The 55,687-nt window shown below is 68.1% G+C and carries 57 protein-coding genes and 1 pseudogene (2 of these 58 only partly in view); 27 read left to right on the top strand and 31 right to left on the bottom strand.

Annotation, left to right across the window (positions count from 1 at the left end):
- The 3 genes in view from ACYVI5_RS17285 to ACYVI5_RS17295 are tightly spaced (at most 4 nt apart) and all read left to right on the top strand, a layout consistent with a single transcriptional unit that may run on beyond the window.
- On the top strand, positions 1–39 hold the 3' portion of the coding sequence (locus ACYVI5_RS17285; protein WP_460581332.1) for a hydroxyacid dehydrogenase. 1,014 nt of this gene lie to the left of the window's left edge; 39 of the gene's 1,053 nt are visible here — the last part of the coding sequence; the start codon falls outside the window, past its left edge; it ends in the stop codon at positions 37–39.
- The gene (locus ACYVI5_RS17290; protein ID WP_460581333.1) at positions 36–875 is read left to right on the top strand and encodes an alpha/beta fold hydrolase; all 840 of its coding nucleotides are present in this window, start codon (positions 36–38) and stop codon (positions 873–875) included. The genes ACYVI5_RS17285 and ACYVI5_RS17290 overlap by 4 nt, the downstream gene beginning before the upstream one ends.
- A gap of 4 nt (positions 876–879) precedes the next feature.
- Entirely contained in the window at positions 880–1,932 is a 1,053-nt protein-coding gene (locus ACYVI5_RS17295) for a S66 family peptidase (protein ID WP_460581334.1), read from the top strand.
- 251 nt (positions 1,933–2,183) lie between these two features.
- Here ACYVI5_RS17295 and ACYVI5_RS17300 read toward each other — a convergent pair whose 3' ends face one another.
- The 3 genes from ACYVI5_RS17300 to ACYVI5_RS17310 all read right to left on the bottom strand — a co-directional run bounded on the left by ACYVI5_RS17300 (position 2,184) and on the right by ACYVI5_RS17310 (position 4,000).
- The gene (locus ACYVI5_RS17300) at positions 2,184–2,693 is read right to left on the bottom strand and encodes a glycine cleavage system transcriptional repressor (RefSeq protein ID WP_460536705.1); all 510 of its coding nucleotides are present in this window, start codon (positions 2,691–2,693) and stop codon (positions 2,184–2,186) included.
- 41 nt (positions 2,694–2,734) lie between these two features.
- On the bottom strand, positions 2,735–3,088 hold the full coding sequence (locus ACYVI5_RS17305; RefSeq protein ID WP_460581335.1) for a VOC family protein: 354 nt from the start codon (positions 3,086–3,088) through the stop codon (positions 2,735–2,737).
- A gap of 63 nt (positions 3,089–3,151) precedes the next feature.
- Positions 3,152–4,000: an isocitrate lyase/PEP mutase family protein gene (locus ACYVI5_RS17310; protein ID WP_460581336.1), complete on the bottom strand. Its 849-nt coding sequence runs from the start codon at positions 3,998–4,000 to the stop codon at positions 3,152–3,154.
- A 218-nt stretch (positions 4,001–4,218) separates the two neighbouring features.
- On the opposite strand from ACYVI5_RS17310, the gene ACYVI5_RS17315 reads away from it, so the two are divergent.
- Positions 4,219–5,928 carry an HNH endonuclease signature motif containing protein gene (locus ACYVI5_RS17315; RefSeq protein ID WP_460581337.1) on the top strand — a complete coding sequence of 570 codons (1,710 nt, stop codon included), beginning with the start codon at positions 4,219–4,221 and terminating at the stop codon, positions 5,926–5,928.
- A gap of 598 nt (positions 5,929–6,526) precedes the next feature.
- The gene (locus tag ACYVI5_RS17320) at positions 6,527–7,480 is read left to right on the top strand and encodes a ketoacyl-ACP synthase III (protein ID WP_460581338.1); all 954 of its coding nucleotides are present in this window, start codon (positions 6,527–6,529) and stop codon (positions 7,478–7,480) included.
- 49 nt (positions 7,481–7,529) lie between these two features.
- Here ACYVI5_RS17320 and ACYVI5_RS17325 read toward each other — a convergent pair whose 3' ends face one another.
- Both ACYVI5_RS17325 and ACYVI5_RS17330 read right to left on the bottom strand, forming a co-directional pair.
- On the bottom strand, positions 7,530–8,756 hold the full coding sequence (locus tag ACYVI5_RS17325; protein ID WP_460581339.1) for an RNA polymerase sigma factor: 1,227 nt from the start codon (positions 8,754–8,756) through the stop codon (positions 7,530–7,532).
- A gap of 22 nt (positions 8,757–8,778) precedes the next feature.
- Entirely contained in the window at positions 8,779–9,207 is a 429-nt protein-coding gene (locus tag ACYVI5_RS17330; RefSeq protein ID WP_460581340.1) for a YciI family protein, read from the bottom strand.
- Between the two features lie 135 nt (positions 9,208–9,342).
- Between ACYVI5_RS17330 and argG the strand changes: the two genes are divergently transcribed.
- Positions 9,343–10,770 carry an argininosuccinate synthase gene (gene argG / locus ACYVI5_RS17335; protein WP_460581341.1) on the top strand — a complete coding sequence of 476 codons (1,428 nt, stop codon included), beginning with the start codon at positions 9,343–9,345 and terminating at the stop codon, positions 10,768–10,770.
- A 28-nt stretch (positions 10,771–10,798) separates the two neighbouring features.
- Here the strand turns inward: argG and ACYVI5_RS17340 are convergent, their stop codons facing one another.
- Together ACYVI5_RS17340 and ACYVI5_RS17345 are read right to left on the bottom strand one after the other, a co-directional pair.
- The gene (locus ACYVI5_RS17340; protein WP_460581342.1) at positions 10,799–11,203 is read right to left on the bottom strand and encodes a PLDc N-terminal domain-containing protein; all 405 of its coding nucleotides are present in this window, start codon (positions 11,201–11,203) and stop codon (positions 10,799–10,801) included.
- 153 nt (positions 11,204–11,356) lie between these two features.
- Positions 11,357–12,562 carry a glycoside hydrolase family 3 protein gene (locus ACYVI5_RS17345; RefSeq protein WP_460581343.1) on the bottom strand — a complete coding sequence of 402 codons (1,206 nt, stop codon included), beginning with the start codon at positions 12,560–12,562 and terminating at the stop codon, positions 11,357–11,359.
- 205 nt (positions 12,563–12,767) lie between these two features.
- Here ACYVI5_RS17345 and ACYVI5_RS17350 point away from each other — a divergent pair, with 205 nt between their 5' ends.
- Entirely contained in the window at positions 12,768–13,358 is a 591-nt protein-coding gene (locus ACYVI5_RS17350) for a YqhA family protein (RefSeq protein WP_460581344.1), read from the top strand.
- 67 nt (positions 13,359–13,425) lie between these two features.
- Here the strand turns inward: ACYVI5_RS17350 and ACYVI5_RS17355 are convergent, their stop codons facing one another.
- Positions 13,426–14,034, bottom strand: coding sequence for a TetR family transcriptional regulator (locus tag ACYVI5_RS17355; protein ID WP_460581345.1), 609 nt, complete (start codon positions 14,032–14,034; stop codon positions 13,426–13,428).
- Positions 14,035–14,439: 405 nt separating this feature from the next.
- On the opposite strand from ACYVI5_RS17355, the gene ACYVI5_RS17360 reads away from it, so the two are divergent.
- On the top strand, positions 14,440–15,189 hold the full coding sequence (locus ACYVI5_RS17360) for a G1 family glutamic endopeptidase (RefSeq protein WP_460581584.1): 750 nt from the start codon (positions 14,440–14,442) through the stop codon (positions 15,187–15,189).
- 552 nt (positions 15,190–15,741) lie between these two features.
- Here ACYVI5_RS17360 and ACYVI5_RS17365 read toward each other — a convergent pair.
- From ACYVI5_RS17365 to ACYVI5_RS17380, 4 genes are all read right to left on the bottom strand, one after another.
- On the bottom strand, positions 15,742–16,197 hold the full coding sequence (locus tag ACYVI5_RS17365; RefSeq protein ID WP_460581346.1) for a hypothetical protein: 456 nt from the start codon (positions 16,195–16,197) through the stop codon (positions 15,742–15,744).
- 264 nt (positions 16,198–16,461) lie between these two features.
- A complete protein-coding gene (locus ACYVI5_RS17370; protein ID WP_460581347.1) occupies positions 16,462–17,463 on the bottom strand; it encodes an endo-1,4-beta-xylanase in 1,002 nt (333 codons plus the stop codon).
- A complete protein-coding gene (locus ACYVI5_RS17375) occupies positions 17,460–18,674 on the bottom strand; it encodes a Gfo/Idh/MocA family protein (protein WP_460581348.1) in 1,215 nt (404 codons plus the stop codon). Before ACYVI5_RS17375 ends, ACYVI5_RS17370 begins: the two co-directional genes overlap by 4 nt.
- A 1-nt stretch (position 18,675) precedes the next feature.
- Positions 18,676–19,716, bottom strand: a complete 1,041-nt coding sequence (locus ACYVI5_RS17380; RefSeq protein WP_460581349.1) for a DUF6807 domain-containing protein — start codon at positions 19,714–19,716, stop codon at positions 18,676–18,678.
- A 206-nt stretch (positions 19,717–19,922) separates the two neighbouring features.
- Between ACYVI5_RS17380 and ACYVI5_RS17385 the strand changes: the two genes are divergently transcribed.
- The 9 genes from ACYVI5_RS17385 (at position 19,923) to ACYVI5_RS17425 (ending at position 29,969) form a co-directional block, all read left to right on the top strand.
- Complete coding sequence (locus ACYVI5_RS17385) at positions 19,923–20,972, top strand: LacI family DNA-binding transcriptional regulator (protein WP_460581350.1); 1,050 nt, start codon at positions 19,923–19,925, stop codon at positions 20,970–20,972.
- Between the two features lie 356 nt (positions 20,973–21,328).
- The gene (locus ACYVI5_RS17390; protein ID WP_460581351.1) at positions 21,329–22,294 is read left to right on the top strand and encodes an ABC transporter permease; all 966 of its coding nucleotides are present in this window, start codon (positions 21,329–21,331) and stop codon (positions 22,292–22,294) included.
- A gap of 62 nt (positions 22,295–22,356) precedes the next feature.
- Entirely contained in the window at positions 22,357–23,277 is a 921-nt protein-coding gene (locus tag ACYVI5_RS17395; protein WP_460581585.1) for a carbohydrate ABC transporter permease, read from the top strand.
- Between the two features lie 82 nt (positions 23,278–23,359).
- On the top strand, positions 23,360–25,021 hold the full coding sequence (locus ACYVI5_RS17400) for a type 2 periplasmic-binding domain-containing protein (protein WP_460581352.1): 1,662 nt from the start codon (positions 23,360–23,362) through the stop codon (positions 25,019–25,021).
- A 4-nt stretch (positions 25,022–25,025) separates the two neighbouring features.
- Positions 25,026–25,721: a YesL family protein gene (locus tag ACYVI5_RS17405; RefSeq protein WP_460581353.1), complete on the top strand. Its 696-nt coding sequence runs from the start codon at positions 25,026–25,028 to the stop codon at positions 25,719–25,721.
- Positions 25,718–27,772, top strand: a complete 2,055-nt coding sequence (locus tag ACYVI5_RS17410) for a beta-galactosidase (protein WP_460581354.1) — start codon at positions 25,718–25,720, stop codon at positions 27,770–27,772. The genes ACYVI5_RS17405 and ACYVI5_RS17410 overlap by 4 nt, the downstream gene beginning before the upstream one ends.
- 191 nt (positions 27,773–27,963) lie before the next feature.
- A complete protein-coding gene (locus ACYVI5_RS17415) occupies positions 27,964–28,626 on the top strand; it encodes a DUF402 domain-containing protein (protein WP_460581355.1) in 663 nt (220 codons plus the stop codon).
- A 24-nt stretch (positions 28,627–28,650) separates the two neighbouring features.
- The gene (locus ACYVI5_RS17420; RefSeq protein ID WP_460581356.1) at positions 28,651–29,040 is read left to right on the top strand and encodes a hypothetical protein; all 390 of its coding nucleotides are present in this window, start codon (positions 28,651–28,653) and stop codon (positions 29,038–29,040) included.
- Between the two features lie 38 nt (positions 29,041–29,078).
- Positions 29,079–29,969, top strand: a complete 891-nt coding sequence (locus ACYVI5_RS17425; RefSeq protein ID WP_460581586.1) for an EamA family transporter — start codon at positions 29,079–29,081, stop codon at positions 29,967–29,969.
- A 16-nt stretch (positions 29,970–29,985) separates the two neighbouring features.
- Here ACYVI5_RS17425 and ACYVI5_RS17430 read toward each other — a convergent pair whose 3' ends face one another.
- Together ACYVI5_RS17430 and ACYVI5_RS17435 are read right to left on the bottom strand one after the other, a co-directional pair.
- A complete protein-coding gene (locus ACYVI5_RS17430; protein WP_460581357.1) occupies positions 29,986–30,495 on the bottom strand; it encodes a GNAT family N-acetyltransferase in 510 nt (169 codons plus the stop codon).
- Between the two features lie 38 nt (positions 30,496–30,533).
- Positions 30,534–30,656: pseudogene (locus ACYVI5_RS17435) on the bottom strand (heat-shock protein HtpX); the annotation flags it as partial.
- A gap of 209 nt (positions 30,657–30,865) precedes the next feature.
- On the opposite strand from ACYVI5_RS17435, the gene ACYVI5_RS17440 reads away from it, so the two are divergent.
- Positions 30,866–31,216: an ArsR/SmtB family transcription factor gene (locus tag ACYVI5_RS17440; RefSeq protein ID WP_460581358.1), complete on the top strand. Its 351-nt coding sequence runs from the start codon at positions 30,866–30,868 to the stop codon at positions 31,214–31,216.
- Complete coding sequence (locus tag ACYVI5_RS17445; RefSeq protein WP_460581359.1) at positions 31,217–31,378, top strand: hypothetical protein; 162 nt, start codon at positions 31,217–31,219, stop codon at positions 31,376–31,378.
- Positions 31,379–31,457: 79 nt separating this feature from the next.
- On the opposite strand, the gene ACYVI5_RS17450 is transcribed toward ACYVI5_RS17445, so the two are convergent.
- The gene (locus ACYVI5_RS17450; RefSeq protein ID WP_460581360.1) at positions 31,458–32,765 is read right to left on the bottom strand and encodes an alpha/beta hydrolase family protein; all 1,308 of its coding nucleotides are present in this window, start codon (positions 32,763–32,765) and stop codon (positions 31,458–31,460) included.
- Between the two features lie 151 nt (positions 32,766–32,916).
- On the opposite strand from ACYVI5_RS17450, the gene ACYVI5_RS17455 reads away from it, so the two are divergent.
- From ACYVI5_RS17455 to ACYVI5_RS17465, 3 genes are all read left to right on the top strand, one after another.
- Positions 32,917–33,270, top strand: a complete 354-nt coding sequence (locus ACYVI5_RS17455; RefSeq protein ID WP_460581361.1) for a hypothetical protein — start codon at positions 32,917–32,919, stop codon at positions 33,268–33,270.
- Positions 33,267–33,995: a uracil-DNA glycosylase gene (locus ACYVI5_RS17460; protein WP_460581362.1), complete on the top strand. Its 729-nt coding sequence runs from the start codon at positions 33,267–33,269 to the stop codon at positions 33,993–33,995. Before ACYVI5_RS17455 ends, ACYVI5_RS17460 begins: the two co-directional genes overlap by 4 nt.
- 146 nt (positions 33,996–34,141) lie before the next feature.
- Entirely contained in the window at positions 34,142–34,555 is a 414-nt protein-coding gene (locus tag ACYVI5_RS17465) for a YchJ family protein (RefSeq protein WP_460581363.1), read from the top strand.
- Positions 34,556–34,673: 118 nt separating this feature from the next.
- Here ACYVI5_RS17465 and ACYVI5_RS17470 read toward each other — a convergent pair whose 3' ends face one another.
- Both ACYVI5_RS17470 and ACYVI5_RS17475 read right to left on the bottom strand, forming a co-directional pair.
- Positions 34,674–35,456 (bottom strand): PadR family transcriptional regulator, encoded by a 783-nt coding sequence (locus ACYVI5_RS17470; protein ID WP_460581364.1) that lies wholly within the window; start codon positions 35,454–35,456, stop codon positions 34,674–34,676.
- 155 nt (positions 35,457–35,611) lie between these two features.
- Entirely contained in the window at positions 35,612–36,130 is a 519-nt protein-coding gene (locus tag ACYVI5_RS17475) for a VOC family protein (RefSeq protein WP_460581365.1), read from the bottom strand.
- Positions 36,131–36,194: 64 nt separating this feature from the next.
- Here ACYVI5_RS17475 and ACYVI5_RS17480 point away from each other — a divergent pair, with 64 nt between their 5' ends.
- The 4 genes from ACYVI5_RS17480 to ACYVI5_RS17495 all read left to right on the top strand — a co-directional run bounded on the left by ACYVI5_RS17480 (position 36,195) and on the right by ACYVI5_RS17495 (position 39,325).
- Positions 36,195–37,025 carry a helix-turn-helix domain-containing protein gene (locus tag ACYVI5_RS17480; RefSeq protein WP_460581366.1) on the top strand — a complete coding sequence of 277 codons (831 nt, stop codon included), beginning with the start codon at positions 36,195–36,197 and terminating at the stop codon, positions 37,023–37,025.
- A gap of 109 nt (positions 37,026–37,134) precedes the next feature.
- Positions 37,135–37,743, top strand: coding sequence for a dihydrofolate reductase family protein (locus ACYVI5_RS17485; protein WP_460581367.1), 609 nt, complete (start codon positions 37,135–37,137; stop codon positions 37,741–37,743).
- Between the two features lie 26 nt (positions 37,744–37,769).
- Complete coding sequence (locus ACYVI5_RS17490; protein WP_460535526.1) at positions 37,770–38,093, top strand: YciI family protein; 324 nt, start codon at positions 37,770–37,772, stop codon at positions 38,091–38,093.
- Positions 38,090–39,325 carry an RNA polymerase sigma factor gene (locus ACYVI5_RS17495; protein ID WP_460581368.1) on the top strand — a complete coding sequence of 412 codons (1,236 nt, stop codon included), beginning with the start codon at positions 38,090–38,092 and terminating at the stop codon, positions 39,323–39,325. The genes ACYVI5_RS17490 and ACYVI5_RS17495 overlap by 4 nt, the downstream gene beginning before the upstream one ends.
- On the opposite strand, the gene ACYVI5_RS17500 is transcribed toward ACYVI5_RS17495, so the two are convergent.
- From ACYVI5_RS17500 to ACYVI5_RS17565, 14 genes are all read right to left on the bottom strand, one after another.
- The gene (locus tag ACYVI5_RS17500) at positions 39,316–39,756 is read right to left on the bottom strand and encodes a YdeI/OmpD-associated family protein (RefSeq protein WP_460581369.1); all 441 of its coding nucleotides are present in this window, start codon (positions 39,754–39,756) and stop codon (positions 39,316–39,318) included. The genes ACYVI5_RS17495 and ACYVI5_RS17500 overlap by 10 nt on opposite strands.
- Positions 39,757–39,788: 32 nt before the next feature.
- Positions 39,789–41,126, bottom strand: coding sequence for a hypothetical protein (locus ACYVI5_RS17505; protein ID WP_460581370.1), 1,338 nt, complete (start codon positions 41,124–41,126; stop codon positions 39,789–39,791).
- A 176-nt stretch (positions 41,127–41,302) separates the two neighbouring features.
- Positions 41,303–42,598 (bottom strand): RNA polymerase sigma factor, encoded by a 1,296-nt coding sequence (locus tag ACYVI5_RS17510; protein ID WP_460581371.1) that lies wholly within the window; start codon positions 42,596–42,598, stop codon positions 41,303–41,305.
- A gap of 1 nt (position 42,599) precedes the next feature.
- A complete protein-coding gene (locus ACYVI5_RS17515; RefSeq protein WP_460581372.1) occupies positions 42,600–42,938 on the bottom strand; it encodes a YciI family protein in 339 nt (112 codons plus the stop codon).
- A gap of 251 nt (positions 42,939–43,189) precedes the next feature.
- Complete coding sequence (locus ACYVI5_RS17520; RefSeq protein WP_460581373.1) at positions 43,190–44,647, bottom strand: MATE family efflux transporter; 1,458 nt, start codon at positions 44,645–44,647, stop codon at positions 43,190–43,192.
- Positions 44,648–44,783: 136 nt separating this feature from the next.
- On the bottom strand, positions 44,784–45,227 hold the full coding sequence (locus tag ACYVI5_RS17525; protein WP_460581374.1) for a MarR family winged helix-turn-helix transcriptional regulator: 444 nt from the start codon (positions 45,225–45,227) through the stop codon (positions 44,784–44,786).
- Positions 45,228–45,312: 85 nt separating this feature from the next.
- Positions 45,313–48,765 (bottom strand): DEAD/DEAH box helicase, encoded by a 3,453-nt coding sequence (locus ACYVI5_RS17530; protein ID WP_460581375.1) that lies wholly within the window; start codon positions 48,763–48,765, stop codon positions 45,313–45,315.
- Between the two features lie 32 nt (positions 48,766–48,797).
- Positions 48,798–49,253 (bottom strand): MarR family winged helix-turn-helix transcriptional regulator, encoded by a 456-nt coding sequence (locus tag ACYVI5_RS17535; protein ID WP_460581376.1) that lies wholly within the window; start codon positions 49,251–49,253, stop codon positions 48,798–48,800.
- The gene (locus ACYVI5_RS17540) at positions 49,246–49,701 is read right to left on the bottom strand and encodes an SRPBCC family protein (RefSeq protein WP_460581377.1); all 456 of its coding nucleotides are present in this window, start codon (positions 49,699–49,701) and stop codon (positions 49,246–49,248) included. The genes ACYVI5_RS17535 and ACYVI5_RS17540 overlap by 8 nt, the downstream gene beginning before the upstream one ends.
- Positions 49,702–49,791: 90 nt before the next feature.
- Complete coding sequence (locus ACYVI5_RS17545) at positions 49,792–50,499, bottom strand: purine-nucleoside phosphorylase (RefSeq protein ID WP_460581378.1); 708 nt, start codon at positions 50,497–50,499, stop codon at positions 49,792–49,794.
- 136 nt (positions 50,500–50,635) lie between these two features.
- On the bottom strand, positions 50,636–51,331 hold the full coding sequence (locus ACYVI5_RS17550) for an NAD(P)H-hydrate epimerase (protein WP_460581379.1): 696 nt from the start codon (positions 51,329–51,331) through the stop codon (positions 50,636–50,638).
- A 166-nt stretch (positions 51,332–51,497) separates the two neighbouring features.
- Positions 51,498–52,643 (bottom strand): class I SAM-dependent methyltransferase, encoded by a 1,146-nt coding sequence (locus ACYVI5_RS17555; protein WP_460581380.1) that lies wholly within the window; start codon positions 52,641–52,643, stop codon positions 51,498–51,500.
- A 208-nt stretch (positions 52,644–52,851) separates the two neighbouring features.
- A complete protein-coding gene (locus ACYVI5_RS17560) occupies positions 52,852–54,237 on the bottom strand; it encodes an LLM class flavin-dependent oxidoreductase (RefSeq protein WP_460581381.1) in 1,386 nt (461 codons plus the stop codon).
- A 104-nt stretch (positions 54,238–54,341) separates the two neighbouring features.
- Positions 54,342–55,022, bottom strand: coding sequence for an exonuclease/endonuclease/phosphatase family protein (locus ACYVI5_RS17565; RefSeq protein WP_460581382.1), 681 nt, complete (start codon positions 55,020–55,022; stop codon positions 54,342–54,344).
- 400 nt (positions 55,023–55,422) lie between these two features.
- On the opposite strand from ACYVI5_RS17565, the gene ACYVI5_RS17570 reads away from it, so the two are divergent.
- A protein-coding gene (locus ACYVI5_RS17570) for a patatin-like phospholipase family protein (protein ID WP_460581383.1) crosses the window boundary here: on the top strand, positions 55,423–55,687 show its start. The gene runs 704 nt beyond the window's last position; 265 of the gene's 969 nt are visible here — the first part of the coding sequence; the start codon lies at positions 55,423–55,425; its stop codon lies beyond the right edge, outside the window.

Below are 55,687 nucleotides of genomic sequence, written 5' to 3' on the forward strand. Positions count from 1 at the left end.
AACGAACTGCCACTTGCCTTTCCCGAGGTCCTTCCGTGATATCGCTGCACGTCGAGGAGACCCTCTCAGCGGATGCCGGCCGGCGCGGCACGATCGTCGCGGTTCCCGGACTTGCCGAATCGGCGGCGACCCTTCGAGTGACAGCGCGGCATTGGGCCTCCCTTGGATTCCGCGTACTGGCGATCGATCCGCGCGGTCACGGGGAGTCGCCGCGCTGGACCCGAGAACTGCTGCAGAGACATCCGGGCGATGTCATCGTCGCTGAACTCCTAGCCGAACTGGCACCTCGGCTCGACGGCGACCCGCTCGTCGTGTTCGGGCATTCCGCCGGAGGATCGGCCGCGGCGGCGGTCGCGGCGAGCATGGCGGCTGGTCTGAGCGGTGTTCTTCTCGAGGATCCGTTCTGGCGCTTGCCCGTGACACCCCACCAGGATCCGCGCGTCGCGACGGAAGCAGCGGAGACGCTCCAGCGCCAGCAGGCGATGACCGAGGAGGAACGGCGCAGCGAGATCAAGGCCCTGTTTCCCCGGTGGCCGGACGACGAACTGACCGAATGGTCACTGGCGAAGCTGCGCACCGACGTCGAGCTGGTGCGCAACGGCGACGTCATCCCGACCGCCCCCTGGACGACACTCCTCGGAGCGCTCAGGGACGCCTCGGTGCCAGTGCACATCGTGACGGGCACGGTCGCGATCGGCATCACCGAAAACCACCGCGCCATCGCCCGATCGCTCGATGCCGGCGTCACGGTGATCGAAGGCGCCGGCCACTTCGTGCGCCGGGATGCCCGCGACCGGTTCCATGCCATCGCGGACGCGTTCCTCGACCAGACGGTGTCTTCGCCGGCTGAACACGGCGCCCGTCTGCTTCAATGACCGGATGACCCCAGCCCGGTTCGTCCCCGTGCCCAAGGCCGCCCCCGGCGACCGCGTCGCCGTTCTCTCACCCGCGTTCGCAGCGCCGGCGGTCTCGGCCGCCGTGCATGAGCAGGCGATGCGCCGGCTCACCGAGGTGACCGGGCTCATTCCGGTCGAGTACCCGACGACCCGACAGCTCGGGGCGAGTGCCGAGGCGCGCGCGACGGATGTCAACGCCGCCTTCGCGGATCCGAGCATCCGTGCCGTGCTGGCGACGATCGGCGGCGACGACCAGGTCACGGTCATCCCGCACCTCGACGACGACGTGATCGCCTCGAACCCGAAGCCGTTCCTCGGGTATAGCGACAACACGAACCTGCACAACCACCTCTGGCGCCTCGGCGTGCCGAGCTTCTACGGCGGATCAACCCAGGTGCACCTCGGTGCCGGCCCGGGCGTTGACGACATCCACCAGCGGTCGCTCAAGGCCGCCCTTCTCGACGGCGACTCGATCGCGCTCACCGAACCCGGCGAGGCAGAGGACTTCGGCATGCCGTGGACGGATCCCCGCGCGCTGACGGAGTTCGGCCTACGGGAGCCGACGGAGCCATGGACGTGGTCCGGTCCGGCGACGGTCGCAGAGGGCCCCACCTGGGGCGGATGCATCGAGGTGATCGACCAGCTCGCTCTCGCCGACCGGATGCCTGCGACCGACGATCTCGAGGGCACGGTCCTTCTGCTGGAGACCAGCGAGGAGCTTCCGGATGCCGACCAGGTGATGCGCTGGGTGCGCGGGCTCGGCGAGCGGGGCATCCTTTCCGTCGTGGCCGGCGTGCTCGTCGCACGGCCGCCGGTCAGCGAGCTGAACTCGCCCGTGCCCTCACCGGCGGAGCGGGCGCGGTTGCGTGCCGCGCAACGGGACGCCGTCATCGAGCAGGTGACGCGCTACAACTCGGACGCGGTCGTCTGCGTCGGCGTGCCGTTCGGGCACACCAGGCCGCAGTGGATCGTGCCGTACGGCGGGCGTGTTCGGCTCGACGGCGTCGAACGCACCGTGACTGCCGACTACAGCTGACTGAGGCGAGAGCAGAGCGAGCTCGCTCGCTCTGCCGAGCCGATGGAAGCTGTTGAGCAGCGCAGCTGTGACTACAGCTGACTGAGGTGAGAGCACAGCGAGCTCGCTCGCTCTGCCGAGCCGATGGAAGCTGTTGAGCAGCGCAGCTGTGACTACAGCTGACTGAGGTGAGAGCAGAGCGAGCTCGCTCGCTCTGCCGAGCCGATGGAAGCTGTTGAGCAGCGCAGCTGCGACTACAGCTGACGAGCGCGTCACTCCGCGACGCTGAGGTCCACCTGGATCTCGCCGGCCAGGCGCTCGAGGTCCGCAACCGCAGCGGCGACGTGCGCTCCCTCCGGAACGCGGGCGACGACATCCGCCTCGAAGAGCACGCCACCTGCCATCGGCGCCTCGCGCGTCTCGCTGGAGAAGTGGTCGATCGTCAATCCGTGGCGACTGAGGATGCCCGTGACGTCGCGCACGATTCCGGGCCGGTCGTTTCCGAGTACGGAGAAGGTCAGTTGACGGTCGGCGTGCGGGGCGGCATCCGTACCGGTGTGAACGGTGACGCGAAGGAGGCCGTCGAGACCCTGCAGCGCGTCGCGCAGTTCACCGAGGCGGGCATCCGGAACCGACACCAGCACGATGCCGGCGAACGCTCCGGACAGCTCGGCGAGTTCGCTGGTCTCCCAGTTGCCGCCGTGCTCGCTGACTGCGTCGGCGAGCGATTGCACGAGTCCGGCGCGATCGTCGCCGACGACGGTGAGCACGAGCCTGGCCATGGGACGAGCTTAGGACGCACCGGGCCTCGCGGCGGCGCCACTCAGTGCGCGTGCTGGACGATGTTGATCAGGTTTCCGTCTGGCGCGCGAACGAAGAACCGGCGCACACCCCACGGCTCGGTGCGCAGCGACAGCACGATCTCGTACCCGAGGCGCTGCGCCTCCTCGTACGCGGCCTCGACATCGGGGGTGTGCACCGAGATGACGGAGTCTTCGGGTGCACCTGCATCTCTCGTCACCAATTGAACGTGGGCGCCGGTCTCCGGGTCAGTGAGTCGTGCCACCCAGCCGAGATTGAACTCCTCGTTGCTCAGCCCGAGATAATCGGCGTAGAACCCCTTGGCCACCTCGATGTCGTCGACCGGAAGGTTGGCCGTGATGCGTGTTGATCGCATGATCCCCCTTTGATCAGATGACTCGGCGCGGCTTGAATCGGATGGCTCAGTGCGCGGCCGACGTCAGTTGAGCGGCGGCAGGCCCTCAGGCACGACGCCCTCGCCGTACAGGTCGGCGGCGAGCTCGCGCAGCGCCAGCAATGCCGCGCGTTGCGGCAGCGGGCCGTACGAAATGCGCGCCACTCCCAGCTTCTCGTACTCGGATGCCGGCAGCGCGCCGGGCAGTCCGATCACGGAGATCTTGCCCCAGCCGATGCCGTCGACGAGCCGCTCCACCACATCACGGGTCAGCGCGCCGGGCACGAAGACGAGCGCGGCACCCTCGTCGAGGAACGCCCGACCACGTGAGATGGCGTTCTCGATACGCTCCTCCGGGGAGCGGTCCTTACCGAGGAAGAGAGCATCCGTTCTCGCATTCAGCTGAAAGGCCACGCCCTCCGTCTCGGCCGCCTTCGTGATCGCGCGCACCCTGGCGACGGACTCGTCGAACGGCCGCAGCCGATCCTCGACGTTGGCACCGACGACACCGAACCCGATCGCCCGGCGGATGGTCTCACCCGGGTCGTCGTACCCGTCGTCCAAGTCCGCCGTCACCGGCAGGTCCACCGCCTCGGCGATGGTACGGGCGCCGGCGAGCGCGAGATCCACGGGCATCCCGCCGTCTTCGTAGCCGAAGCTCGCGGCGATGGAGTGGCCGGCCGTGGCGATCGCCTTCGTCTGGGGAAGGGATGCGACGACACGGGCGCTCACCGCATCCCACACGTTGACCACGCGCAGGATCTCGGGCGCCTCGTAGAGGGCCTTCAGCGCGAGGGCGCGGTCATTGGTGGCGGCCCGGGCGCGCGTGGCGGAGCGGTCGTCTGTGGTGGCCCGGATGGGCGTGGCGGAGCGGTTGTCGGCAGCGTCGGTCATGGTCCCGACACTAACGGGTGCGCACGACGGCTGCGGGGCTGACTGCAATGGTTCCGACGGTTGTGACGGGTCCACCGGACAGTATCGCCATAGTGTCGTAGATATGTTCTATTTCTGTGCTCTACCTCCCGAATTTGCGACTTTCCGTCCACAAGTCCGTGTTTGATGGATTATCCCCACCTCGGTACTTTGTTCTATTACTCGGGTAGGATGACAGCATGGCATTCCACCTCACGCGGCTCCCCGAGATGACCGCGATGGTGTGCGCCATCCTGGAGCAGCGGGAGCCGGTTGCGAGCGAACGATCGGTTCCGGCGTCGGCCACAGACGCGGGTGTCGGCCGCTCGGTGTCGAGCCTCCACCCCGATTCGCGAACCACGCCCGACGACTCTGCATCTTCTCTGGTGGAGGCGGTGCGTCTCCTGCCGGACTCGGACTTGGAAACGTTGCTCACACAAGCAGCGGGCGGTCGGGCGGAGTTCGACCGGGTGATCACCGTCGCCGCCGGTGAGGCCGCGAAACGTTCGCAACGCGCCCTCGGGCACGGCGGGCTGGCGCAACGCCGGGGGCACCGCACCGCGGTGCAGCTGGTGCAGTCCCTGACCGGGGAATCCAAAGGTGAAGCGGCCCGGCAGGTCAAGGTCGGGGAGTTGATCGGCGAGACTGACGCGGCGCAGCGCCTGGCCACGAGCACGGGCGTAGGCAGCGGCAGCGGCAGCGGCAGCGGCAGCGGCAGCGGCGATGCTGCTACGGCCGAGCCGGGCCCGAGCGACGACGGCCGGAACAACAATGGTCTCGACGATGAGGACCCGATCAGCGGGTTGCCGGAGTCCGAGCGCGCGCTGCCGTGGCAGCATCCGGTCACAGCGGCGATCATGACCGGTGCGCTCTCCACCGAGAACGGGCACGTCATCCTCCGCACCCTGGAGAGCGTCTCCGACACCTGCACCGGCGAGGCGCTGCGGGACGCCGCGGCCGAACTCGTCGCCTATGCAACCCAGCAGCGGGAGTGCGCCACGCTGCACGAGGACCTCCTCCGTCGAGCCCGGCAGGTGCGGGACCTGGTCGACCCGGACGGGATCGAAGAACGCTTCACGAAACGGTACGAACGCCGCTCCGTGAAGGCCTGGCACGACCGGGACGGAGCGCTGAACCTGCACGCAGTCTGCGACGACGAATCGGGGATCTTCCTCACCCAGCTGTTCGACCTCGCGCTCAGTCCCCGCCGCGGCGGGCCCCGATTCGTGGCCAAAGACGACCTCGAGTGGGCGCAGACGATGATGGACGACCCGCGCAGCAATGAACAACTCGCGTTCGACACCCTCCTCGACGTGCTCCGCGCCGGGGCTGCGTGCGATCACAGCACAACCTTCCGCACCGATCGGCCGGCAGTCCGCGTCATCACCGTCGTCGACACCCATGAAACCGACGGCGAGCCGGGCGCCACCACTGAGGGAGACGGCAGCAGCCTTACCGGGCACGCCGGACAGCTAGAAGGATCCGCATTCGCCGTCCCCAGTACTTTCGTGGCAACGACAGCCTGCACTGACGGGGTCGTCCCGATCACCGTGGACCGCACCGGCCGTGCCCTGAACCTCGGCCGCAGCAGACGCGGTTTCAGCCCCGCGCAACGCATCGTGCTCCGCGCCCGTGACGGCGGATGTCTCTGGCCCAGCTGCGACCGACCGCCCTGGCAGACCGAAGCCCACCACATCGAAGAATGGGACGCCGACCACGGCAGAACCAACATCGCAGACGGCGTTCTGCTCTGCAAATTCCATCACCTCAACCTGCACAACAACCACTGGCGCATTCGCCGAAACGGTACCGACTACGAACTGATACCCCCGCCCGAGACGGGCGCGGCGCCGATACCCCTGCACCCGAAAAGCACCACCTGGGAACACGTACGCCAACGAACCGGATGAGGCATCGTGCGCGGGCGTCGCCCGCAGCATCAGGAACGGGCAGCGGCGCGCACGAGCGGGCAGCCGTGCGGCACGCCGGACCACGGCGGACCACGCCGGCCGCGCCGCCAGGCGAACCGGCCCGCCCCCGGACCACCCCGGAACGACGCCGGCCGCGCCACCGGACGAACGGGCCCGCCCCCGGACCACCCCGGAACGACGCCGGCCGCGCCACCGGACGAACGGGCCCGCCCCCCGGACCACCCCGACCGCGCCGCTGGACGAACGGGCCCGCCGGAACCACGCCGGCCCCGCCACAGGACCAACCGGCCCGCCCCCGGAACCACGCCTGCCACGCCACCGCACCAACCGCCCGCCCCGAACCACCCGACCACGCCACCGGACGAACCGACCCGCCCGAACCACCCGGCCACGCCACAGGACCAACCGGCCCGCCCCCGGAACCACGCCGGCCACTCCACCGGACGAACCGCCCGTGCCAGCGACAACGCGAGTCCCGTCGTACGTACCGCCACGTCGCGTCAGCCGCATCGCGCTATCGCAGTCCATGCACCGACGTATTTTGCGACGCGCATGCGCCGGTCTCTAGAGTCGCAACATGAGCGCTCGTACTCCACGTGGATCACGACTGGCCGGATTCGGGCACTACCAGCCCAAACGAATCCTCACCAACGAAGAGCTCGCGCAAACCGTCGACACGAGCGACGAATGGATCCGCACGCGTACGGGCATCCGTGAGCGACACATCGCCGACAGCTCAGAGACCGTTGCGAGCATGGCCACCGAAGCGGCCCGCATGGCACTAGAGGATGCCGGCCTCGACTCGGTCTCACTCATCGTTCTCGCCTCCACGACACTCGTCGACCGCACACCGTTCACAGCGGCTCGCGTGGCAGACGCGCTCGGCATGCCCGGCCCCGCCGTCATCGACATCAACACCGCTTGCTCCGGATTCGAGCACGCCGTCGCCATCGCCGACCTGGCGATCAGCTCGGGCTCCGCAGAGAGCGCGCTGGTCATCGGCGCCGAGCGACTGTCGGACGTGACGGACTGGAGCGACCGGCGCACCTGCATCCTCACTGCTGACGGCGCGGGCGCGGCAGTGCTGGTCGCCTCCGACGAGCCCAAGGTGTCACCAGTGGTGTGGGGCTCGGTGCCGGGCATGACGAACGCCGTCGTGATCGACGGGGATCCGCAGGTGTTCTCGCAAGACGGGCAGGGCATCATGCGCTGGGCACTCACGAAGGCCGCATCCCACGTGCGGCGTGCACTGGAAGTCGCCGGCGTGACCATCGAGGACATCGACGTCGTCGCGTTCCACCAGGCCAACCTGCGCCTCATCGAGCCACTCGCGAAGGCGGTCGGCGCGACGGGCAAGCAGATCGTGATCCACGACATCGAGGAGTCCGGCAACACGTCGGCGGCCAGCGTGCCGCTCGGACTTTCCAAGGCGTGGCACCACGGCGAACTCCCGCGTGGTGGCCGAGCTCTGCTGTTCGGTTTCGGCGGCGGGTTCGCCTTCGCCGGCCAGGTGGTCACGCTGCCCGAATAGCCCGGGTCGGCGAGGGGCTCCAGCACGCGGGGTGCGCGGGGCCCCGGTCTCAGAGTCGCGCGGCTTTCGCGAGCAGGAACTCACGCTCCCGCTCGTTCCCGGCGAGCGCAGCAGCCGCCCGCAACTCGGACGCCGCCTCGTCGGTGCGGCCCAGCCGTGCGAGCAACTCACCGCGCACACTCGGCAACAGGTGCGACCCGCGGAGCGCGCCCTGCTCTGCCAGGCGGTCGACGATCTGCAGCGCAGTCGCCGGACCCGTCGCCATCGCGACGGCGGCGGCCCTGTTCAACTCGACGACCGGGTTCGGCGCGAGCCGGCCGAGTGCCTCGTACAGCAGCACGATGCGGGCCCAGTCGGTCTGGTCCGCGCTCGGAGCGACCGCATGGCACTCCGCGATCGCGGCCTGCAGCGCGTAGGGGCCTCGTCCGCGACCGAGCGCGTCGACCCGGGCGAGCGCCGCTCGCCCACGAGTGATCTGGGCCCGGTTCCAGCGGGTCCGGTCCTGCTCGTCCAGCGGGATGGGGGTGCCGTCCGAATGCGTACGTGCCCCGAACCGCGCCGCCTGGAGCTCCATCAGCGCGACGAGGCCGTGCACCTCCGGCTCCCGCGGCAGAAGCCCGGCGACCATGCGGCCGAGGCGAAGCGCCTCATTCGCCAGATCAGCGCGCATCCACTCGCTTCCGGATGTCGCCGCATATCCTTCGGTGAACACCAGATACACGACGCTCAGCACTCCATCGAGACGCGCCTTCCACTCCGAAGGATCCGGCGTCTCGAACGGCACACGGGCCTCCGCGATCGTCTTCTTCGCCCGCACGATGCGCTGCTGAACAGTCGCGACCGGCACGAAGTACATGCGCGCGATCTCCTCCGTGCTCAGGCCCGCGACGATGCGGAGCGTGAGCGCCACCTGCGCCTCGCGCGAGAGCACCGGGTGGCAGGCCGTGAAGACGAGCCGCAGCACGTCGTCGTCGATCGGCTCCCAGACATCCTCGGATGCCGTCTCAAGCGTCGCCGCAATCGCGCGATAGCGGTCGTCGCGTCGTTCGCCGCGACGCCACTGGTCGATGGCACGACGCTTGGCCACCGCCGTGAGCCAAGCGCCGGGGTTGTCGGGAACGCCGTCCCGCGGCCACTGCTGCAGCGCCTGGACGAGTGCTTCCTGTGCGAGATCCTCGGCGAGGCCGACGTCGCCGGTCACCTTGGCGAGCGTGGCGACGATGCGTGCGCTCTCGATACGCCAGACGGCGTCGACCCTCGCCGGGATCTTGTTCATGGCTGCCCCTACGCCCCGCCCGTCAGGCGTTCTCGGCCGCCGCGCGCCACTCGGCTTGCTTCTGGAGGTACTCGTTGTCGGCGAAGTCAGCGAAGTCGCTCTCGTCGGTCACCCTGCGCACCTCGAGCTTCGAGCCGGGACCGAGCGGGCAACGGCTCGCCCACTCGGCGGCCGCCTCTTTGGAGTTCACCTGGAGGATCCAGAACCCGTTGAACAGCTCGTGCGTCTCCCCATACGGGCCGTCTGTCACCGCCGGCGGCGTGCTGGAGAAGTCGACCACGAACCCGGTCGTGTCGACGTCGTCCGACAGTCCCTCGCCGGCCAGCAGCACGCCGGCCTTGATGAGCTGCTCGTTGTACTGCCCCATCTTGGTGATGACCTCGTTGAAGTCCATCTCCTCGTACGCCTCCTTGGCGGCGTCGGTGGCTCGCATGATCAGCATGTACTTCATGGTTGTCTCCTCGTTCGTCGTGGATGCGAAACGCACCCTCTTACTATCGCGTCGCCTCTCGCGCACGGAAGTCGACATGGGTCGCGAAGTTCTTCGCGGCGGATGCTCGGCCCGGCGCCCCATATTCTTGAAGGCATGTCCAAAGTGCTCGCATCCCTTCCCGTCGGCGAACGCGTCGGCATCGCGTTCTCGGGTGGCCTCGACACGTCCGTCGCCGTCGCGTGGATGCGTGAGAAGGGTGCGATCCCCTGCACCTACACCGCCGACCTCGGTCAGCCGGACGAGCCGGATGTCGAAGCCGTTCCCGGTCGCGCGGCACAGTACGGGGCCGAGCTCTCCCGGCTCGTCGACTGCAAGCTCCCTCTCGTCGAGGAGGGACTCGTCGCACTGCAGTGCGGCGCGTTCCACATCCGCTCCGGCGGCAAGACGTACTTCAACACCACCCCGCTCGGGCGGGCCGTGACCGGCACACTGCTGGTGCGCGCGATGCTCGAGGACGGCGTCGAGATCTGGGGCGACGGATCCACCTACAAGGGCAACGACATCGAGCGGTTCTACCGCTACGGCCTCATGGCGAACCCGCGGCTGCGCATCTACAAGCCGTGGCTCGACCGCGACTTCGTCTCCGAACTCGGTGGACGCAAGGAGATGAGCGAGTGGCTGCAGGCGCGTGACCTGCCGTATCGGGCATCCGTCGAAAAGGCGTACTCGACCGACGCCAACATCTGGGGTGCAACGCACGAGGCGAAGCTGCTCGAGCAGCTCGACACCCCGATGACCATCGTGGAGCCGATCATGGGGGTCGCGTTCTGGCGTGATGACGTGCAGATCGCGGCAGAGGATGTTCGTGTGCGGTTCGAGCAGGGACGCCCGGTCGCGCTGAACGGCGTCGAGTACGACGACCCGGTCGCTCTCGTGCTGGAGGCGAACGCCATCGGCGGACGACACGGGCTCGGCATGAGCGACCAGATCGAGAACCGCATCATCGAGGCGAAGAGCCGCGGAATCTACGAGGCGCCGGGTATGGCGCTCCTGCACATCGCCTACGAGCGCCTGCTGAACGCGATCCACAACGAGGACACCGTCGCGAACTACCACAACGAGGGCCGCCGGCTCGGCCGGCTGATGTACGAGGGCCGCTGGTTCGATCCGCAGTCGCTCATGCTGCGGGAGAGCATCCAGCGCTGGGTCGGCTCGGCTGTCACCGGCGAGGTCACGCTGCGGTTGCGGCGTGGCGACGACTACTCGATCCTCGACACCAACGGGCCGGCGTTGAGCTACCACCCCGACAAGCTGTCGATGGAGCGGGTGGGGGATGCCGCGTTCGAGCCGGAGGACCGCATCGGCCAGCTCACGATGCGCAACCTCGACATCGCCGACTCCCGTGCCCGGCTCGAGCAGTACTCGGCGTCCGGCGTGATCGGCGGCGCGACCGCGCTGCTGGTCGGCGACCTCGGCGCGGGCGAGGCGGGCGAGATCAGCGCAGGCCCGGGCGAATCGACCGAGCAGGCCGAAGTGGACGCCGCGAACGAGGCGGCCGCGTTCGATCTCGGCGCGGACTGAGACTCAAGCCGCGGCGCGGGTCCGCGGCTCAGGCGGCGGGGGTGCCGGTGTCGTCGTTACGGCGCTGCTCCAGAGAGGCGCGACGACGCTTGTCCTCCTCGATCTCCCGTTCGAGATCGGCCAGCTGCTGCTCGGTCGAGCGTCCGTCGCGGGATGGCACCGGTTGCACGGTGACTGTCGCCGTGCCCATCGGGGCGGACATCCGTGGCGCAGATGCCTGCGGCCGGCGCCGGGGCATCCGGATCGGTCGCGAAGCGCCCTCGTACGATCGTCCCAGCGCGAACCACAGCACGATTCCGATCAGCGGGATGAAGATGATCAGCAGGATCCACACGATCTTGTGCATGTACTTCACCCGGCTGTCGTCGATGCGGATGGCGTCGATCAGGGCGACGACCATCAGCAGCAGGATGACGATGGAGAGCACGGACATACGTTCACAATAATTCGCAGGCGTCGCCCGGTGCGTCCGAGGTTGCTGCTCACCGCGAGACTGCACACTCGCCCCGAGACAGCGGGTAAACCCCACGCTCTCGGGGCGGGCATGCACTCTCGCCGTCGCGGGCGGGCGTGCGGTCGCCTTGGATCAGAACAGGCTCGCGCGCAGCGACTGCACACGGCGCAGCGCCTGCTTGAAGTGACCGGGGTTCAGCGTGCCATCGCCGGCGGCCGTGGTGATCGCGTCGAGGGCATCCTGTCCCTGACTCATGTCGCGGGCAGAGCACAGCAGCAGGTCCATTCCTGCCTCTGCGGCGAGCAGCGAGCGGGCACCGGTGTCTCCGAACGCATCCAGGGCGCCCGCCTCGAGGGCATCCGTGATCGTCACACCGCCGAATCCGAGGCGTCCGCGCAGCTCGCCCTGCACGATCGTGGTCGACAGGCCGGCCGGATACGTCGCGTCGATCGCGGGGTAGATCGCCCACGAGGTCATCACGAGCTGCACTCCCGCCGCGATCGCGGGGGAGAACGCGAACTCGTCGACTCCGCGCAGCTCGCTCAGCGACTGGGTGAGAGTGACCGGCCCGAGGTCGGTGTTCTGCGCCTGCGTCGCGGCGCCCAGTCCGGGGAAGTGCTTCGCCGTCGCTGCCACGCCCGCGCCCTGCTGGGCGGTGACCATGTCGGCGCCGAGGCGCCCGGCGAGCACCGGATCCGAGCTGTACGAACGCTGCCACTGGTCGTCGAAGTTGCCCGGAGTGCGGAACACGTCGAGCACCGGGGCGAGGTTGAGGTTCATGCCCACGTTGCGGAGCGCGGCAGCCGCGCCCGCTCCCGCTGCGGTGGCTGCGGCATCCGGATCCGGCTGCAGCCCGATCTGCTTCTCGGACAGAATCGGTTGCTGCCCCGGCAGTCTGCGGATGTATCCGCCCTCCTGGTCGGTCATGAACAGCAGTGGTTCCTTGACGGGCGAGGATGCCTGTGCCGCGCGCAGCTGCGCCACGACGCCGGCGATCTGGGTGAGGCTCTTGATGTTCTCGCCGAAGAAGATCACACCGCCGACCTCGCCGGCCGCGATGGCGTCGAAGAGGGACTGCGGCGGAGTCGCGCCCGGGTACGAGTAGATGACGCGCTGGCCGGCCTGCTGGCGCAGCGACAGTTTCGCCCACCACGGCGGAGTGGCGGATGCCGGAAGGGCTGCGGCTCCGAGGCCGGCTCCGGCGAGGGCGAATCCCGCGACTGCTCCCACCCCGGCGGTGAGCACCGCCCGGCGGGACATGCCGGGTCCGCGGGAGAACGCGGCGCCGGCGGCGGGGGACTGAGGGGCGTTGTCCGGCTCGGACGATGAGTGATTCATGCTTGCTCCTTCAACGACCCGCAACACTGCGGGTACCCCTGACGAGATTTCTCCCCTCCCATCCGGGTGTCAAGGAGTTTTGGCAAAGATTTTCGCCAGATCGCGAATCTCTGGCGATGATTTTCACGCGAGGCATCCTGAGCGCCTTCACAGGTTGAGCACCGTAGGCTCACGTCACCGATCCCGACGACTGCGAAGGCCGCCGATGAGTCTTGAACCCCCGCCCACCCGAACACGCTGGTACGAGCAGGTCGAGCACGCGGGGGAACGGTTTCTCTTCGCCAGCCGGTGGCTGCTCGCTCCGCTCTATCTGGGACTCGTGGTCGCCCTGGTCGCGATCGCGATCAAGTTCTTCCAGGAGCTGTGGCACCTCATCACGCACATCATCGACTCCACCGGTGACGACATCGTTCTGAGCGTGCTCGCGCTGCTCGACCTCGGACTGCTCGCCAACCTGGTGCTCATCGTGATCTTCGCCGGCTACGAGAACTTCGTCTCGAAGATCGCCGCCGCCCGAAAGTCCGAGGACCGGCCGCGGTGGATGGGCCACGTCGACTTCTCGGGCCTCAAGATGAAGCTCATCGGCTCGATCGTGGCGATCTCCGCCATCGGGCTGCTCGCCGACTTCACCGGCCTGGCCGAGGATCACCGAATCGACACCGGCGAGCTGCTCTGGCGCGTGGTGCTGCACCTCACGTTCGTCGTCTCCGGCCTGCTGTTCGCCGTGATGGACTGGCTCGGCGAGAAGCGGCTGCTCCTCACCCGGCAGACCCACGGGCACGCGGACGACGAGTAGCGGCGGTCACTGAGCGACGGTACCGGGGACTTCGAACTGCTCGAAAACGCCGCGCGCAACGACCGCTTCAGCGCCGAAGTGCCGAGACTCGGTCGCCTGTGGCAACAGCAATGTCGCCAGCCAGATTGAACGTGTCTCCGGCGGACATCGCCACGTTGGCGAGTCCGACGAAGGTTGAGACCATAAGCCTCGCTTCCCGATCGACATCCAGAGAGTCGCTCAGTTGGGCGCTTTGTTGCGTGTGACTGAGTACTTCGCGTATCCGCACCAGCCAGCCCAGATATGGAGACGGGATGCTGAAGTCTTGTACTTCGGGATGCAGGCGCAGCCGCACTGCGGCCCTCGCAAGCGGGTTGTGGAGCAGCGCGTCGGCAACGAGGGCAGCCGCGACGGGCAATGAGCTGAGGCCATCGCACTCGGGTGCAGCATCCATCATGAATATTCCTCCCCTGTATGCGTATTTCACGACGCCAGCAGCTAGGAGTGCTTTCGTTGGGAAGTGGTAGCTCACGAGTGACTTCGACATGTCGGCACGTGAAGCGATCGAGGCGAACGAAGTCGACTCGAATCCGAACCGGTCGAATTCAACCGCCGCAGCCGTGAGAATCGCCGCGGCTGCGTTTTGCTCGCCGAGCTCCGCCCGTGTTGCCTGGCCAGATGCCCGAGTCTCGCTCACAGGCCATTGCTAGCACCGTGCACGGACAGGGGCAAGCCTCGCCATTGCTTCCCTGGACAACCGTCCAGTGTCTAGCGTCACAGCATCGGCTCAGACGGAGCCTATCTGCATCAAAGGAGTCCATCAGTGAGAAGACGGCGATCCCGGGGCCTGCGCGCTCTTGCAGCCCTCCTTGTGAGCATGGCAACAGCAATCGGAGCTGGTGTGGTGGCCTCGGGCCCCGCGGCCGCGGCCCCAGTGCCACAAGCGACGATCTCAACAACAACAGGCTGCGACGGGGCCACGGTCCGTACGCCGCCAGCGTCCGTTCAGGGGAACGCGAAAGAACTCGCCGAGTCTCTCGGAGCACCGAACGGCAAACTGATTCAGGCTGCGGCCCGGGGCCACTATCGATGGTTGACGACCATGACCTGCAAGGCACGGCCAGACCACCGCGAAGTATTGCCCAGCGCGGCTCAGGGAACGAGTACGGGTGGCGCCGCGTCCGGTGCCGCGAACCCAAACTGGGCAGGAACCGTTGTCGACAACGATCCGAACGCAGTATACGTCGACATGGCTTGGGACGTTCCCACCCTTGATGTCGGCAGTGCACTTTCAGGCCCTGTCGAGTACTCGTCTATCTGGCCGGGTCTGGGCGGGTGGAACGGCGATCCCGGCAACCTCGCTCAGGCGGGCACCGAACAAGACCTGAACTGCGCGTCGGGTACGTGCTTCCAAAGCAACTACTTTTGGTGGGAATTCTTCCCCCAGAACAATCAGCAGGAGATCACCGACATGTCAGTGAGCCCCGGGGATCACATTCAAGTTGAGGTCTACAACCGAGGTTTCAGCGGACTCATCGGATTCGATATCTGCAACGAGACAACGAACGTTTGCGTCAACCCAGATGAGGTGTCGAACTCAACGCCGCCTGCCGGCCACACCGCGGACTTCATCGTCGAGCGCACCACAGAAGACGGCTCGCTCACCACGCTTCCCGATTTCGGGACGGTGGACCTCGAAAGCCTTTACGGGGATTCCTTCTTCGCCCAAGAAGACGCGACGACTGATGGCTATTTCGTCGATATGTATAACGGGACCGATCAGTTGACTTCGTCGTACGCGGCACCCGACATGCTGTACACAACTGAGGTTACGTTCTTGCAGGGGAACTAGCCGACGGCGGTGGCAGGTATTCGACGTTCACGGTCACCGTTCTAGGCGCCCCCCGCGGCGGCTCGATCTCGATACTGAACGAATGGAGTCGGGGCGCCAGGACGATGGCAGATAGCCGCCCATCCTGGGACCGAGCTGTCTTGATGATGCTGGCGTCGGATGGCTGAACGCGCACGCTAACGCCGGTGGAGCAGCTGTCGCTTACACGGAGAAACAGGTACTCGCCTGCGGACGATTTCGTGACCGCGCCGCCACGCGAGACGTCCTGTACCCAAGCTCCCGCCGCCGCCGACCAGAGCGTTGTCCCGCAAACGACGGTCGGGGGTGCACCCGACGACGCCGCCGGTGCACACGCCGTGAGAACACATGTGCACGTGATAACAGACAACGCCACCGCAGCTGCCCGGCCGACGTCAAGCCGAGCCGTGCGCTTCTTCGCGGCTTGTAACCTGGACCCTTCGCGCGCCCGCATCATGCCCCGACCCTACCCAGCATGTCCGTCGGGGTCATCACGTGCGAAGGGCGCGCCCTGGCAATCCCCGTCGGCGGCGATCAAGCGATGCGCAGTGCGTCCCACACGATGAGCCGCCCGCACATGCCCCAGCGTGCGCCGGCATCCGGCCGAGTGGAGCGGATGCCGCTGCTCTCGAGCTCGCCGGGCCGGCCGACCGCGAGCGCTGCGAGTTGACGCGCCGTGGCATCCAGCGCAGCGGCCGGCCCGTCCGCGACGATGTGTTCCCACTCGGCGACGCGCGGCGCGACCAGCGCCACCGCGGCGGAGTAGAGGTCTCGCAGAGTGTCGTCGAGGTTGCGCGACGCGCGGTCACGCAGCTCGGCGAAGCCCTCGAGCGCGAGGTCGCGACGCGCCCGCGCGGCGGAGGCCATCGTCTCCTGATCGCCGTGCGCGGGCAGCGTCGCATGCTCGCGGTACCCGGCGGGATCGCGCAGCACCTCGAGCGGGAACGTGAGCACGGCGTCTCCGGCCTCGGGTAGGCCCGCGTTCGACATCAGCGTGAGGATGTCGAGTGCTCCGTCCGCGTTGATCAGCCGGTGAACCGTCCCCCGGCGTGAACCACACCACCGCGCCCGGCTCGAGGGGCGTGCGCTGCAGCCCTTCGGAGCTCAGCGTCTCGACGGCGCCGTGGCCGCCGAGTACGACGTATCCCTCGGTAGACGCCGTGTGCAGGTGCGGCGATCCGCCGCGCTGCCCGTCGGATGCCTCCCAGTCGTACACGCGTAGGCGCGACACCGCGATGCCGCCGGGCAGGCCGTTCACCTGCGGCCCGCCTCCACGTAATGCGCGTCCCCGAAGACCGCATCGAACGCGGGCTTCGGCTGCAGCGACTCGTCCAGCACGTGCGCGGCGCCGAAGCCCGCGAACGTGTCGGGAATCCAGGAGTGCGCGTCGCTCAGCCCCCACAGCACGAACGCCGTGCACTCGGGGACCGCCCGCGCGGCGTCGAACATGGACCGATAGTCGTCGGCCTGCGCGGCCAGCTGCTCGCCGGAGGGATGCCCGGACTCGGCCACGGGCATCCGTACGTCCACCTCGGTCAGCGCGACCTCGAGCCCGAGGTCGGCGAACCGCTGCAGGTTCTCGCGCATGGTGCTCGGCGGGTCGCCTACGATGCGGTGGCCCTGCACGCCGAAGCCGTGTACAGGCACGCCATCGGCCAGCAGCCGCTGCACCAGTTCGTAGTAGGCGTCGCTCTTCGGGCCGAGGTCTTCGACGTTGTAGTCGTTCAGGTACAGCCGTGCCGACGGATCCATTTCGTGCGCCCACCGGAACGCGTCGGCGATGTAGTCGATGCCCATCGCCTCGAACCACGGCGACCTGCGCGGCCGGGCGTCGTCATCCAGTGCCTCGTTCACGACATCCCACTGTTCGATGCGCCCGCGATAGCGTCCGACGACCGTACGGATGTGGTCGCGCAGGATGCCTTCCCGCTCGGCTTCGGGCGTCTCCGCAACCCACTCCGCGAGCTGGCTGTGCCACGCGAGAGTGTGGCCGCGAACCGCCAAGCCGTGCGATTCGGCGAACTCCATCACGCGGTCGGCCGTACCGAAGTCGTACGTCTCCCGGTCGGGTCGCAGCGGACCGAACTTCAGCGCGTTCTCGGGCGTGACCACCTCGAAGAGCCGGGCGACTGTGCTGCTGTACGCGTCGTCGTCGAGCGCGCGTGCGTCGACGGCACAGCCCAGGCGGAGGGTGCGGCGCCGCAGTGCGCCCATGCCCGCAGGGTCGGGCTCGGTCACCACGCCATCGCTCGTCACGCGACCGCCTCCTCGGCCGTACCGTCGCGATCGACGCGCGCGGAAGCGCTCCTGCCCGCCTCTTCTGCCCACGGTGCGCCGCTTCCGGCCATGCTGCGATAGAACGCGGATGTCGCGTCGATCTCGCCGGCATGGATGCGTGCACCCGTGAACGCCGACGCGTAGATGCCGGCGATGAGCTCCAGCGTGTTGCGGGCATCCTCGAGCGGCACCGGCAGAGGCTCATCGCGTTCGATCGCGGCGATGATCGCGGCGAACTGGGCCGAGTGTCCGCTGCCGAATCCTGCGGGGCCCTGAGCCCAGGCATCCGCGACCGCATCCTCGTGACCGGGCGCCGGCGTGATGGTCCAGGAGTCGTCCGAATACCCGTACAGGTGCTCGAGCTCGACCGTGGCGTACTCGAAGTCGAAACGCAGATAGCTCGTCTCCCGGGGCGAGAGCAGGCTGTTCACGACGCTCGCCACCGCACCGTTCTGCAGTGTCACGATCGCGTGCGAGACATCCTCGGTGATCACCGGGCGCGCCTGCCTCGCCGCGACCGCGACCACCTGCGACCACGGGCCGAGGATGGAGAGCATGGTGTCCATCTGGTGGATGCCGTGCCCCATCGTCGGGCCGCCGCCTTCGACATCCCACTTGCCGCGCCACGGAACGTCGAAGTAGCAGTCGGGTCGGTACCAGAGCGTGTTGCACACCGCGGTGAGCGGGCGCCCCAGCGCGCCGTCGGCCACGCGGTCGCGCAACCACAGGGCCCTCGCCCCGAACCGGTGCTGTGACACTGTCGCGAACCAGGCGCCGCCTTCGCGCTCCGCCTCCGCGATCTCGTCGAGTTCCGCCAGCGACAGCGCAGGCGGCTTCTCGCTGAGCACATGGATGCCTCGCCGCAGCGCCGCGATCGCCTGCTCCTTGTGCAGGCCGGGCGGGGAGCACAGGTGCACGATGTCGAGGTCGGCGGCTTCGAGCATCTCGTCCAGAGTCGTCGTGCCGATGGGCACGTCCCACGCACGCTGATACTCGCGCACCCAGTCTGCGTCGATGTCGCACGCGGCGACGATTCGCGCTCGCCCCTCCAGCCGCTGCACGCCCTCCGCGTGCACGCGGGCGATGCCACCGGTGCCCACGATGCCGATGCGGAGCGGGCTCTCGGTGGTGATCCGTCGCCTGGTCGGCGCGTTGCCGGGTGCAGAAGCGGTGTTCTCGCCGGTTGTCATCTCAGCGCACCTCCGCCAGCTCGGCCGCGTCGGCGCCTCGAGGGTTCGTCGCATCGGCACCAGCCTGCGCGCGGGCACGACCGTCCGCCCGCCCGGTGGCAGCCGCCAGCTCCGCCATCCGTGAGGCATCCAATTCCCCGTCTGCGATCACTACCGCGTGGTGCAGCTCGATCGTCTCGGCCACGTCGACCACCCGTACCCGGTCGAAGAACGGCGCGGGGTTGATGCAGGCGAACGGTTCGGAGCGCACGAACCACTTCGTGTCGAGGTCCTGATCGGGAGTGCGGTCGACGAACACCACAGTGGAGGAGCCGTCGACGTCGTCGTGCCGACCGCAGAACCCCGCCCACTCGCCGCGGGTTCCGCGAACGTCTTCGCCGGTCACGCCGTTCGACGCGATGAGCGCTCCGCCGGTGAACGAGCGCGGACCGCGCCAGAACAGACCGCCGTAGCCGGCGTTCTCCCTGCCTTCGGTGGTGGGCGATCCCATCTCGATCGGCGCGCCGGACACATTCGTGAGCACGCTGAGCCAGCCGAGCACCCAGGCATCCTGCTCCGGCACGAGTGTCGCGGTGAGCGTTCGCGTCTCGGTGAAAACCGCTGCTCCCACCGGGGAACCGTCACTGGGCTGCCGGTGCCAGACGAGAAAGTGCTTGAACACGGCGTGGTCTTCGCCGACAGCGGTCTCGAGAACCTCGTCGTGATCCTGCGAACCGTTGTTCTTCAGATCCGCGTACCAGCCGACCTTGCGCGTGTAGGTGGCGCCTCCCCAGAAGTTGTCAGGGCCGACGTTGGGCAGTGCCATGGTGATGCCCTTGTGCCACACGTGATCCCACGGGCGGAACACCGACACCAGGCGCCCGCTCGGCGTTCGCAACGGATGCACGTAAGGACGCGGAGACTCGAACTGGAGTTCCGTCGGCGCGTAGACGTAGCGCATGAGTTCGACGGATGTTCCGGCGCCTGCGGCTTGCGAAACGACACGGAACTCCCGGTCGACATCGTGGACGACGCCCAGCGATCGCGGTGATTTCGCGCTCATGACGGGTATTGGCCTTCCCTAGAATCATCGTTGATCGGAGTCGGACGACGCCCAGTCCGCAACTTTTTCGATAGATTATCGGAACGGCAGCCTACGGCGGCTCCTGTCCGTCGTCAAGAATGGGCTCGAACGAAACGTGTTCGAGCCGGCCAACGAGGTACTGCCGGGGCCCGCGCACGCCGAGCCTCGTCAAGGAGGAAGTTCATATGGCCGGATCGAAGAGCACGTTGGCCGACGTCGCCGCCCACGCCGGGGTCTCCATTCCGACGGTGTCGAAGGTGCTCAACGGCAAGGCCGATGTGGCTGCGGCCACGCGCGACAAGGTGTTCGCGGCGCTCGAGGCAACCGGATACCAGAGCAGACGCGGCATCTCCAACGCCTCCGGCGCTGTCGAGTTCCTGATCGAGGGCGCGGACTCGGCATGGGCCATCGAGCTCATCAAGGGCGCAGAGCGCGAGTCTGCCGCGCGCGAGGTCGCCATGATCATCACGAGCTCCGTGCACGAGAACTTCTCCCTCGATCGCTGGATCGAGGCCATCAGAACGCGGCGCTCGGCCGGTGTGATCGCCGCGCTGCCCAGCCGTGGTAACGAGATACTCCAGGCGCTCTCGACCTTGACGATCCCGGTGGTCCTCGTGGATCCGCCACACGCGGAGAAGTGGCAGTTCCCCGCGATCCGCGCCACCAACTGGTCAGGTGGTTACGAGGCGACGAACCGGCTCGTAGAGCTGGGGCACCGCCGGATCGGCCTGCTGGCAGGGCGAGGCGATCTCGACAATGCCCTCGAGCGGCAGGAGGGCTACGCCGCGGCTCTGCGGCGGGCAGGCATCCCCTACCGGCCCGAACTCGTGGTCGAGGCCGAGTTCCTGATCAGCGACGGCCACCGTGCGGGCGGGGAGCTGCTCGATCTCAAGGAGCGTCCTACCGCCATCTTCGCCAGCTCCGACCAGCAAGCGGCGGGGTTGTACGAGGCGGCCAGGGAGCGGGACATCCGCATTCCCTCCGAGCTGTCGGTGATCGGATTCGACGACACGGTGCTGAGCAAGCATCTCGCGCCCGCGCTCACCACGATCCACCAACCACTGGCGCAGATGGCCGCGGAAGCGGTGCGCCTGGTGCAGGAATCGGGCGCGGGCGTGCGCGGAGCGCAGCGCCTCGAGCTTCCGACGTATCTCGTGGAGCGGGGAAGCGCAGTGCCATTCGACTCCGACGCGGCACCGCGAAAGGCCGGGAAGCGGGCGCGCGCCACGCGCTGAACATCTCGATGGCAAACGGATGCCGCGGTTTGCCATCATCCAGCGGGACGAGGCCGATGCGCCTGTAGTGCGGTACGTCGTGCGCACTTCCGCGTGATTACGCGGTCTTGCCGGTGCTCACGGATGCGTCGCTGCTTTCGTTCGAACGGTACCCGCACCCGCACTGGGGGCATGGCAAGCGCTTACCGGTTGACACCGCGAACGATCCTGGGTTAGCTTCACTTTCGATATCCGATCGAAACGACTTTCGGTAACTGAACCGAAACGATCACGGTCCGGAAGCGATCCAGTTCGGAATACCACAGTGCGGTGGCGCAGTCCCCTCATCGCACGAGTGACGAGAAGGGACGATGCGCATGACCAGCACCATGGTGACGCCACGCGCGGACACCGCTGCCGAGCCAGCGCCGAAAGCGCGCCGGCAACGTCGACGCACCCCGTGGTGGCGCAACTGGCAGCTCTACTCGCTGCTCGTGCTGCCCGTGATCTGGTTCGTGGTGTTCCGCTACGTGCCGATGGCCGGCAACATCATCGCGTTCCGCAACTACGTGCCGGGCGGGAACATCTTCGGCGAAGGCTGGGTCGGTTTCGACAACTTCACGATGTTCCTCTCGGACCCGTCGTTCTGGCAGGTCTTCCGCAACACGATCATGCTCGGCGGTCTCACCCTGATCTTCGGGTTCCCGGTGCCGCTCATCCTCGCTCTGCTCCTGAACGAGGTGCGCAACCGGGGATTCAAGAGGTTCGTGCAGACCACGACCTACCTGCCGCACTTCCTCTCGATCGTCATCGTCGCCGGCATGATCATGCAGCTCACCTCGGCGACCGGATCGATCAACCAGCTGCTGAGCGTGTTCGGCATGCACAAGATCGAGTTCCTGCAAGACCCTGGCTGGTTCCCCGCCATCTACGTGATCAGCGAGATCTGGCAGACCGCCGGATGGGGCACCATCCTCTACCTCGCCGCTCTCACGACGATCGACGAGAGCCTGTATGAGGCGGCGCGGATCGACGGAGCGAGCCGCATCCGGCAGATCTGGCACGTGACGCTGCCGGGCATCCGTCCCACGATCATCACGCTGCTCATCCTCAACATCGGCAGCTTCATGGCCGTCGGCTTCGAGAAGATCCTGCTGCTCTACAACCCGGCGATCTACAACACCGCCGACGTCATCTCCACCTACCTGTATCGCGTCGGCATCCAGTCCGGGAGCTTCAGCTATGCCGCAGCCATCGGCATCTTCGAAGCCGTGATCGGGCTCATCCTCGTCGTCTCCGCCAACTTCATCTCCCGTCGCCTGATCGGAGCGAGCCTGTGGTGATCAACAACCCGGTCCCCGTGATCGACAATGCAGGCGCGAAGGACGGCGTGTCCGACGCGACCGTGGCGCTCACTCTCGGCTCGCGGACGCCGAGCAGAAGAGGGTCTCGCCTGCAGGTGACCCGCGGGCAGCGCATCTTCGGCTGGGTCAACGCGGTGATCCTGCTGCTCGCGGTGGCTGTGACGCTGTACCCGTTCCTCAACGTGATCGCGGAGTCGTTCAGCAGCGAGAAGTACATCCAGTTCGGCCAGGTCACCGTCTGGCCGCTCGGATTCAATCTCGACACCTACAAGGTGGTCGCCAGCGACAAGATGTTCTGGATCAACTACGGCAACACGGTGCTGTACACCGTCGTCGCGACAGCGATCTCGATGGTGCTGAGCACGATGTTCGCCTACGCGGTCTCCAAGCCCGAGCTGAAGGGCCGCAAGTTCTTCATCGGCCTCGCCGTCGTGACGATGTTCTTCTCCGGCGGACTCATCCCGAACTACGTGCTGGTCAACGGCCTGCACATGACGAACACGATCTGGGCGGTCGTGATCCCGAACGCGATCAGCGTCTACAACCTGCTGATCATGAAGTCGTTCTTCGAGAACATGCCTCGCGAGCTGGAGGAGGCCGCGGAGATCGACGGGCTCAGCACCTACGGCACGCTGTGGCGCATCGTTCTGCCGCTCTCCAAGGCGGTGCTCGCCACGATGATCCTGTTCTACGCGGTCACGAACTGGAACTCGTGGTTCCAGGCGTTCCTCTACCTGGACCACTCGAACCTGTTCCCGGTGACGATCTATCTGCGCAACCTCATCGCAGGGGCGAGCAGCGCACAGACATCCGGGGCCAGCGCGGCCGGCGACCTCACGCAGATCAACGCGAACATCAAGGCCGTGACCATGGTGCTCAGCGTGCTGCCGATCCTCTGCGTCTACCCGTTCATCCAGCGCTACTTCATCTCGGGCGTGATGCTCGGCTCCGTCAAGGGCTGAGCAGCGGATGCCTGGCGCATCCGCAGTCCGTGATCGGCTCGTTCCACCCCACACCCACATCCAAACCTGGAGGTTCACAGCCATGACCACCGAACTCTCACGGCGCAACGTGCTTGCGCTGGGCCTGGCGGGCATCACCGTCGGGCTGCTCGCCGGATGCACGTCGACCGACAGCACGTCGTCGTCGGGCAAAGACCCGTTCACCGGTAAGACCAAGGGCGCGATGAAGTCGCTCGGCGTGAACGAGCAGTTCAAGGCGACGACGCCTCTGACCGTCTCGCTGCTCTTCCAGGACAACCCCGCCTACCCGGAGAAGTCCTCGTGGGAGCTGTGGAAGGACATCACCGAGAAGACGAACGTGACGTTCAATCCGACGATCGTGCCGTACGCCGACTACAACACGAAGCGGTCGCTGCTGATCAACTCCGGCAACGCGCCCGACGTCATCGCCAAGACCTACCCGGGCTCCGAGACCCAGTTCGTCGGCGGCGGCGCCATCATCGCCGCGAGCGACTACACGCAGTACATGCCGAACTTCACCGACAAGGTGAAGAAGTGGAAGCTCGAGCCCGACCTGGCCACGATCCGTCAGGCTGACGGCAAGTACTACGTCTTTCCGGGCCTGCACCAGACGCTGTTCGTCGACTACACGATCGGCGCGCGCACCGACATCCTCGAGGCCGACGGTATCGACACTCCCACCTCATGGGACGAGCTGCACTCCGCGCTGAAGAAGGTCAAGCAGAAGCATCCGGAGATCCAGTACCCGTTCTCCGACCGCTGGCTCGGGGCCAGCACGCTCAATCTCGCGGCCGCGACGTGGGGAACGATGGCAGGCCCGAACTGGGGCATCGGCAACGGGTTGCTCTTCGACACGAAGAAGCAGAAGTTCTCGTTCGCGCCGGCATCCGATCAGTTCAAGGATCTGCTCAAGTACTTCGCCTCGCTGGTCAGCGAAGGGCTGATGGATCCGGAGAGCTTCACGCAGAGCGACGATCAGGCGCTGGCGAAGTTCAACACGGGCAAGTCCTATTTCATCAACGTGAACGCACAGACGCTCGTGCTCTCTCGAACGGCCATGGAGCAGAACCTCGGCGCCGGAAAGTTCAAGATCGCCAAGCTGCCGTCCCCTGCGGGCCCCCTGGGCAAGGTCATCACCGGCTCGCGGCTCGAGAACGGCATCATGGTGTCGACGGATGCCACCAAGAAGTCCGACTTCAAGGCGCTTCTGCAGTTCATCGACTGGCTCTGGTACTCCGACGACGCACAGGTGTTCCTCAAGTGGGGCATCGAAGGAAAGACCTACGAGGTCAAGAACGGCAAATACGAGCTGCTCCCGGGCTACAAGCTCTCCGCCTACGGATTCGGCGACCCGAATGCGAAGACCGACATCCGCAACGACATGGGCTTCTCCTGCGGCAACTTCATGTATGGCGGCACGACGAAGATCGTCGACTCCACGATGCCCCCGGAGGAGCTCGCCTGGCAGAAGGTCATGTCGACGTACAAGCAGATCCCGCCGTCGCCGGGCGTTCCCTACACACCGACACAGCTTCAGCAGGCCACCCTGCAGCAGACCGCGCTGATCGACACCGCGAACACCGCGACGCTGAACTTCATTCTCGGCAAGCAGGGCTTCGACCAGTGGGACTCGTACGTCTCCTCGTTGAAGAGCAAGGGCATGCAGACCTACGTCGACAACGCGAACCGCTATTACGCAGCGGTGCAGAAGAAGATCGGCTGAGCTCATGTGGCAGGGCGCGGAACCAGCGGGGAGCACGACGACGCAGCGCGACGTCTTCGGCAAGCCGTGGTTCCGCGCCATGCATGCGCTTTATGGGCTGCTCGGCACGACGGCCGCGTTCGGCATCGCGACCCTGCCATTCAGCGCTGCAGTGTTCGTCTCGCCGCTGGTTCCGATCGGCGGCCAGTTCCTGCTTCTCATCGGAGGGTTCTCCATCGGGCCGGCTTGGGTCGCCGCCCTCTACACGATGCGCGGTTACACCGAGAGTCGCGACATCGAACCCTTCCGTCTCTTTCTCCGCGGCTATCGCCTGGGATGGCGGCAGTCGCTCCTGTTCTGGGCTCCGTACTTCGCTCTGCTCTTCGTGCTCGCGTTCGACCTCACCTCGGGCCTGCCGGCCCCCGTCTCGTGGCTGCTCATCGCGCTCGGCGCCGCCGCCGTGCTCTGGGGCAGCACCGTGCTCGTGATCGTCGCGTTCTTCTCGTTCCGCCTGCGCGACGTGATGCGCCTGGCGGTGTACGCACTGACCCGCAACCCGCGCTGGCTGCTGGCCGCCGCAGCTCTGACCGCCGCCGCCGGCGGGCTCATGTACCTGGGGAGCGAAGTGGCTGCAGGCATCCTGGTCGCACCGTTCGCCCTTTTGACCGTGTTCGCTTCACGCCCGCTCGTGCGCCGTCTGACCGAGGAGTTCACGTCGTGACGCTCGACCGTCCCCTTGACCCGCAGCACAGCCGCGCCCGCATGGACGGCCTGCGCGCCCGCCTCGGCAGGTTCGCGTTCGGCGGCGACTACAACCCGGAGCAGTGGGACCCCTCGATCTGGCGTGAGGATGTCGAGCTCATGCGGCGGGCGGGCGTCAACCTCGTGACGCTCGGCGTGTTCGCCTGGGCGTCGCTGGAGCCGGAACCCGACGTGTTCACGTTCGAGTGGATGGACGAGGTGATGGACCTGCTGCACTCGGCGGGCATCGCCGTCGACCTGGCCACTCCCACGATGGCGCCACCGGTCTGGCTGTCGAAGCAGTTCCCGGAGACGCTCCCGGTCATGGCCGACGGCGAGACGTTCGGGTTCGGCAACCGGCTGCACTACGACCCGTCGTCGCCGGTGTATCGCGAGCGCGCTGCCATCATCACGCGGGCGCTTGCTGAGCGCTACTCGGAGCATCCAGCGCTGGCGATGTGGCACATCAGCAACGAGTACGGGCCGACCGCCTACAACGAGCAGAGCTCGGTCGCGTTCCGCGCCTGGCTGCGGCGGCGCTACGGGTCGCTGGATGCCTTGAACGACGCCTGGTACACCCGGTTCTGGAGTCAGCGGTATACGTCGTGGGATCAGGTGGATGTTCCCGCCGTCCCGCGATCGTGGATGAACCCGGCCAGGCAGCTGGACTTCAAACGCTTCGTCTCGGATGCCCTGCTCGAGTGCTTCGTCGCGGAGCGGGACATCGTGCGCTCATTCCGGGACGACATCCCGATCGTCACCAACTTCATGCGCTTCTACCGCAACGCCGACTACTGGGCCTGGGCGAAGCAGGAAGACGCGGTCGCCCTCGACATCTACCCGAACCCTGGCGAGACCGATTCCTGGGTCGCCGCCGCGTTCAACTTCGACGTGATGCGCTCGCTCAAGGGCGAGCCGTGGGTGCTCATGGAGCAGGCGACGAGCGCTGTGTCGCAGTGGAAGGTGAACAACGTGAAGCGGCCGGGACTGATGCGTGCGGGGTCGTTCCAGGCCATCGCGCACGGATCGGACACCGTGCTGTATTTCCAATGGCGCGCTAGTCGCGGCGGGCAGGAGCGCTTCCACTCGGCGATGCTGCCGCACTCGGGACCAGCATCCCGCACCTGGGGAGAGATCGAGCGGCTCGGCAACGAGCTGCCGTCGATCAAGGACGCCCTCGGATCCGGGTCGCACGCCGACGTCGCGGTGCTCTTCGACTGGGATGTCTGGTGGGCGCTCACCGAGACGCACGGCCTGCCGCGCAACGACTTCGACTACCCGCAGCTCGTGCTGGATCACTATCGGCCGCTGCTGGAGGCGCACCACGCGGTGGACGTCGTCTCGTTCGACTCCGACTTCTCCGGCTACCGGATGATCGTGGTTCCGAACGCCTACCTCGTCACGGACCGCTTCGTCTCGGCGCTCACGCGCTACGTCTCGGCTGGCGGTGTCGTGGTGTGCTCGTTCTTCTCCGGCGTGGTCGACGAGAACAACAACGTGCGGCAACCCGCGTATCCGGGCGGGTTGCGCGAGCTGATCGGCGGATACATCGACGAGTACTGGCCGGCTCGGGACGGTGAGTCGTTCGGCGTGCGCTTCGGGGACCCTGGCTTCGTGACCACCGCCGACTGGTGGCAGGACAGCCTGCACGCGGAATCCGCGTCGGTACGCGCGGTGTACACGACGGGCTTGCTCGAGGGGCGCCCCGCCGTGCTGGAGAACGCTGTGGGCGAAGGTCACGTGGTGTACATCGGCACGCGGCTGGAAACATCCGCTCTAGCCCGAGTGCTGAACGACGAGGCGGCGAGAGCCGGCATCCAGCCGATCGTGCCCGATGCACCGGCCGACGTCGAGGTCACGGTGCGGGAGTCGGCGGATGCCCGGTTCCTGTTCGTGCTCAACCACTCGGAGACGAATGCCGCGACCCTGTCGCTGCCGTTCGCCGGCCGCGATCTGCTGACCGACGCGGCGGTCGCGGATGCGCTCACGCTTTCGCCGCTCGGCGTGGCAGTGGTGCGGGCGGTCTCCTGAGCCGGGCGCGCCCCGGGGACGAGCGCGGAACGGGCCAGCGAGCACGCTACAGCCATCCGTCCCGTGGTGGTTGGTTGGACGCGTGCTCGCTCGACCGCATGGTGGAGGTTCGTCCGGTGCGTGCTCACTCGACTGCCTCGTGGTTAGTCGGGGCCGCGCCAGGAGAGACCCGAGCACGTAGGCTTTCGCGCATGGCGCGGCACGAACCCTGGTCCTTCGGTGACGTAGTCGTGCTGCGCAACGTCGCCGAGGCCGACCCCGGGCACCACGAGCGTCACGTCGGCTATGCGCACACGGCGCGGGTGATCGCGGACGATGATCGTCAGGCCGTGCTGTACCAGCCGCCCAAGACCGTGCACAAGGAGCGCAACGGCGAACGAGGCGGTCCGCGGGGGCGCAACCTGGTGCGGGGCGGGTGGGACGGCACGCACTCCGAACGCGAGTGGCACGGCGACGGCGTGGTCTTCGTGCACGCCTGGGGCGAGCCGTGGTCGGTGTGGCGCTGGGTGGACCGCGGCGGGGTCTGGTCTCCCTACTTCTACGTGAACTTCGAGCGGCCGTGGGTGCGCACGCGGCTCGGCTACGACACCGAGGACTGGGTGCTCGACCTCGTGATCAGCGGTGAAGAGCGTGCGGTCCGAGTGAAGGATGCCGACGAGCTCGAGTGGTGCGTGAGTGTCGGCACGATCTCCGCCGAGCAGGCCGAGCTGACGCGTCGCTCCGCCGACCGCGTAACGGCGATAGCCGGCGCGAACGACTGGCCGTTCAGCGCCGATTGGTCCGCGTGGAGCCCGCAGCGCGGATGGGACGCCCAGCCGCTTCCCGCCGACTGGCCCGTGCTGGAACCAGAGTGACGGGGCGCGAATGATGGAGCCGCAGTGAGCGAGCCGGTGCGACGCGTGCACGTCGAGCAGTTGCTGCCGCGCAACCAGTTCCTGGTGACGGAGCCGGTTGCTGCATCCGCTCTGCGTGAGGGGCGGTGGGTGGATGGCGAGCTCGGCCTCACCGAGGAGTGGCTCGTGTTCGCGTCCGGCGACCCGCACGACGCGCCCGACTTCGTGCTGATCGACGGCGACGTCGAGACGGATGTCACGACGGGGACGGACGTCGACATCGTCACGATCACGATCTCCCGCACGGCGCACCGCTACCGGGCGGACTCGCAGAGCATGGCGCCCTTCGTCGCCGCAATGCGACGGCTCCGCGAGGAGCCGCCGAGCGGCACGCGCGTCTGGCAGGCGGATGCCGGCGACGAGTCCGTGAAGTGACCAGCGAGGGCGCGACCGGCGGTGCGGCATCCGGTGACCTGACCGCGGGCGGTACGGCCTCTGGCGGCGCACGGTATGCGGCACTCGTGGTGGCCGGGCTGGTGTGCCAGGAGGTCGGGGCATCCATCGCGGTGCTGCTGTTCCCGCAGGTCGGTTCGCTCGGAATGGTGTTTCTGCGGGTGCTGTTCTCGGCCGCGATCCTACTGCCCATCGCGCGGCCACGGCTGCGGGGCATCCGTCTCGGCTCCTGGATGACCGTGGCCGCCTTCGGCCTTGTGCTGGCACTGATGAACGGCTTGTTCTACCTGTCGCTCGACCGCATCCCGCTGGGCGCCGCGGTCACGATCGAGGTGCTCGGGCCCCTGGTGCTGTCGGTGGTGGCGGCACGCAAGGCCGTCGCGTGGCTGTGGGCGGGATTGGCCGCGATGGGCGTGGTGCTGCTCGGCGACGGCAGCTTCGGCCACCTCGATCTCGTGGGCGTCCTGTTCGCCGCGGGAGCGGGTACGTCCTGGGCGTTCTATATCCTGCTGTCGCGCCAGACCGGCAGGCGGTTCGCCAAGTTCGACGGCCTGGCGATAGCGATGGCCATCGGCGCCATCGCGTCTGCACCGTTCGGGATCGTCTCGGCTGGATCGGCCCTGTTGCGACCCGAGGTGCTGCTGCTCGGTGCAGCGGTGGCGCTGCTGTCGTCCACGATTCCGTACGGGCTGGAACTGCTCGCACTGCGGCACCTGCACGCCTCGACGTTCGCCACGCTGATGAGCCTGGCGCCCGCGACGGCGGCGCTCGCGGGGCTCGTGCTTCTCGGGCAGCGGTTCACGTGGGTGGGCGTGGTCGCAGTGCTACTCGTGATCGGTGCGAGCATCGGCGCGGTGTGGTCCGCGCGGCCCCACGAGCCGGCGCCCGAGACGCCCGACGAGGTGGGGTGAGCATCGGCATGCACCGCTATCGGCCGGCCGCGGTGCTGCGCCGTTCGATCATCACGACGTCGCGCCATTGGCCGGCGTAGGGACCGAACCCCATCTTGCCGACGCGTTCGCGTACCCCGACGGTGCGGAATCCGACTGCGGCGTGCAGCGCGAGGCTTGATCGGTTCTCGGGGAATATGCCCGACTGCACGGTCCAGATCCCCTCGGCTTCGGAGGCGGTCACGAACGCATCGAGCAGGGCCCGGCCGATCCCGCGACCACGCTCGTCTTCCTCCACATAGACGGAGTGTTCGATGACACCCTCGTAGACGCAGCGCGAGGAGACTCGGGTGGCGGCGGCCCAACCGACCACCTGGTTATCGCGCTCCGCGACCAGTCGCGGGTTGTCAACCTTCTCGTAGTCGAATTCGGCCCAGGTCGGCGGCTTGGATTCGAACGTCGCATTCCCAGTGTCGATGCCTTGCTGGTAGATCCGTTCCACTGCGGGCCAGTCGTCGGCTCGCATCGGCCGGATGGTGATCGCCATGTCGCCTCCTTTCGGTGGGTCGAGAGTAAGCGGCGCCGCTACTCCGCGTAAAGCTCTGCGACCAACGCTTCGACCCGCCGGCGAATCTCGTCCCGGACCGGGCGTACTCTCTCGAGCGGAAGTCCCGCGGGGTCGGTGAGATCCCAATCCTCGTAACGCTCGGTCATCTTTTCTCCGGTGATCAGGTGGACCGGCCGCCACGGTGATGTGGCGGCCGGTCGAAGGGGTCAGCAGCAGCCAGGCTCGCAGCAGCCCTCTTCCGGGTCACAACAACCGGTCATGATCAACCTTCCTTCCATCGACGGATGTCGATGCAGACAGTCTGCGATTAAACATCGATGTCTGTCAATCTATATGCGAGACTGGTCTCATGTCCGTCACCGAACTCCTGCCGATCCGCGATCTGCAAGCGTGCTGTGCCCCGATCACCCGCGAGCCCATCGACACCGTCAACGCGGAGTCCCTGGCGAAGTCGTTGAAGGCGTTGGCGGACCCGGCCCGGCTGCGACTGGTGTCGATGGTGGCCGCGCACGCAGACAGCGAGGCGTGCGTGTGCGATCTGACCGACCCGCTCGGATTGAGCCAATCCACCGTTTCGCATCACTTGAAGGTGCTGGTCGACGCGGGATATCTCACCGTGACCAAGCGCGGCACCTGGCACTACTACCGCCTTGTTCCCGGTGCGCTGAACGCAGTCGCCGGCCTACTGACGACCGTCTGAATGACGAGGCGGCATCCGCTCTGGCGCGCGTGCATCGCCGAGCTGCTGGGCACCGGCATGCTCACCCTCGCCGTGGTCGGCTCCGGCATCGCCGCGACCTCGCTTTCCGCCGATGCCGGCTACCCGCGCAACTCATCGGAGCGGCGATCGGCGCCGCACTAGCCGTACTCCTCTTTCCCGGCAGCAAAGCAGCAGCGACTGTCACGCGCTGAGCGTCACTCCCCGGTGAAGGGGCACGGGCTCAGCCGCGCGGCGACACCGTCGCGTCGTGGGCGTCGGTGTGGCGCAGCGGCACCGTGACCGCGGCGACGTTCGCGATCGACTCGGTGCCGGCATCCAGATACCCGTACGTCTGGATGTGATCCAGATACTTCTGGGCGAACTCGTCGACGTTCGTGAACTTCGCCCACGCACTCGACATGGGGTTGTCGTTCCAGTCGGAGTGCAGGATGGGCGTGTGGCCGGTCACCGGCAACTCGTCTTTGTTCGGGTCGCCGTCGACCGCGAGTGGGATGGCACCGAACGACGGCGAGCGCGGGTCGATGCGCGAGATGCGCCCCCACCTCGCCTCGGTGTCGCCGGTCGCTTCGCCCGCGTAGACATGCTTGGCGTGCAGCTGGCGCGCCGAGCCGACGCTCTGCTCGATGCCCGCGGAGCCCAGCATCACGAAGGAGTACACGCCTAGGTCTTTCGCGGCGAGGGCATCCGCCGCGGTCGTCGTGCCGTACGAGTGCGCGACGACGTTGAGCGTCACCTTGTCGCGAGCCTTCTTGCCCCGGGTCGCCCAGAACCCCTCGAGCGCCTCGACCAGGTTCTGCGCCCCGATGTGCGCGTACTGGCCGAGCGCCGCATCGATGCCGGGCGGCGGCGTGACGTAGCCGATCCAGGCGACGGTCGCCCGCTTCTTCGTCGCGCCCGCTTCGCCCTGCGCGTCGTAGAGATTCTGCGCACCCTCCGCCCAGAGCTGCATGTCGTCGCTGTACGTGCCCATGCCTGGCACGGTGAACGAGACGATGCTCGCCTTGTCAGGGTTACCGATCGCGATGGCGGCGAGCGGCTTCGGGTCGTCCGTGAGGTCGACCAGGTACCGGCGCGGCTTGTGCACCTTCAACGCCGCCCTGACGGCGAGCAGGCACCTCAGTTTCTGCTGCGCGACGGCATTCGACGGATGCCTCTTCACGGCACGCTGCGTCGACGCGATGAGGGATGCCAGCCACGCTCGGTTCGCGACGTCGCGCGACGCGTAGTCGACACCCTCCATCCCACCGATGAGCGACGGCAGGGTCTCGGCGAGGTCGTGGCGCAGGTCCTTAGGAAAGTCGCGCCACGCGGCCGCATTCGCCTCGGGGTGAAGGTTGAGCAGCCCGACCGCGGCGTCCGGGTGCTTCTCGAGGTAGGCATCCTGTTTGCCCGATGACATCGCGTCGAGGAACGCATACCGCGAGGTCGCGACCGGGCTCTGCTGCAGCGGCGCGACGGTGATGCCGACGACGCCGATCACGACGAGCGCGACGAGCGCGACGACCGACGCTGCACGCCCCCACCGCATCGCTAATCCCCCCAGAATCACGGATGCTTGCCCACAGCACGCTAACAGTTGCCGGCCGCCTTCACCGCAGACCCGGGAGCCGTCGAGAACGAGCGCGGACGTCACACGTCGGAGAGATTGCCACCCGGTGTTGCGGCGTATGGTGGCATCCATGCCCGAACCCATCGCCTACACAGCGCTCCAGAAGGGTGCTCGCGTGACCACATCCGGTGGCGACGAGCTCGGCACCGTGGAGCACGTGCTGCAGGATGCCTCGCTCGACCTCTTCGACGGCCTCGCCGTGCGCACTCACCACGGGCTGCGGTTCGTGGATGCGAACCAGGTCACCTCGATCACGACCGACGGGGTCGCGACGTCGATCGACGCGTCGGAGGTGGCCGGGCTCCCGGCGCCCGAGGGCGACGCGGTGCTGGAGGCCGACCCGGAGCAGTACCAGGGCGAGGGCCTGACCGCGTGGTGGGGTCGCACGTTCAAGCGCTCGCACTGGCTGCGCGAGAAGGAGTGAGCGAGCCCGATATCGCTGCGGAGGCTGTGGGCGGTGTGCGTCGCGAGCCCGATCTCACGCGGTTCCTCGCCGCACTGGATGCCGTCGCCGCCCAGACACCCGACGATGCGGAGTTCCTGTACGACGCCGGCACCCCGCACGGTGCGCTCCGACGGCGGAACCTGCTGCGGTACCTCGGCCTGATGGCGGAGGTGGAACCGCAGATCCTGCTCCTCGGCGAGGCGCCAGGGCACCGCGGCATGACCGTGAGCGGCGTTCCGTTCACCAGCGTGCGCGAGGTGCACACCCGTCCAGGCCTGATCAGCGGACGACCCGAGGGCGACGGGCTCGAACTGCCGAAGCATCCGGATGCCCCCTGGGAGGCGTCATCGCGGGTGGTCTGGGCCGCGTTGAAATCCTGGCGCGGACCGCTGCCGCTGCTGTGGTCGGTCTATCCGAACCATCCGTTCGTGGCGGGCGAGCGGCGCACCAACCGCGCGCCGCGTTCGCCCGAGGTGCGCGCGGGAGCGCCGGTCGGACTCGAGCTCGCGCGGGCTTTCGGCGTGCGCACGATCGCGGCGGTCGGGCGCAAGGCGCAGGGCGCGCTGGAGGCGGCGGGCATCGCGGCACCGGCGTTGCGTCATCCGGCGCAGGGTGGAGCGGCGTTGTTCACCCGGCAGCTGGCCGAGTTGAACGAGCGGATGCTTGCCGGCACCCTCGAAGCGACCCCGCTGCCCGAGCCGTGAGCTCGCGTTGCGGACAGGACCGAGATCTCGTTTGACTGACAGAAGATGCTGATGCGTTGCTCTGGAACGACATTCTTCGCCAGTGAAACGCGATCTCGATGGGTAGCCCACGCGGCCTGCCGGTCGAGCGGGATGCGGGAGAGCGAATGAGCGGGAGTGCAAACGACGGCACCGCCCCATGCCCGTGCGGCAGCGGCGAGAGGTACGACGAGTGCTGCGGATGCCTGCACCGCGGCGACTCGATCGCGTCCACTCCGGAGACGCTGATGCGGTCGCGCTACTCGGCGTTCGCGGTGGGTGACGTGGAGTATCTGCTGGCGACATGGCATCCGTCGACCCGTCCCGCCTCGCTCGATCTCGACCCCGCCATGGAGTGGCGGCGGCTGGACATCCTCGACACCGATACCGACGGCGAAAGAGGCGAGGTGGAGTTCCGCGCGTTCTGGCGCATCCTGCCCGCGCCCGGACGCGCCCGCGACGGCGGTGTGCTGCACGAGCGCAGCCGCTTCGTGCGCGAGCACGGCCGCTGGTATTACCTGGACGGCGACGTCGTGGGCTGAGCCGCAGCGAGCCACCCGGGTATTGCCGAGCCACCCCGAAATCTGGGCAGATTTCCGGGTGGCGCGACGTTTTCCGGGTGGCTCGACGACGGCCGCACACGCGCGGCCGGGCTGCAGATCACTCCGCGAGGATCAGGTACAGCGCCTTGCGCAGCTCATCGATCTTCTCGGCGGCCTGCTTGCGCTGCTCGTCGGTCGCGGCGAACCGGTATTGATGCACCACGCCCATGAGCTTGCCGACGGCCTCGTGCAGCGCGGCGCCTGAGGCGCTCAGCCCGGGCGCGGCCTGCCATGCCGCGTCGAGCTCCGACTGGTGCTCTGCGACGTAGGCCTTGCCGGCATCCGTCAGCGCGTAGTCGGTGCGACGGCCGTCACCGGTCGCCTCCACCAGCTCCTCGTCGACCAGCTGCTGCAACGTGGGGTACACCGAGCCGGGGCTCGGCTTCCACAGGCCGTCGGTCTTCTCGGCGATGGCCTTGATCAGCGCGTAGCCGTTCTTGGGCTCCTCGGCGAGCAGGCTCAGGATGGCCGCACGGATGTCTCCGCGGGACGCACGCTTGCGCCCTCGGCCGCCGAACGCGGCGAACGCGGCCGGATCGAACCCGCGGGGGTCGAACGTGGGGCCGAAGCCGCGGCGTCCGTAGCCAAAGCCGCGTGGGCCGAAGCCTGCGAAGCCCTCTGGACCGCCGTGGCCCTCACCCGGGCCACCCTCCGCGTTCGCCCCGTGCTCGAAGCCCGGCTCGCCTCGGCCAGCACCATGGTGGGCCGAGCCGTGTCCGTCCGCGGCATCGTGGTGATGCCGGCGAGGTGCGCCTCCGCAGGGGTCCCCGCCGAAGGACGGGCGTGCCGGGTGGTCGTGGTGGCGACGGTGTTCGTCGCCGTGGAAGTAGTCGTTTCTCATAGCGAATCTCCTAACGTGACTATCTAAGACACGTCAACGATATATCGCTTAGAACTATTCCGCAAGAACTCCACTCCGGTCCGCGTCGGCCGGCCGACCCTCGGCGGCGTCTGATCCTTGACTCTGCTCCTGAGCTTCAGCTCTGCTCCTGCGCTCTAACTCTGCTCCTGAGCCCACGCTGCCACGCGGGCGGCGCTCTCCTCGAACGACAGGTCTTCGACGCGGGTCATCACCGCCCACCGCACTCCGAACGGGTCGAGGATCGACGAGTACCTGTCGCCGGTGACGAACGTTGCCGGCTGTTCCCGGACTGTCGCGCCGGCGGATGCCGCGGCATCCGTCACCGCGTCGCAGTCGGTCACATAGACGGCGAGCGAGTACGGGCGGCGTTCGGGGTCGTCGAGGGCGACGAGTCCGACGGACTCGAGCGGGTCGCTCAGCGTGAGCATGCCGTTCCCGAAGTCGACGACGGCGTGCGCGATGCCGTCGCCACCGGGTAAACGGGTGACGTCGAGCACGCGGGCGCCGAAGACGTCGCGATAGAAGTCGAGCGCCTCGGCGGCGTCGTGAACGACGATGTGGGGTGTGATCGAGGTGGATCCGTGCGGCATCCCGTTGGTCGTGTGCGGGCCGTTCGCCGCCGTGACGCGCTCGGTCGTGGTGTTCTCACTCATGCGTTCGACGCTACGCATCGGCAGTCGGTGCCGTCTTGTACTTTTGCGACATCGAGCGACGCGCATGACGGGGAAGACGATGGCGGATGCCGCACCGCGCTCGCGCGGGCACCTCAACCCGGGCGACCCGCGCGCCGTGTTCGACCGATTCACGCTGCCTTCGGCGCTGGACGAGCTCGTGCGGCATGTCTGGATGGTGCGCTGGGATGTCGCGGACGGCGAGACGGTCGACCAGCGCGTGCTGACGTACCCGGCGTTCAACGTGGTCGTCGAGGGCGCGGCTGGGGATGCCGTGACGGGCGGCCTGTTCCCGCCGACCGGACGGGTGAGCGTTCGCCGCCTCGAAGGCCGCGGCTCGGCGGTCGGCGTGCTGCTGCGACCGAGCGCTGGACGCATCCTGCTCGATGGGCACGGTGTGCTGCCACGGGCCGTGCCGGCCGAGGGCGTCCCACTCGACGACGCCCCGGTCGAGCGGATCGCGGATGCCATGGCGCAGCGGTCGCGCGAGCCGCTCGTCCAGGCGCTGACAAACTGGCTGCTCCCGTACGCCGAGTGCGTGGGCGAGCGCGACCGCCTCGTCGACGAGGCGTGCCGTCTGGCAGAGATGGAGGCATCCATCAACCGTGCCTCGGAACTGGCAGCGCGCCTCGAGGTCGCACCCCGCACGCTGGAGCGCACGGTGCGGGAGTACCTCGGGCTCGGTCCCAAGTGGCTCATCGAATGCCGACGGCTGCAGGCCGCCGCGGTCACGCTCTACCAGGAGCCGGAGACCGACCTCAGCGCGCTCGCGGCGCAGCTCGGGTACGCGGACTACGCTCACTTCTCCCGCCGCTACAGCACCGTGCTCGGCGAGACCCCGAACGCCACCCGCCGCGCGGGGAGCGCCGCGAAATGACGGGAGCTCATCACGAATTCCCACGACGATGTCGGATCAGGTCCGTCGCGTTCGTAGCACCGGTGAGACCGCCCACAAGGGGCGGTGCCGAGGCAGAGGAAGCGTGACCATGAAGCTGACCACCATGACCCAGATCTCCATCGACGGCGTGATCCAGAACAACGGAGCACCGACCCGCGACCACCCGAACGGGTTCGAGCGCGGTGGGTGGGCGCTCGGCAAGGGCGACGACGACACCAGGGCGTTCATCACGCAGACCTACCAGAACGCCGAAGCCTTTCTCTTCGGCAGGCGCACATACGAGCTGTTCGCCGGCTCGTGGGGATCCGACGAGAGCATGCGCGCGCATCCGATCGGGGTGGCGCTGAATGGGACGCCGAAGTACGTCGCCTCCACCACTCTGTCGGCGCCGCAGTGGGCGAACACCATCGTGCTCGGCAGCGATCTCGCTGCGGCGATCGAAGAGTTGAAGGCCGCTCCGGGCGGCGAGCTGCAGGTGCACGGAAGCGGCGCCCTCATCCGGTGGTTGCTGGCGAACGAGCTGGTCGACGAGATGGCCATGATCGTCATCCCGGTGATCGTCGGCCTGGGTGCACGGCTGTTCCCGGAGTCCGGTCCGGATCTCGCGCTCGAGCTGCTCGAGTCCCGCATCGACTCGAAGGGCGTCGCGATCCAGCGCTACCGGCCGGCGGGCCGCCCGCAGTACGCGACGGCGTGACACTTCACGAAGGAGATGATCTTCAGATGCAGTACTTGGTATCCGTGATCGACAACAAGGCCGACCCGGGCAGCACCGACAGGCGTCCCGCCATCAGCAAGTTCAACGAACGACTGATCGCTGAGGGCCACTGGGTCTTCGCGGGCGGGCTCGCGAGCCCTGACGCCGCGACCGTCATCGACAACCGGGGCGAGCATCCGGTCGTCAGCGACGGACCGTTCATCGAGTCGAAGGAGTACCTCGCCGGCGTCTGGGTCTGGGAGGCACCGGACCTGGATGTGGCGCTGGCACTCGCGACCGAGGCGTCGAGGGTCTGCGATCGCAAGATCGAGGTGCGGCCGTTCCAGTGAGCGACGCCGCGGAGGCGATCACGCTGGCCCACCGGGAGGAGTGGGCGCGCGTGGTCGCATCCCTCGCGAGACGTTTCGGTGATCTGGGCATCGCCGAAGATGCCGCGGCCGAGGCGTTCGCGACCGCTGTCGAACGGTGGCCGGCGCACGGCGTGCCGCCGAACCCCGGCGCGTGGTTGACCACGACAGCCGTGCGTAAGGCGATCGATCGCATCCGCCGCGAGAACAAGCGCGATGACAAGCAGAGGGAGGCATGGATGCTCCACGACGAGCCGCCGGAGCCTCTCGGCGTCATCGACGACGACCGGCTCCGCCTGATCTTCACGTGCTGCCACCCGGCACTCGCGATGGAGGCACGAGTCGCGCTCACCCTGCGCATGGTCGGGGGGCTGACCATGCCGGAGATCGCGCGAGCCTTTCTGGTGCAGGAGAGCACCATGGGGCAGCGGATCACCCGAGCTAAGGCCAAGATCAAGGCGGCCGGCATCCCCTACCGGGTGCCGAAGGCCGAGGACCTGCCCGCGCGGATGTCCGGCGTCCTCACCGTGCTCTACCTCGTCTTCAACGAGGGTTACCTGGCGACCGGTCCGAACACCGATCCGGTGCGCCGCGAACTGACCGACGAGGCGATCCGACTGACCCGGATGCTTCACGACCTTGTTCCGCGCGACGGCGAGGTGGCCGGCTTGCTCGCTCTGATGATCCTCACGGAGGCGCGGCGCGATGCGCGGGTCTCGACCGATGGGCAGCTGGTCAGCCTCGACGAACAGGATCGCGATGCGTGGGATGCGACACTGCTCGCGAAGGGACATCGGTTGGTGCGCGACCGGCTCGCCGCCGGCGAGGCACCCGGGCGCTTTCAGATACTGGCGGCGATCAACGCCGTGCACACCTCCGCACCGGCCTTCGCTAAGACCGACTGGTCACAGGTGGTCGCGCTCTACGACCACCTCGTTCGTCTCGACCCGTCGCCGATCGTCGCGCTCAACCGGGCCATCGCACTTGCCGAACTCGACGGGCCCGATGCCGGACTGGCCTCGATCGAAGCCCTCGACGACGCACTGGCCGGATACCACGCCTATCATGCCGCCCGAGCGGACCTGCTGCGACGGCTGGGACGCACGCAGGAGTCGCGCGACGCGTATGACCGCGCCATCGCACTGGCCGGCAACACGGCTGAGATCGCCGAGCTCATCCGCCGGCGAGACCGGTTGCGAAGCGGTCAGCCCTGAAGCTCGGCGAGCACCGCGGTGAGCCGGCGCTGCCTGGTCTCGTCGGTCTTGGCCGACGTCACGGCCAACGCCAAGCGCTTTTGGTTGCTGGGCGACAGCGCGGCGAAGCGTGCGGCGGCATCCGGATGCTCGTCGAGCGCGGCACGCAGCTCCTGCGGCACCTCGACGGTGCGCGGAGCGTCGTCGCGCTCGACCGTCACGGTGAGCAGCTGCCCGGCCTCAATGCCCGCCTTGCCGCGGATCTCCGCGCTCACCGGGATCTTCGCCAGCCCGTTCATGCGCGAGATCGTGCTCGGGTACGTGACCGATCCGATGGTGACGGAGACCGGGATGCGACCTCCGCCGCCGAGCTCTTCGATCACGGTCTCGGGCACCGTGATGCCGGTGGCCGTCTTGCCGTCCAACGAGAGCTCCGCCTCGAACGTCGTCATCAACACTCCTTCGTGCGTCAGTCTTCGCCTTGTCAGCCGCCGAGCAGCGTCGCGGCCTTCGCGTCGAGGAAGTCGACGTGCACGTGGTTGCAGGTGTCGTCGATCTGTTTGAAGTGGCTGAGCGAGAGACCCGAACGACAGTTCACCTGCCCGACCGTGGAATCCGTCGGCACCACGGCGTCGAGATCTTCGATCAGATTGATCGAGTCGGGGTCGCCGCCCGTGAGTGCGTGCCCGTTCAGCCGGAAGAAGTCGACGGCGTGCCCACCGCCGTCCGCGTAGTGCGCTGACGCGGTGCCCGCACCCTCGATCTGCCCGGTGCAGTGCCGGTTGATGTCGCTCACTCCGACGGTGTTGAACTTGGTGAGCGCAAACGCGATGGCTTGCAGCACGCGATAGTCGATGCCGCACCCCGGGACGGCTTTGCCGGCGGCGAGATAGCGGATCTCGAAGATGTGGTCGGGCGTGCTTCCGGTGAGCCGGCCCTGGGCCACCGCCGTCATCAGCTGCTGAGCGACGGCCTGCACCTCTGGGGCGACGACGGTTCCCAGCGTGGAATCGAGCGCCGTCGACATCGTGTGCGCGGCGAAGTCGTTGCGGTCGATCAGGCCGCTCTGCACGGCTCCGACTGCGAGCGTCTGCGTCTTGCCGGTGCTGGGGTCGAACCAGGTGGGCCGCTCGAACTGGGCGTAGGCCGGCACCGCCGTCGTCGCCACGAGTCCAGCGGCGGCGAGCATGATCAGCGCCTTGCTCAGCATGCGCGAAAGGGGCGAGCGACGCTTCGTCGCAGTGGCCTTCGCCGGCTTCGACCTGGTCGGCTTCGCACCCGTGGCCTTCGCCGGCTTCGGAGTGGTGCGAACGCTGCGCCGGGTCGGGGCGACGGATGACTGCGACTCAGCGGCCGGTCCGGGCAGGGTGATGGGCACTGGTGCCGAGTCCGTCGACCTGGCCAGCTCCTCGGGACGCAGCCGGACGCGTCCGGTCTGGGTGGACACAGGGACGACATCCACGTGGTGCACGCGGCCGGCATCAGGGGAGCGACGGGAATCGTCGAGGCGGGCATCCGTCTCGCGCACGTCGACCTGCGTCGCCTGGGCTGCGGCGCTGCGCGGCTGTGCTGTCTGGGCTGTGGCGCTGCGCGGCTGTGCTGTCTGGGCTTCGGCGCTACGCGGCTGTGCTACCTGAGCTTCGGCGCTGCGCGCCTGTGCTGTCTGGGTTTCGGCGCTACGCGCCTGGGCCTCCTCGAACGCCCGGCGCTCCCGGCGGCTGAGGAACACCCGCGTCCCTGGTTCTCCCGCCCCTGCAGCGGGCGCGCTCGACTGCGAGCCGGGCCCGGTCGCTGGGCGAACGGGGAGAACGGGATCTGTCACGGGGGCGGGGTCTTCGGGGCTAGCGGGAACCGCCGCGAGGCTCACGGCGGCTTTACTGGGGCACTTCTGGGGCACCGCGCCGAACGGCACAGCGTCCCCATGTTATCCACCCGTTATCTGGATGTCACCTGGCCGTCGACTTCTTCTGTAGCACTGCCGGGATGCGGCGGGAGCAGTCACACGGGCAACGCGAGCCGCTTACGACGCAGTCGTTCCCGCTCGCGCTCGTTGTCGCAGAGCGCGATGGCCTCCTCGTAGGCGAGTGCGGCATCCTCGAGGCGTCCGAGCCGGCCGAGCATGTCGGCCCGCGCCGCCTGCAGGTACGGGTAGCGCACGAGTTGCGGTTCGATGGCGAGTGCGTCCAGCAGCGGCATGGCCGCGAAAGGGCCCTGCGCGAAGCCGATCGCGATCGCTCGGTTCAGTTCGACGACGGGCGATGGCCACAGGTCGCGTAGCCGGTCGTACAGCAGGGCGATGCGCTGCCAGTCCGTCTGGTCCCAGCTCGGGCTGCAGTCGTGCACGGCAGCGATCGCGGCCAGCAGGGTGAAGCGGCCAGGGTCGCGGGCATCCGTCGCCACGGAGAGTTGGTCGAGGCCGCGTTCGATGTAGTGCGGATCCCATCGGTCGCGGTCCTGCTCCTCGAGCAGGAGTTCCTCGCCCGAGTCATCCGTTCGCGCCGGTCGGCGCGCCTCCGTCAGGTAGATCAGGGCGAGCAGTCCGGCGACGTCCGCATCGCGGGGGAGCAGCAGGCGCAGCAGCTCGGCCAGCTCGATGCCGCGCTCGCTGAGCTCGCGGCGCACGAGCTCCGCTCCGGCGGGCGCTGTGTGGCCGGTGGCATACACGAGGTGCACAACGTCGAGCACGCCGTCGATGCGCTCGCGGATGTCCGCCTCGCCCGGCACGCGGTACGGGATGCCCGCCTGGGCGATCTTGCGTTTCGCCCGGGTGATCCGTGCGGCCATGGTGGGCTCGGACACGAGGAACGCGCGCGCCACCTCCGGAGTGCTCAGGCCGCAGACCATGCGCAGCGTGAGCGCGACGCGGGAGTCGAACGCGAGCGCGGGGTGGCAGCAGGTGAAGATCAGCCGCAGGCGGTCATCCGCGACGGGCGAGGCATCCGGCTCGTCGGCGATGGGCGCACCGGATGCCGCAGCCCGCTGATCGGGTTCGGCGAGCTTGGGCAGGGCGCGGCGCGAGACATCCGCACGGCGCAGCAGATCGAGGGCGCGACGCTTCGCCGCCGTCGTGAGCCAGGCGCCGGGATTCGACGGGATGCCCCGCTCCGGCCAGGTTTCGAGGGCGCGGGCGTAGGCATCCTGAACCGCTTCTTCCGCGTCGTCGAGATCGCCCGTGACGCGCACGGTGGCCGCCAGCACGAACGACCATTCGCGGCGGTGCGCATCCGCGACCGCCGTGGCAACAGCGGCCGGGGATGCCACGCTCGCTGGGACGTTCGTGCCGGCGCGATCCATGTCAGCTCCGCATGGCGACCGGCCGCACCTCGACGCCGCCGTTCACGACAGGAACCTCCTTCGCCAGGGCGATCGCCTCGTCGAGGTCGGCGACGTCGACGATCCAGTAGCCGCCGAGCACCTCCTTGCTCTCGACGAAGACGCCGTCGGTGACGGTGACGGCACCCGATGCGTCGCGGCGCACCGAGGTTGCCGTGTCGCGTCCGGTCAGGCCCGCGCCGCTGAGCAGGCGGTCGGCGTTGCGCTGCATGAATTCCTGGAACGGCGAGCTCACGTCCGCGCCGACGTCGCTCGGCATCTGGGACTCGTCGGTATGCACCAGCAGAATGTATTCGGCCATGGCCTCATCCTTGTCTTCTCGCGTGATCCGCGACAGGGCATCCGTCGCGGTCGCCCGGGACCCGGGCTCATTCATACCGACGCGGACCTTCCCGCGGAATCGACAGCATCCGTCGATCTCGATGCGGCATCCCGTCGATCTCGACGCACCGTCCCTCATCGCGAACTGAGCCGTTCAAGTCGCGAAGATGGCCCTTATCGAGGCGTCATGAGGGCCATCTGCGCGACGTGAACTGGGGTGGGACCGAGTCGTCAGGCCTCGGCCGCCTCCAGCACCTGCTCGGCACGCTCGGGACTGCCCTCGTCGAGGCCGCGGGCGATGGCGCGGCGGGAGGCCAGCCACAGCACGATCCCGACCGCGAGCACGATGATCTCGGTCACCGTGAGCGCCCAGATGATGCCGGTCAGGCCGAACCAGAGGTTCGCGAGGATCACGATCGGAATGAACAGCACACCCTGCGCCATCGAGATGACGATGGCGGCCGTCGAGCGAGCCGTCGCCTGGAACAGCGACGTGAGCAGCCCGGTGAAGCCGTTGCCGATCATCGCCACGAGCTGCGCTGTGAGGATGGTCACGCCGATCGCGAGCAGCGAGTGGTCGGAGGAGAAGATCGACAACACCTGATCGCGGAACAGGAACACGACCGAGGCGAAAACCACGGCGATGCCGCCGACTGCGACAGCGGATGCCCGCACCGCGGACGACAGGCGGCTCCGGTCGCCCTTGCCGTAGGAGTACGCCAGCAGCGGGAGCACACCGATCGTGATGCCCATGATGAGGAATTCGGGCACCTGGGCGATGCGTACCGCGACACCCATCGCCGCCAGCGGCCCGTCTCCGTACGCCACGGCAAGGTTGTTGAGCACGAGGCTCGTGACGATGAGGAATCCGCTCTGCAGCAGCTCCCCCATCCCGACGCCGAAGACCGGCTTCAGCACGCTCGCCCGCAGCGTGAACCACCGGGGTGCCAGGCTGACGTGCTCGCTGTTCCGCTGCAGCCAGGCCGCGTAGTAGGCGACGCTGACCAGGTTCGAGAGCCCGATCGCCAGCGCGGCGCCCGCGACGCCCCAGTGCAGCACCAGGATGAACAGCACGTCGAACACGAGGTTGGCGATCGTCGAGGCGATGAGGCCGATCATTGACTGCCGTGCCGCGCCCTCGGCGCGCACGAGCTGCTCCAGGCAGAAGCCTGCAGCGAGCACGGGCACGAACGCGAGCATGACGGCGACGTAGGCGCTCGTTGCGGGCGCGGCGGCGGCATCCGCTCCGAGAAGTCCCACGAGCGGATGCAGCAGAAGCAGTCCGATGCCGCCGAGCACGGCGCCGGTGATGACGGATGCCCACACCGCGAACGAGGAGACGTGCTTGATCTCGTTTGCTTGCGCGGCATCGTTCTCCGCAGCACCGAGGAGCCGGGAGATGAGGGCGCCGCCGCCGACGCCGAACACGCCGCCGACGGCCATGACGAGACCGAGCAGCGGGGTGCCGAACGTGATCGCGGCCAGAAGCGTGGAGTCGTGCAGCGAGCCGATGAATCCGGCGTTGATGACGTTGTAGACGGCGCCGACGACCATCGCGGCGGCCATGGGTACGCAGAGGTGCACGAGGGCGCGCACGATCGGCGCGGCGGAGAGGTACCAGCGGTCGGTATGCGGTGTCGCCGCACCTGTGGCGGTGTCCTCGGCAGTGGGGAGGTTCGTGGTGCTCATGATCGTGCTCCTTTCGGGCATGACGAGATGGCGCCGGCGCACAGAGGTGCGCCGGGCACGGAGAAGTGGATTCAGGCATCCGCGGGCATGTGGCCCGACGGATATGTGACTTCAGGGAGGCGGTTCGGGAAGGTCGTCAGCGAGTGGGTGCGGGAAGCGCGGCCGTGACCTTGGTGAGCAGCGCTTCGAGCTGTTTTCGCTCGGCGGCTGTGAGTGGCGCCAGAATGACCTCGTCTGCCGCGACCATCGCCTCTTCGAATCCGGAGACCAGTTCGGCGCCGGCCGGCGTGGCGTAGATGCGCTTGCTGCGGTCGTCCCCGGCCTCCGAGCGTCGTTCAATGAGCTCACGGCGTTCGAGTCCCTGCAGAAGACTCGACACACTCGCGGCGCTGGTGCGCGTCACCTTGGCGATCTCGCGCTGGATCGGTCCAGGCTGGTCCACGAGGTAGCCGAGCACGAACCCCTGCTCGAAGCTGAGCCCGCGCTCGCGCACCCAGTCTTCCGCGGCCTTGCGCTGCGCCCAGCCGATCTGACGCAGCAGCTGGAGACCGGTCACCTCTCGAGGCGCACGTTCGCTCATGTTCGATACTCTAATAGTTAGCTATCTAACTGTCAACTGGTCGAACCGTGTCGGTCGCATCCGCGCCGGCTGACGGCCACACCCCTCACTCCAGGAGGGCCCGGATGTCGTCGGCCGACAACGCAGACGAGAACGCGCCGTCGTCGTCGAGCACGGCGTCGAACAGCTCGCCCTTCTTGCGGGCGAGCCGCATCACCTTCTCCTCGATCGTGTCGGAGGCCACCATGCGGTACACCATCACCTGCTTCGTCTGCCCGATGCGGTGCGTGCGGTCGATGGCCTGCGCCTCCGCTGCCGGGTTCCACCACGGGTCGAGCAGGAACACGTAGTCCGCCTCGGTGAGCGTGAGCCCGAATCCGCCCGCTTTCAGGCTGATCAGGAACACCGGGTCGTCGCCCTCGCGGAATCCGCGGATCACATCCGCCCGCCGCCTCGTCGACCCGTCGAGATACGAGTGACGGATGCCCGCCGCATCCAGTCGCGCCGCCACTTTCGCGAGATACGACGTGAACTGGCTGAACACCAGCGCTCGGTGTCCTTCGGCGAGCACGTCGCTCAGCTGGTCGAGCAGCGCATCGAGCTTGGTGGAGGGCACGCCCTCGTTCGCGGGATCGATGAGCGAGGCATCCACGGCGAGCATGCGCAGCAGGGTGATCGAGCGGTACACGATGAAGCGCTGACGGTTCAGGTCGTCGAGCAGCCCGAGCACCTTCTGCCGTTCGCGCTGCAGCCACGTGTCGTACAGTGCCCGATGCTTCGGCGCGAGCGGGATGCTCAGCACCTGCTCCTGCTTCTCGGGCAGCTCGGGCGCCACGACGTCTTTGGTGCGCCGCAGCATGAGCGGACGGATGCGCCGCCGCAGCCGCTCCAGACGCGCGCGGCCGTGTGCCTCGTCGGTTCCGTGCACCGGGCTCGCGGCAGCAGCGATCGGCTTCACGTACTCCTCGACGAACCGGCGGCGCGACGGAAACAGCCCGGGCGCCACGATCTGGAACATCGCCCACAGCTCGAGCAGGTTGTTCTCCAGAGGCGTCCCGGTGACGGCAAGGCGGAACGGGGCATCCAGCTCCGTGGCGAGCCGATGGGTCTGCGACGAGTGGTTCTTCACGAACTGGGCCTCATCGAGCACAAGACCCGCCCACTTCTGCGCGGTGAACTCGTCGTGATCCAGGCGGAACACGGTGTACGTCGTGAGCACGATGCCTGCGCCGGCGATCGCATCCTGCAGCGAGGTGTGCTCCTTGCGCCGTGTCGCGGTGACGGATGCCACACGCAGCCCGGGCGTGAACCTCGCCGCCTCACTCGCCCAGTTCGCGACCACCGACGCGGGCGCCACCACGAGGAAGGGCGCATCCGCACCCTCCTCGTGAGCCCTCTGGATCAACGCCAGCGTCTGCAGCGTCTTGCCCAGTCCCATGTCGTCGGCGAGCACTCCGCCGAGGCCGTGCTCCCGGAGGAAGACGAGCCAGTCGTACCCGGCGCGCTGGTACGGACGCAGTTCGGCGTTCAGCCCGGCGGGCAGGGGAGCGCGGTGCACCACCGGCTCGGACTCCGCGCCGCTCGAGGACGCATCGGTGTCGGCACCCGCGGCGCCGGCCGGTGATGCCAGCAGTCCGGCCACCGTCGTCCGCCACTCGACCGCGGGCTGCGACTGGTCGGCGAGGTCTTCGAAGTCCTCCCAGAGCGACGCCTGGTAGCGGCTGATGCGCGGTCCGGTCTCCCACTCCGCGAGGCCTTCCGCCTCGACCAGGAGGTCTTTGAGCCGGTCGAAGACGGGCTGGTTCAGCGAGAGGTAGCTGTGGTCGACGAGCAGCAGCTTCTTCTTGCCCGTGGCCAGCGCACGGAACAACGGCAGGAACGGGATCTGCCTGCCCTGCACGGTGACGAGTACGCCGAGGTCGAACCAGTCGCGCTGGTCGGTGGGCACGGTCGTCACCGTCAGCTCGGGCCGGTCCGTCAGCTCCTGGTAGTCGACGCGGTCGCCCACGATGTCGACGCGAAGACCCGGATTGGATAGGTACTCGGCATTCGGCGGGTCGTCCGCTGCACTCGACGCGTCCGGGCCGGTTGCCGACGAATCCGGTGCCGCGCCAGACGCCAGCGCCTCGAGCACCGGAAGCACGTGGGCGACCCACTCGGCGGCGTCCACTCCCGACATCGTGCGGTCGTCGAGCAGCCGGCCGTCCACGACAGCGATGGGAGCCGCCTCCGTCACCGCCGCGAGCACCCCGGCCTCCGCATCGAGGTCGCGCCGGCCGCGATCGGATGCCCCGGCCGCCACCCCGAATCGGGCCACCTCGCCGCCGAACCTGTACTCCCACGACCAGCCGAGGGCCACGGTCTGCCTCGCGCGGAACTCGACGGTGAGCACGAGCATCGGCGGGCTGAGCTCGGGGAGCCGGATGCCCGCATCCGCTGCGCGCACCTCCACAGACCGCGCCAATTGCGGATACGCCTCGCGCTCGAACTCCGCCACTTCGTCCGCCGGCACCTGGATCGCGCCGCGACGCAGCGCGGAGAGCACGGCGCCGGAGATTGGACGGTCCGTCGGCGCGAGCGTGACCACGGGGCCCGCCTCGACGCCGGCGTCGGGTGACGGCCACTCCAGCACCGTGACGCCGTGGTCGCCGATTGCACGCACGGCAGATGGCTCCACGGCGGAGCCATCGACGAGGATGCGCGGCACGAGCGCCAGCCCGCCGTCGCGTTCAGCTGCATCGACCACGACGTGCGCCCGTTCGGCGAGCACGACCGAGCCGTTCTTGTTGCCGGCGACGACCGGGATGCCGCGCTCGCGGGCATCCGCTAACAGCCGCCAGAGGAGGGGACTGGAGAACTCGGCGAGGTCGAGCCTGCCGTTCTCGACCTGGAAGTAGCGGCCGGGCGCGGCGCGCGCGAGCGTCTCGAACTCGAGGAACCAGCGCACCTGTGCCGGGTCGTATCCGAGCTCGTGGGTGCGGTACTGCAGCGATCCCCAGTTCAGTTTCGCCCCGACCCAGCCTCGTTTGCCCGGCGCGCCGATGCGCACGGTGATCTCGATGCGTCCGGCGGATTCGCGAGACGCCGCGTGGGCGGTCTCGGTGACGCGATTCCAGCGTCCGCCTGTGCGTTTCTGCATGCGTTCACGCACCTCGACGATGAGCGCGAGCGGCGTGAATTCGCGGGGCGGCTCGACGGCCAGCGAGCGCAGGGCGGATCGCCACCCGGGGCCGTCGTCGGGTGTCGAGGCGTCCGCCAGCAACTGGCTCTCGCGTGCGGCCAGCATCGCTGCGGCGACGTGCTTGCAGCGCGTCGTGACGGGGCACGAGCATCCGCTGGCCGTGGGCCGGTAGCGCGCACCGGATGCCGGCACCAGCGTCACCCAGGTGCCGTACGGCTCCGGCTCGGAACCGGCGATCGTCGCCTCGAGCATGCCCAGCTTCCAGCGGAGTTCGAGCACGGCAGTGCTCGCGTACGGCTTCGCACGAGCGAAGGATGCCTCGCCGACGTAGCTGCGGATGACGCTCGGCTCGACGATCGGGAACGCGGAGCCGGACACCGCAGCATCCTCTCACGCCCGTGCGACGGCGGTCAGCCGTCTGCGAGCGCCCGCAGCACCGAGACGACGCGCTCGGTCTCGACGCCCGCGAAGAACGCTGCGTCGGCATCCTCAACGACGGCAACCGCCCTCGCTGCCAGCTCCTCGCCCGCGGGCGTTACCCGGATCGTCTTGGCCCGGCTGTCGTTCGGGTCGGGTGCTCGCGTGAGCAGGCCCTTCGCCTCCAGCCGGCCGAAAACCTCCGACGCGGTCTTCACCTCGACGCCGGCCTGTGCGGCCACGCGCACCTGGTTCGGCGTCTCGCCCGCTCGGCTCAACCACCACGCGCACGCGAGCAGCACGAACTGCGGGTGCGTGAGGCCGAGCGGTGCGAGAGCGGATGCCATCGCTCGCTGCCACGCGCCGGTCACGCGCCAGAGCAGGAACCCCGGGCTCTCCGCCGGGCCGCCTGCGAAGCGGGTGCCGGTCGCGGGAGTGCTGTCAGGCATCCGTCTGCTCGGTCTCGTCTTCGGGGTCGTACTCGCCGACGGCCGCGGCCTCGAGCAGTCGCTGCATCGACTCCGGGAAGTCACCGGAGATCTGCGGTCCGAGCTCGGGCCCGACTTCATCGGCGGATGGCCCGTCGATCTCGAGCCGGTGCGTCACGTTCGTTCCCTCGCCGTCCGGGACGAGCGTGTGCCGGAAGCGCAGGACGAGGTCGTCGAATACCGTCTCGTCGGCATACGTCGAGCCCTCGACAAGGTCGACGATGGTCGAGTCGAAGGTCTCCTGCCCCTCAGGCGTGACGGAGACCCGGGTGCCGACCGCGAACGGTCCGTGCAGGACGAACTCGTCGCATCCCTCGTACGTCAGTCGCCCCTCGTGCAGGGCGCGCAAAGCGGCCCACACCTCCGCGGCCGACAGCGGCGTGTGCGCGGTGTATTCGGTGCTCCACATGGTGGCTCCTCATGCTGTACGGTTATTGCACGTGCTCGGATGATCTGTGAACAGATTATCCGAGCACGTGCTGTGCGGCAAGAGGCGGTGTTAGGAGAACAGCGCCTCGATCGCGACGTCCACCATCGGCGCGTATCGCGTCTCGCGGTCGGCCGAGCTGAGCTCTTCTCCCCGCAGGATGTGATCACTGACGGTCAGCACCGTGAGCGCCTCCCGCTTTTCCAATGCAGCGATCGCGTACAGTCCCGCGGACTCCATCTCGATACCCAGCGTTCCGCGGGCGGCGAGCGCCGCAACCTTCTCCGGCGAGCTGCCGTAGAACGTATCGGAGCTCAGCACGGCGCCAACGCGGTGCGGGAGATCACGGGAGCGAGCTGCCTGCACGGCGGCCTCGAGCATCCCATAGGCGGGAGCGTGGCTGAGGCTGACGCCCGGCATCTGCAGGCCCGGCAGTGCCGAGTCGGTGTGCGCCGAGGAGGCGATCACCAGTTCGCCGAGTGCCTGCCCCTCGGCCAGGCCGCCGGTCGTGCCGACGCGCACGATGCGCTGTACGTCGTAGAAGCGGAACAGTTCTGTGGCGTAGATGCTCATCGACGGGATTCCCATGCCCGAAGCGAGCACGGTGACAGCACGCCCGCGGATGCTGCCAGTCCAGCCCTCGATCGAGCGCACGTCGGTGACGAGGCGCGGCTCGTCGAAGAACTCCTCGGCGATGCGACGGCCGCGACGAGGGTCGCCGGGCATCAGCACGAGCGGCGCGATCTCGCCGGATGCGGCTGCTATGTGCGGTGTGGGCATGTCTCTCCTCAGCTTCTGCGTTGGGCTCGGTTCCGGCTTTGCGGCGGCGCCTGCGGCGAGCCACCCCGCTAATGCCGAGCCACCCGCCTATTCGCGCACATTCGGGGGTGGCTGGGCAACATCCGGGTGGTTCGTCTCACGGGATGACCACCAGCGGCTCGACGGCCTCGAGGTCGCGGCCCAGGCCGATGTCGACGAGCACAAGGCGACCGGCGTACGACGATGCGGGCTGGCGCAGCAGGCCCGCCTTGTGTGCGCCGAACGTGGCCGTGGCATCCGCGCGCAGCACGACGCCGTCCGGCACGGCGCCGGTATCGGGATCGACGCCGCTCGGCAGGTCCACCGCGACGACACGGTGGCCCGGCGCCGACGCCAGCGGCTGCAGCGCGGCGACCACCTCGCGCGCGATGCCGCGGAGCGCCGGGCTGCGGTACGCGCCCGTGCCGAGGATCCCGTCCACGATGACATGCGCGCCGGCCGCGGCATCCAGCACTGAGGCCACCGCGCTATCGCCAGGATCGACCGTGCGTGCACCGGCCCTCAGCGCGGCGGCCAGCCCGGCCTCGTGCGTTCGCGAGCCGAGTTCGGCGACGAGCACATGGCATCCGGATGCCGCCAGCTCGGCCCCGGCGAACAGCGCGTCGCCGCCGTTGTTGCCCGAGCCCACGAGCAGCAGAACGTTCGCCTCGGCCGGCGGAACGCCGAGCGTGGCGAGTTCGTCGCGGATCACCCTGGCCAGCCCCGCCGCCGCGATCGCCATGAGCGGTTCGCCCGCCGCCAGATGCGGCGCCTCGGCCGCGCGGATCTGCTCGGCGGAATATCCCCGGATCACGTCAGCGACGATACGCGCGGATCGGCCCGACGGTGAGGTTCTCCGCCCGTTCAGGTTCATGACTCAGGAGTCGAATGGTCCGCAGCGCGGCGAGTCACGTGCATCGGCTCCCGCCGTTGCGCGAACGTCCTGAGCTATGGACAGGGAGGCGGCGCTGACGGCGCGTTCACGCGCGGGTCGACGCCGTAATCGTGAACTTGCGGTTGCGGTCCACCTGCCGCGTCGGGCCCACGAGCTTGCGCAGCGCCGAGCGGTAGTCCAGGTGCGAGTTGTACACGGTCCAGAGCTCGCCGCCGGGGGCGAGGATGCGCGCCGCTGCGGCAACGAGCGTCCGCCCGACCCGTAGATCGAGGGCTGCGCCGTTGTGGAACGGCGGATTCAGCAGTACGAGGTCTGCCCAGCCGTCGGGGATGCCTTCCCCTGCGTCTTCGCGCCGCACCTCGACCCGGTCGCCGACGCCGTTCGCCTCGGCGGTTTCCCGAGCGGATGCCACGGCCACGGCGGACTGGTCGCTTGCGATCACGCGCACCGCCGGTCGCCTCAGCGCGAGAGCTGTTGCGAGCGAGCCGGTTCCGCACGCGAGGTCGACCGCGGACCCTGCGGCGGGAACGGCCTCGTCGAGGTGCTCGAACAGGAAACGGGTCCCGATATCGATGCGCGTGCCCGCGAACGCGCCGCCGTGTGCGCACACCCACAGTCCCGGTGCGATGTCGGCGTGGAACTCGCGGTGCGGCCACTCGGCCGCGGTGTTCGGCGCCGGTCGGGGCCTGGTGATCGTGAGCACCCTGGCCTTCTGCCGCCCGAGACCGACGTCGATGCGACTGAAGTGCCGGGCGAGCACGTCGTTCATCGCGGGCGTGAGGTGCTTCTGCATGCCGCCGGCGAAGACCGTGACACCGGGGTCGGCGTGGGCCGCGAGCATCCCGGCCACCTCGTCGAGCTCGTCGAGACTCTTCGGCAGACGGAGCAGCACCGCTCGTGCACCGCGGGCCAGCTCGGGGTCGAGGTCGCAGGCCTTGTAACAGCTCTGGAGGCCGAGCCGTTCGGCGTTCGCGGCGAGGGCGCGTTCGGACACGAGCGCATCCTGGTGCACCCGGATGCGCCCACCCGCGGCACCGCTCATCCGGTCGGCTGCCGCGAGCGTGAGCGCGCCGTACGTGTCGCCGACGACAACAACCTCGTCGGGCTGCACCTGGCCGAGCGCGGATGCCGCAGTGTCGAGGATCAACCGATCCGCGGCATCCGAGGCAAACAGGTTGTCGGCCTCTGTGTCGGGCCAGCGGCGCAGCCGCCCCCACTCGAACTCGGCCATCCACTCAGCGTAGGGGCGGCCGAGTTCATAACTCCTGCAATCTCGTCGGTGCGCACCGGCCCTTCCCGGCAAGTACGGCTCGACCGCCCGGTCCGCGAGTGAACTTGCAGGAGTTATGAACGGGCGGGGCGCCGCCGAGCGGACCGTGCGATGCGCGGGCGAGACCGGTTTCGTCGCTCCCGTGCTGGTCGGGCCGGTTGGATGTGCGTCAGGCGGTGCGCTCGAAGGCTCCGACCCGGTACTTCGCGGCGCGGTGGTCGTCGGGCACCCGGTCACCCGCGCCGTGCAGCTTGTTGCGCAGCGTGCCCTCGTCGTACTCGGTCGGGTACGCGCCACGCTCCTGCAGCACGGGGATGACGTGCTCCACGACGTCTTCGAACGTGCCGGGGGTCACGACGTAGGCCAGGTTGAAACCGTCGACGTCGGTTTCCTCGACCCAGTCCTGCAGCAGGTCGGCGATCGTCTCACCGGAGCCGACGACGAACGGCCCGAGGCCCCCGATGGCGCTGTGCCTGGCGATGTCGCCGACGGTCCACTCGCGGCCGTCTTCGTTGTTCTCCTGGAAGCTCGCCACCACGGACTGGATCGCGTTCGACTTCACGTTGCCGATCGGCTCGTCGAGCGCGTACTGCGACAGATCGATGCCCATCCAGCCCGACATGAAGACGAGCGCGCCCTCCTCGCTGGCGTAGCTCAGGTACTCCTCGTACTTCGCCTGCGCCTTATCGTCCGTCTCGTCGGTGATGACCGTGAGCAGGGTGTAGATCTTCGCGGCGTACCGGTCGCGACCGGCAGCCTCGAGGGCATCCCGGATCTTCTTCACGGTGGATGCGACGACCTGCTTGGTCGGCCCCGCGATGAAGATCGCCTCTGCGTTCTCCGCGGCGAAGCGAACGCCGCGCGACGACGCCCCCGCCTGGTAGATGACCGGCGTGCGCTGCGGCGACGGCTCGGCGATGTGGATGCCAGGCACGGTGAAGTGCTTGCCCTTGTGCCCGATCTCGTGCACCTTCGCGGGGTCCGTGAATATGCCGTTCTCGGCATCCTTCACGACGGCGTCGTCTTCCCACGAGCCTTCCCACAGTTTGTAGAGCACCTCGAGGTACTCGTCGGCGTGGTCGTAGCGGTCGTCGTGCTCGGCCTGGTCGTCGTGCCCCATGTTGCGGGCGGCAGAGGGCAGGTAGCCGGTGACGACGTTCCAGCCGATGCGGCCCTTCGTGAGGTGGTCGAGCGTCGACATGCGACGCGCGAAGGGATACGGATGCTCGTACGCGGTCCCCGCGGTCACCCCGAACCCAAGGTGCTCGGTGACATATGCCATCGGAGGAATGACCAGCAGCGGGTCGTTCACCGGCACCTGTGCTCCGTTGCGGATGGCCGCCTCGTTCGTTCCGCCGTACACGTCGTACGTGCCCAGCACGTCGGCGATGAAGATGCCGTCGAATCGGCCGCGCTCCAGCAGCTTTGCGAGCTCGGTCCAGTACTCGAGGTCTTTGTAGTGGTCGGCACGGTCGGCCGGATGCTTCCACAGTCCGGACGTCTGGTGCGCGACGCAGTTCATGTCGAAGGCGTTGAAACGGATCTGGCGTGGCATCCGTCCATGGTCGCCGACGCACTTGTGTGCGTCGGCCGGCGCCGCAACATTGCGTCACACGGCGTGAAGCGGCCGCACAGACAGGCACGCGCCCGACGCATGTATCAGCGGTCGGCGAATGCGAGGTGCAGGTGCGGGAGATGTTCGCGGTCGAAGACGGCAGTGAGCAACCGATCGCCGAGATCGGCACCGACCGCGTAGACATACGGATCCGTATCGATGTGGACGCCCTCGACGTCGCGCCCGTTCACGGTCACGTCGACGGGCTGCACATGCGACTCACGCACGCGGCTCCCGGCCCCGGGCCGCGGAATGCCGTCCGCGCTCCGGTCGCCGGGCTGGGGGTGCTTGTTCATCAGGATGTAGTTGACGTGTTCGACAAGTTCCTCGCTCACCGACGGACGTCTACGGGAATCGGGGGAGTACCACGCCGTGCTCACGGCATCCCAGAGGAACGGATACCGCATCCGTCTCCTGTGCTCGGCGAGCCATTCGGGAAGCGCTCGCGGTGGCGGGGTGTCGAGCGCGCGCCGCATGTCGTCGGTCAGCTCGGCCAGGTTGCGCGGGTCATCCTTCTTCTCGGGAAACCGCCAGAGCGTGTACGAGATGCGCACGGAGCGGTCGAGCGTCACGCCGTTGGCGGTCTGCGCGTTGCTGCCGCCGCCGAATTCCTCGATGGATGCCTGCTGCACAAGGCCCAGCACCGGCACCGGCAGCAACCCGGCCCAGTCATCGATCGACGGCGGTGCCGGACGGTCGGACCCCGCATTCCCGGCGAACCGCATGCGCCCCACCTTGGACCGTGCGCTCGGTGTGCGTCAAGGACCACGCTGGCCGAACTCGCTTCGGCGTGTCTCAGTACCTGTGCGTTCCCGGCACAGAACTCGCAGCTTCTGTGACACGGCCGAGACTCGCGTCACAGAACACGCGACCTCCGCTGCCCCGAATCAGCATCTTCTGAGACATGCGGGTTTGAAGCGGCCCGGATCGAGGCGCGGGCCCGGATCGAGGCGCGGCCGCGGCTCGATCGCGTGATACGGTTCCGGACGATCGTGGTTCAGTCGGAGGAGGTGAGACCCATGTACGAAGTAACGGCAAAGGGTGCTCCCCTCCAGCGCACGATCCTGCGACTCCGGTAGTCGCCACCGGGAGCGCCCGACAGGCACATCGCGAGAGGCGACTCCCATGAACACAACACTTTCTTCGGTCTCCGGTGCGCGCGAGCGCGCGCTCGTGCTCCACGGCGGCGGCGCCGCCGGCAACGCGTGGGAGATCGGCGTCATCGCCGGTCTCCTCGACGAAGGACTGGATGCGACGGATGCCGACCTCATCGTCGGCACCTCGGCCGGTGCCACCGCCGCCGCGCAGATCACCGCGGCCGACCCTGCCGACCTGCTGGCAGACATCCTTTCCGCCGCTCGCGGGTCGCACCCGAGCACACCCGGGCCGG

Source organism: Humibacter ginsengisoli, from assembly GCF_054780095.1.

Coding starts and splice junctions, on each gene's coding strand:
- ACYVI5_RS17295 (WP_460581334.1), top strand. CDS start 880: ATGACCCCAGCCCGGTTCGTCCCCGTGCCCAAGGCCGCCCCCGGCGAC.
- ACYVI5_RS17300 (WP_460536705.1), bottom strand. CDS start 2,693: ATGGCCAGGCTCGTGCTCACCGTCGTCGGCGACGATCGCGCCGGACTC.
- ACYVI5_RS17305 (WP_460581335.1), bottom strand. CDS start 3,088: ATGCGATCAACACGCATCACGGCCAACCTTCCGGTCGACGACATCGAG.
- ACYVI5_RS17310 (WP_460581336.1), bottom strand. CDS start 4,000: ATGACCGACGCTGCCGACAACCGCTCCGCCACGCCCATCCGGGCCACC.
- ACYVI5_RS17315 (WP_460581337.1), top strand. CDS start 4,219: ATGGCATTCCACCTCACGCGGCTCCCCGAGATGACCGCGATGGTGTGC.
- ACYVI5_RS17320 (WP_460581338.1), top strand. CDS start 6,527: ATGAGCGCTCGTACTCCACGTGGATCACGACTGGCCGGATTCGGGCAC.
- ACYVI5_RS17325 (WP_460581339.1), bottom strand. CDS start 8,756: ATGAACAAGATCCCGGCGAGGGTCGACGCCGTCTGGCGTATCGAGAGC.
- ACYVI5_RS17330 (WP_460581340.1), bottom strand. CDS start 9,207: ATGAAGTACATGCTGATCATGCGAGCCACCGACGCCGCCAAGGAGGCG.
- argG (WP_460581341.1), top strand. CDS start 9,343: ATGTCCAAAGTGCTCGCATCCCTTCCCGTCGGCGAACGCGTCGGCATC.
- ACYVI5_RS17340 (WP_460581342.1), bottom strand. CDS start 11,203: ATGTCCGTGCTCTCCATCGTCATCCTGCTGCTGATGGTCGTCGCCCTG.
- ACYVI5_RS17345 (WP_460581343.1), bottom strand. CDS start 12,562: ATGAATCACTCATCGTCCGAGCCGGACAACGCCCCTCAGTCCCCCGCC.
- ACYVI5_RS17350 (WP_460581344.1), top strand. CDS start 12,768: ATGAGTCTTGAACCCCCGCCCACCCGAACACGCTGGTACGAGCAGGTC.
- ACYVI5_RS17360 (WP_460581584.1), top strand. CDS start 14,440: ATGACCTGCAAGGCACGGCCAGACCACCGCGAAGTATTGCCCAGCGCG.
- ACYVI5_RS17365 (WP_460581346.1), bottom strand. CDS start 16,197: ATGTCGAACGCGGGCCTACCCGAGGCCGGAGACGCCGTGCTCACGTTC.
- ACYVI5_RS17375 (WP_460581348.1), bottom strand. CDS start 18,674: ATGACAACCGGCGAGAACACCGCTTCTGCACCCGGCAACGCGCCGACC.
- ACYVI5_RS17380 (WP_460581349.1), bottom strand. CDS start 19,716: ATGAGCGCGAAATCACCGCGATCGCTGGGCGTCGTCCACGATGTCGAC.
- ACYVI5_RS17385 (WP_460581350.1), top strand. CDS start 19,923: ATGGCCGGATCGAAGAGCACGTTGGCCGACGTCGCCGCCCACGCCGGG.
- ACYVI5_RS17390 (WP_460581351.1), top strand. CDS start 21,329: ATGACCAGCACCATGGTGACGCCACGCGCGGACACCGCTGCCGAGCCA.
- ACYVI5_RS17400 (WP_460581352.1), top strand. CDS start 23,360: ATGACCACCGAACTCTCACGGCGCAACGTGCTTGCGCTGGGCCTGGCG.
- ACYVI5_RS17405 (WP_460581353.1), top strand. CDS start 25,026: ATGTGGCAGGGCGCGGAACCAGCGGGGAGCACGACGACGCAGCGCGAC.
- ACYVI5_RS17415 (WP_460581355.1), top strand. CDS start 27,964: ATGGCGCGGCACGAACCCTGGTCCTTCGGTGACGTAGTCGTGCTGCGC.
- ACYVI5_RS17430 (WP_460581357.1), bottom strand. CDS start 30,495: ATGGCGATCACCATCCGGCCGATGCGAGCCGACGACTGGCCCGCAGTG.
- ACYVI5_RS17440 (WP_460581358.1), top strand. CDS start 30,866: ATGTCCGTCACCGAACTCCTGCCGATCCGCGATCTGCAAGCGTGCTGT.
- ACYVI5_RS17445 (WP_460581359.1), top strand. CDS start 31,217: ATGACGAGGCGGCATCCGCTCTGGCGCGCGTGCATCGCCGAGCTGCTG.
- ACYVI5_RS17450 (WP_460581360.1), bottom strand. CDS start 32,765: ATGCGGTGGGGGCGTGCAGCGTCGGTCGTCGCGCTCGTCGCGCTCGTC.
- ACYVI5_RS17455 (WP_460581361.1), top strand. CDS start 32,917: ATGCCCGAACCCATCGCCTACACAGCGCTCCAGAAGGGTGCTCGCGTG.
- ACYVI5_RS17465 (WP_460581363.1), top strand. CDS start 34,142: ATGAGCGGGAGTGCAAACGACGGCACCGCCCCATGCCCGTGCGGCAGC.
- ACYVI5_RS17470 (WP_460581364.1), bottom strand. CDS start 35,456: ATGAGAAACGACTACTTCCACGGCGACGAACACCGTCGCCACCACGAC.
- ACYVI5_RS17475 (WP_460581365.1), bottom strand. CDS start 36,130: ATGAGTGAGAACACCACGACCGAGCGCGTCACGGCGGCGAACGGCCCG.
- ACYVI5_RS17480 (WP_460581366.1), top strand. CDS start 36,195: ATGACGGGGAAGACGATGGCGGATGCCGCACCGCGCTCGCGCGGGCAC.
- ACYVI5_RS17485 (WP_460581367.1), top strand. CDS start 37,135: ATGAAGCTGACCACCATGACCCAGATCTCCATCGACGGCGTGATCCAG.
- ACYVI5_RS17490 (WP_460535526.1), top strand. CDS start 37,770: ATGCAGTACTTGGTATCCGTGATCGACAACAAGGCCGACCCGGGCAGC.
- ACYVI5_RS17500 (WP_460581369.1), bottom strand. CDS start 39,756: ATGACGACGTTCGAGGCGGAGCTCTCGTTGGACGGCAAGACGGCCACC.
- ACYVI5_RS17510 (WP_460581371.1), bottom strand. CDS start 42,598: ATGGATCGCGCCGGCACGAACGTCCCAGCGAGCGTGGCATCCCCGGCC.
- ACYVI5_RS17515 (WP_460581372.1), bottom strand. CDS start 42,938: ATGGCCGAATACATTCTGCTGGTGCATACCGACGAGTCCCAGATGCCG.
- ACYVI5_RS17520 (WP_460581373.1), bottom strand. CDS start 44,647: ATGAGCACCACGAACCTCCCCACTGCCGAGGACACCGCCACAGGTGCG.
- ACYVI5_RS17525 (WP_460581374.1), bottom strand. CDS start 45,227: ATGAGCGAACGTGCGCCTCGAGAGGTGACCGGTCTCCAGCTGCTGCGT.
- ACYVI5_RS17535 (WP_460581376.1), bottom strand. CDS start 49,253: ATGCCTGACAGCACTCCCGCGACCGGCACCCGCTTCGCAGGCGGCCCG.
- ACYVI5_RS17540 (WP_460581377.1), bottom strand. CDS start 49,701: ATGTGGAGCACCGAATACACCGCGCACACGCCGCTGTCGGCCGCGGAG.
- ACYVI5_RS17545 (WP_460581378.1), bottom strand. CDS start 50,499: ATGCCCACACCGCACATAGCAGCCGCATCCGGCGAGATCGCGCCGCTC.
- ACYVI5_RS17555 (WP_460581380.1), bottom strand. CDS start 52,643: ATGGCCGAGTTCGAGTGGGGGCGGCTGCGCCGCTGGCCCGACACAGAG.
- ACYVI5_RS17560 (WP_460581381.1), bottom strand. CDS start 54,237: ATGCCACGCCAGATCCGTTTCAACGCCTTCGACATGAACTGCGTCGCG.
- ACYVI5_RS17565 (WP_460581382.1), bottom strand. CDS start 55,022: ATGCGGTTCGCCGGGAATGCGGGGTCCGACCGTCCGGCACCGCCGTCG.